A 55,481-nucleotide genomic window follows, 5' to 3' on the forward strand; every position below is an offset into this window, starting at 1 on the left:
CGACCCCGATCCCGACCCCGATCCCGGCCCCGGGGCCGGCACGGCGAGGCGTCCGGCGCCGGGGCGAGACGGGCGGCCCGGTCAGTTCTCGTGGGAGCGGGCCTTGAACAGGGCGCGTTTGGCGGCCTTGCCGACCTGGCGGTCGGGGTGGGCCTTGGCGATGGCCTCCAGAAGCTCCTCCAGGTGCGGGTGGCGGACCTTCCAGATCACGTCCAGCAGGGGGATCAGCGTCGAGGCCGGGCCGATGTCGTCGAGGCTGCCGACGAACTCCGGGCGGCCGAGGCCGGCGGAGATGGTCAGCATGTCGAGGATCAGCCAGTGGGTGTCGGCCTGGGTGGGCGCGGGCACGTCGTCGACGCCGAGCTGGGCCAGGTGGGTCGCCGCGTAGGGGCGCAGGGACGGCTCGTCGAGGGCCTCGCGCCAGGCGGGCACGGCCGCCTCGCCGAGCGAGCCGACCACGCTGGCGGCCTGCACCCTGACCAGGGCGTCGGCGTCGTCCTCCGCCGCGGCCCGCAGCAGCTCCCCGGCGGCCTGGCCGGGCTCGCGCAGCTCCATCCAGGCGTCGAACTCGGCGTCCGCCTCCTCCTCGGGCAGCTCGGCGCTGAAGGCGAGCAGGTCCAGCGCCGTCATCGCGTCGATGGCGGGCCGGGCGTCCAGCTCGATGTCCTCCTCGTCCACGAGGTGGACGAGGCCCTCGGTGCCCAGCGGCGTCAGCCGTACGTGCTCGTGCTCGACCTCGACCATGCCGTAGCCGCACAGCCAGTCGAGCACCGGGTTCAGCGGGTCGCCGTAGCGCTTGGTCGCGGCCGCCCACGCCTCGGCGCCCAGGTCGTCGTATTCGGCGGCGGCCTCGGCCAGTTCGGAGCGGAGGTCGGCCAGGGACTTGGAGCCGCCGGCCAGCAGCACCCGCAGCAGCAGCGCCCGGGTCAGCCCGGACAGGGCGATCGTGGCCTCTTCGTCGTCGAGCTCGGGGTCGCCGTAGTCGATCGAGTGCAGGCCGGTCAGCCAGGCGTCGAGGACGTCGTCGTCGTCGTCGAAGGGCCACTCGGCGGCGTCGGGGTCGGCGCTGACGGTGTCCTCTCCCTCCGGCTGGAGGAAGTCGAGGTCGATGGCGAGGTTCCAGACGTTCCAGAGCGCGGGGACGGAGTCGGCCAGCGGGCCGCCGTCCGCGGCGGGCGGGGGGAAGCCCAGGGCGGCCACGGCCTCGGCGATCTCGGCGTCGGTGAGCAGGTTCTCCTCGCCCACCCGGCGCGCGGTGCCGACCCAGACCGCGAGGTCGCGGGCCTTGCCGATCAGCACCGACGCGCGGGCCGCCGCGGCCAGCTCGGAGTCCGGGCGCAGCCGGATCGTCGGCAGCGCGGCGAGCTCGTCGGCGAACGGCTCGAAGTCGCCCAGCCCCTCGACCTGGTCGTCGTCCTCGTCGTCGTAGTCGTCGTCCGAGACGGCGTCCTCCATCGCGTCGACGACGTCGTCCTCGATGCGGTCGAGTTCGGTGAGCAGGTCGCGCAGCGGGGACGAGCCCTTGGCCAGCCGGTCCGTATCCGACAGGAAGGTCAGATAGGAGCGGACGGCGGGCACGATGCCCTCGGCCGCGGCCTCGGGGTCCTCCACCACCTGGGGCATCCGGTCGAGCAGGACCGCGCGCAGGTCGGCCGTCCTCCACCGGCCGGCGTCGTCGGAGGCGATGAGCCGGTGCCACAGGGCCACGGAGCCCACGAGGCCTGAGTCGCTGCCGGGCGCGTTCTCCCGCGCCCAGAGGATGAATTCTTGGAGCAGGGGACGCAGTTCAGCCGCGGCTGCCTCGATGCGATCTGTCACCCGCCCAGCCTAGGGGCCCGCAGGGGTCCTTGCCTCCCGATATCGAACGGCTCGCCCGGATGGGCTCAGCCGTTGCGGCGCATCGACTCGGTGATCCGCTCGGCGGCGGCGACCACGGGGGCGGCGTGCATGCGGCCGGGGGTCCGGGTGAGGCGCTCGATCGGCCCGGAGACCGAGATGGCGGCGACGACCTTGCCGCCGGTGCCCCGGATCGGCGCCGAGACGCTGGCCACCCCCTGCTCGCGCTCGCCGACGCTGTGGGCCCAGCCCCGGCGCCGGACGCTGGACAGCGTGGCCGCGGTGAACTTGGCGCCGCGCAGGCCGCGGTGCAGGCGGTCGGGCTCCTCCCAGGCCAGCAGGATCTGCGCGGCCGAGCCGGCGAACATCGGCAGCGCCGAACCGACCGGCACGGTGTCGCGCAGCCCGCTGGCGCGCTCGGCGGCGGCCACGCACACGCGCTCGTCGCCCTGGCGCCGGTAAAGTTGTGCACTTTCTCCGGTCATGTCCCTGAGCTGGGTCAAGATCGGCGCGGCGACGGCCAGCAGCCGGTCCTCGCCGGCCGCCGTGGACAGCTCCGACAGCCGCGGTCCCAGTACGAACCGGCCCTGCGTGTCGCGGGAGACGATGCGGTGATGCTCGAGCGCGACCGCCAGCCGGTGGGCCGTGGGACGCGCCAGACCGGTCGCCTGGACGAGTTGCGCCAGGGAAGCCGGGCCGGCCTCGAGTGCGTTGAGCACGAGAACGGCCTTGTCGAGTACGCCGACTCCGCTAGAGTTGTCCATACACCGATACTGCCGTCTCGACATATGAGAAAGCAAGTCGGAGCCGTGCCGATGCGACGAAGCGCCGCGCACGGATAAGGGATCGCGAGGAGGCGACATGGGCCGCACGCTGGCGGAGAAGGTCTGGGAGCAGCACGTCGTGCGACGTGCCGAGGGAGAACCCGACCTGCTCTACATCGACCTTCACCTCGTCCACGAGGTGACCAGCCCGCAGGCGTTCGACGGCCTGCGCATGGCGGGGCGCAAGGTGCGGCGGCCGGACCTCACCATCGCCACCGAGGACCACAACGTGCCGACCGTGCTCGGCCCGATCTCCGACCCGGTCTCCAAGACCCAGGTCGAGACGCTGCGCAAGAACTGCGCGGAGTTCGGCGTCCGGCTGCACCCCATGGGTGACGCGGGCCAGGGCGTCGTGCACATCATCGGGCCGCAGTTCGGCCTCACCCAGCCCGGCATGACCATCGTGTGTGGGGATTCTCACACCTCCACCCACGGGGCCTTCGGCGGCATCGCCTTCGGCATCGGCACCTCCGAGGTGGAGCACGTGCTGGCCACCCAGACGCTGCCCGCCTACCGGCCCAAGACGATGGCCATCGAGGTCTCCGGGGAGCTGCCGACCGGCGTCACCGCCAAGGACCTGATCCTGGCGATCATCGCCAAGATCGGCACCGGCGGCGGCCAGGGCTACATCGTCGAGTACCGCGGCGAGGCCGTCCGCAAGCTCTCCATGGAGGGCCGGATGACCGTCTGCAACATGTCCATCGAGGCCGGCGCCCGGGCGGGCATGATCGCTCCGGACGAGACCACCTTCGAGTACCTCAAGGGCCGCCCCCACGCGCCGACCGGCGCCGCCTGGGACGCCGCGGTCGAGTACTGGAAGTCGCTGACGACCGACGCCGACGCCGTCTTCGACACCGTCGTGGAGATCGACGCCTCGACGCTGACCCCGTTCGTCACCTGGGGGACCAACCCCGGCCAGGGTGCTCCGCTGGGGACGGCCGTGCCGGTCCCCGAGGAGACCGACGACCCGGCCGCCGCCCGCCGCGCGCTGGAGTACATGGGGCTGACCGCGGGCACCCCGCTGCGCGAGATCGCGGTGGACACGGTCTTCGTCGGCTCCTGCACCAACGGCCGCCTGGAGGACCTGCGGGCCGCCGCCGAGGTGCTGCGCGGGCGCAAGGTCGTCACCCGCACGCTGATCGTCCCCGGCTCGATGCTGGTCAAGCTCCAGGCCGAGCAGGAGGGTCTGCACGAGGTGTTCAAGGCCGCGGGCGCCGAGTGGCGCGAGGCGGGCTGCTCGATGTGCCTGGGGATGAACCCCGACACCCTCGCCCCCGGCGAGCGCAGCGCCTCGACCTCCAACCGCAACTTCGAGGGGCGCCAGGGCAAGGGCGGCCGCACCCACCTGGTGTCGCCCGCCGTCGCCGCCGCCACCGCCGTCACCGGCAAACTGACCGCCCCCGCCGACCTGGCCTAGGAGACCTGACGATGGAAGCCTTTACCACCCACACCGGCCGGGTCGTGCCGCTGCGCCGCAGCAACGTCGACACCGACCAGATCATCCCGGCCGTCTGGCTCAAGCAGGTCAGCCGTACCGGCTTCGAGAAGGGCCTGTTCTCCGCCTGGCGCGAGGACCCCGGCTTCGTGCTGAACCAGCCCGCCTACCAGGGCGCCTCGATCCTGGTCTCCGGCCCCGACTTCGGCACCGGCTCCTCGCGCGAGCACGCCGTGTGGGCCCTGCAGCAGTACGGCTTCCGCGTCGTGATCGCGGCGCGGTTCGGCGACATCTTCCGCAACAACTCCACCAAGATGGGGCTGCTCCCGGTCGTCCTGCCCGCCGAGACCGTCGAGGCCCTGCAGTCGGCCGCCGAGGCCGACCCCGCCCTGGAGGTCACCGTCGACCTGGGCGAGCGCCGGGTCGTCTGGGCGGGGGAGAGCGCCGGGTTCGAGATCGACGACTACACGCGCTGGCGGCTGATGGAGGGCCTGGACGACATCGGGCTGACCCTGCGCAACGCGGACGACATCGCGGCATACGAGAATGGTCGGCAGTCATGGCTGCCGACGACCGTCTGACACGTTCAGAAGAGGATCTGGCGCGGCGGTTGCGCGAGGCGCACCGCCGCGTCCGCGCGCTGTCCGTCGCCCCGGAGGTGAGGCAGCGCCTGCACCGGCGCCTGCTGGGCATCTGCGACCTGTCCAAGCGCGACCTCGAGCACGCCGCCACCCGCCTGGATTCGTTCCTTTTGGAGGTCGATGTCCTGGTTTCGGACACGCGGAGTGCTGGAAATATTGCGGAAGGTGATTGAGTCGCACGCTTCTGTCCCCTAATTTCAAGCGGGTAAGGGGTTTCTCGCTCCGCCAGAGACCCTGCCGCGACACATCGGGTGAGACGGGCTTTCTTTTCCCGGGCCCACTCCCGTACATCTGCAACAAGGGGAGCGCAACCTTCATGAACAAGAAAGAACTCGTCGACGCCATCGCGGGTCGGGTGGGCGACAGGAAGACGGCCACCGAGGCCGTGAACGCGGTGCTGGACGCCATCCAGAGCGCCGTCGCCGGTGGCGACAAGGTCTCCATCACGGGCTTCGGCGCCTTCGAGATGGTGCACAAGCCGGCCCGCACGGCCAGGAACCCTTCGACCGGCGCCGAGATCAAGGTGGCCGAGAGCTGGGCGCCGAAGTTCCGCCCGGGCTCCGACTTCAAGGACCTGGTCAACGAGGGCGGCAAGAAGGCCGCCAAGAAGTAGGCCTTTCGCGCAGGCGCCCGGATCCCCGCAGCGGGTCCGGGCGTCTCGCGTGTGCGGGGCCCGGCGGGCGGCGGGACGCGGCCGGAGGGCTCAGCCGGGCACGGGGAACGTCGAGAGCGTCACGTAGGTGACGCGGCCGCCGTCCATGACGATGTTGACCCGCTGCCCCGATCGCAGCAGCCGCAGCGGTCCGGCGTCGAAGGCCGCCGCGTCGAACGGGATCTCGGTCCCGTCGTCCAGGAACACCGAGCCCGCCCGGGTCTCCGGGTCAAAGATCCGCACCGTCGCCTGCACGCCACCACACTAACGCCCGCGCCGCCCGCATTCCCGCGGTGCGGCGCCCGCCGTACGGGAGACGACCCGCGCTCCCGCGGCGCGCCGTACGGGAAAAGGGTTTGACCGGCCGGGCGGGGGACGGGGACGATGCGTGATCGTGCGTGCCGGGACCAAGGGCGCCGGGATGTGGCGGGACAGGTCGTTCCGGTTGTTCCTCGGGGCCGACGCGATCAGTCAGTTCGGGACCCAGGTCACCATCGTCGCCCTGCCGCTGGTGGCGGTGCTCGCCCTCGGCGCGGGCCCGATGGAGATCGGCCTGCTCACCGCCGCCGAGACCGCGGCGTTCCTGCTCGTCGGGCTGCCCGCCGGGGTGTGGGTGGACCGGCTGCGCCGCCGCCCGATCCTGATCTGGAGCGACCTGCTGCGCGCCGCCGCGCTGCTGTCGGTCCCGCTGGCCGCCGCGCTCGACGCGCTCACCCTGCCCCAGCTCTATCTCGTCGCGCTGCTCATCGGCCTCGGCTCGGTCTTCTTCGACGTGGCGCACATGAGCTTTCTGCCCTCACTGGTCGGCAGGGACGACCTGCTGCGCGGGAACGGCGTCCTGGAGACGCTGCGCGGAACAGGCGTCCTGTCCGGTCCGGCGCTGGGCGGCTGGCTGGTGCACGTGCTCACCGCGCCGATCGCCCTCCTGGCCGACGCGGTCAGCTATCTGGTCTCGGCACTGCTGCTCGGCGGGGTCCGCGCGCAGGAGGCGCCCCCGCCCGCGGGGGAGCGCCGCAGGCTCGGGGAGGAGGTCGCCGAGGGGGTTCGCTACGTCGCCGGCCACCCGGTGCTCCGCCGGGTGGCCATGGTCGGCGGGCTGGTCATGCTGTCGAACGGCGTCTGGCTGGTCGCCCAGCCTCTCTTCCTGCTCAAGACCCTCGGCGTGAGCCCGGCGGTGTACGGCCTGCTGCTGAGCGGCGGCGCCGTCGGAGGGCTGGCCGGCGCGGTCCTCGCCCCCCGCGTGGCGGACCGCTTCGGGGTCGGGCGGGCGATGTACGGCGGGGCGGCCGCGGCGGCCGTGACCATCCTGCTCATCCCGCTGACCGGCCAGGGCTGGCGGCTGGCGCTGTACCCGCTGGGCTGCCTGCTCAACGGCGTGGCCGGTTCGGTGTTCAGCATCAACCAGCTCAGCTACCGTCAGCGGATCACCCCGGAGCGCATGCTCGGCCGGATGAACGCCAGCATGCGGTTCCTGATGTGGGGCGCGGCGCCGCTCGGCGGGCTGCTCGGCGGAGCGCTGGGGACGTGGTCCGGCCCGCACGAGCTCCTGTGGATCGCCGCGTGCGGCATCAGCGCGGCTCACCTGCCGGTGCTGACCTGTCGCCGGACTCTCCGGCTGTAGCGGCCTCCTCGACGAAGGAGGCCAGGCCGCGGATGACGATCTCCACGGCCAGGTCGAACCGGTCGTTCTGGGAACCGGAGACCATGTGGGGGGCCAGCGCGCTCAGGTTGGGGAACCGGTCGGGCGGCAGGTCCTCGAAATACTGCTGGAAGGTCTCGCTGACCTTCGTCCACGAGAAGTCGGAGGAGTCGCGGTAGCGGTCCTGCCAGATGCTCTCCTCGAAGGCGAACGCGTCGACGAGGGTGGACAGCAGGTCGCCCGCGCGCGCCGCCACCGGGTCGGGCAGGCCCGCCAGGCGGAAGATGGTGACGAGCTTCTCCATCTGCGGCAGCACCTCGGGGCTGAACGGCACCCCGACCATGGAGATCCTGGCCAGGTCGCGGTGCCGGCGCAGGCGGTCCAGGCCCTCGCGGGCGAACTCGGCCACCTGCTCCCGCCAGCGCGCGGGGTCGGGATCGGGCACCTCCCAGCCCCTGAAGAGCCGCAGGTACATCAGCTCCAGCAGCTCGTCCTTGCTGCTCACGTGGGTGTAGAGGGCCGAGACCGCGACGCCCAGCTCGGCGGCGACCTGGCGCATGCTCAGCTTGTCGTAGCCCTCGCGGTCGAGGACCACGTAGGCCGCGTCGACGATCCGCTCCGGAGTGAGCGGGACGCGGACGGGGGCGGCGCGGCGGCGTGACCGGTCCCAGGGCAGCGCGGGCAGCTCCTCACTCATGTCCGCAGTCTACCGGCATCAGAACATTGATCGGGTTTAGTGAACACTGATCAGTTTCAAGACATATCTTGTCCAGCCGATAGATGCGTCATATCTTGAGAACACCGCACAGTCTGCTGAACGGTGTTCACCAGAGGTGTTCCGATGGTGTACGGTGAACGCTGTTCAGATTTACTGATCACTGTTCAGTTCGAACCCCCGGACCCTGAGGAGTCCCCATGACCGCAGATGTGAAGACATCCGCCCCCTCGCCGCCGGTGCCGGCCGCCTACCGCTGGCGCTGGGCGGCCCTGTTCGTGATCCTGGCCGCCGAGGTGATGGACCTCATCGACGCGATGGTCACGAACATCGCCGCCCCCAGCATCCGCGAGGACCTGGGCGGCACCCCCGCCACCATCCAGTGGCTCGGCGCCGCCTACACGCTCTCGATGGCCGTCGGCCTGATCACCGGCGGGCGGCTCGGCGACATCTTCGGGCGCAAGCGCATGTTCCTGATCGGAGCCGTCGGCTTCACCGCCGGCTCCCTGCTGTGCGGGATCGCGCAGTCCCCCGAGCTGCTCGTCGGCGCGCGGGTCCTGCAGGGCCTGTTCGGCGCGGTGATGCTGCCCCAGGGGCTCGGCATGATCAAGGAGATGTTCCCGCCGGACGAGATGGGCAAGGCCTTCGGCCTGTTCGGCCCGGTCATGGGCCTGTCCTCGGTCGGCGGTCCCATCCTGGCGGGCTGGCTGGTCGACGCCGACTTCTTCGGCACCGGCTGGCGCATGATCTTCCTCATCAACCTGCCGCTCGGCCTGGCCGCCGTCGTCGCCGGGCTGCGCTTCCTGCCGGAGTCCCGCTCGCCGCACCCGCTCAAGCTGGACGTCCCGGGTGTGCTGCTGGCCACGCTGGGCGGGCTGCTGCTGGTCTACCCGCTGGTCCAGGGACGGGAGAGCGGCTGGCCGGTCTGGTCCTTCGTCATGATGGGCGCCTCCGTCGCGGTGTTCGGGATCTTCGGCTGGTTCGAGTCCCGCAAGAGCCGCACCGGCGGTGACCCGCTGGTCGTGCCCAGCCTGTTCCGCAAGCGGGCGTTCACCGGCGGCCTGGTGACCGGCCTGGTCTTCTTCTCCTCCATGGCGGGCTTCACCCTGGTCTTCAACCTCTACACCCAGATCGGCCTGGGCTACTCCACCCTGCAGGCGGGCCTCGTCATGATCCCCTGGTCGCTGGGCATGGTCGCCGGCTTCGGCGTCGCCCAGGCCGTCCAGCGCTTCGGCCGCAAGGTCCTGCAGGGCGGCGTGCTGGTCATGCTCGCCGGCACCCTCGGCCTGCTGTTCACCGTCTCCGTCGCGGGCGCGACGGTCACCCCCTGGCAGTTCGTCCCCGCCCTCGTGGTCACCGGCCTCGGCATGGGCATGCTGATGGCGCCCTTCTTCGACATCGTCCTGGCCGGTGTCGAGCAGCACGAGACCGGATCGGCCTCCGGCACGCTCACCGCCGTCCAGCAGCTCGGCGGCGCCTTCGGCGTGGCCCTGCTCGGCACGGTCTTCTTCGACATGCTGGCCGCGCAGGCGGTCCCCGACTTCGGCGGGGTGATGACCGCCATCCTGTGGGTGGTCGCCGGGATGCTCCTGCTGACCTTCCTGGTGGCCTTCCTGCTGCCCCGGCAGGCCCGGCAGGAGGAGCACGCCGGGCACTGAACCGGCAACCGGCGGGCGCCGGACCGGCCCGGGGCGCCCCGCAGCGCCCGGGATGTCGGAGCAGATCAGATCAGGGGGGTCTCCCGGCCGGGGGACCCCCCGATGCGTTCCGCCACGGCGAGGGTGCGGGAGCCCACGCCGAGGGTGAGGGCGGCCCGCAGGTCGTCGGGGGTGTCGACGTCGCGGCGGACGGAGTCGACCCCGTTCAGGCACAGCTCCTTGGCGCCGCGCCGCAGGTGGCGGTCACGCGACTCGCCGCCGAAGCCGGGGGCGAAGGCGGCGCCGGGCCGTGCCCCGTAGAAGGTCGTGCCGACCTCGGCGGCGTCGGGCAGGAAGGACTGCTCGAACTCCGCGGCGGCGGCGAGGACGACGGCCAGCTCCGCGGGGCGCAGCGCCGGCAGGTCGGCCTGGAGCGCCCCCACCGCGTCGCCGGGCGCCAGCCGTACCGCCTCGCCGGCGCCGTGGCGCAGCGCCGCGTTGAGCCCCGCCTCGGGGTCGGCCACCACGTGGGCCCCCACCCCGGACAGCGCGTCGGCCGCCACGGGATCACCCGTCACCACCACGACGCGGGCGACGGGCGGGCAGCGCAGCGCGGCCTCGACGGTGTCGCAGGCGATCGCCACGGCCAGCGCGGCCCGATGCGGGCCCGCCGCCTCGGACAGCCGGGTCTTGGCGGCGACCAGCGTCTTGACCGGGACGACGAGGGTCCACCCGAAGCTCTGGTGAGGAGGCATAACCTTAAGCATCCCGCCTCGACACAATCCGGAGCCAACCGGGAGACTTGAGGCGCACCCCGTGCAGATGGAGGAGCACATGAGACGTCCGGGCTGGCCGACCAGGTTCTGGGTCGCCCTGGCCGTGGTGATCGTCAAGCCGATCTCCTGGCTCCTGGTGAAGAAGGACTGGCGGCGGGCCGACCGGCTGCCCCGCGAGGGCGCCATGATCATGGCGACGAACCATCTGTCGTGGCTGGACCCGATCCTGATCGCCCACTTCCTCTACAACAACGGGCGCTGGCCGGTGATCCTGGCCAAGGCCGCGCTCTTCAAGGTGCCGGGACTGGGCCGCGCGGTGCGCTCGCTGCTGGCCATCCCGGTCTACCGGGGCAGCGCCGACGCCATCCGCTCGCTGAGGGCCGCCGAGGAGCGCATCGCCGAGGGATCGTGCGTGATGTTCTATCCCGAGGGCACCTGCACCCGCGACCCGAACTTCTGGCCGATGGAGGGCAAGACCGGGGCCGCCAGGATGGCCCTGGAGACCGGCGTGCCGGTGATCCCGGTGGCGCACTGGGGCGCCCAGGAGATCCTGCCCTACGGCAGCAGGCGGCCCCGGCTGCTGCCCCGCAAGACCTTCCGCGTGCTGGTCGGCCCGCCGGTGGACCTGTCGAAGTACCGGGACCGGCCGATCCAGGCCGACGTCCTGCGCGAGGCCACCGCCGACATCATGGCGGCGATCACGGCCCTCCTCGCCGAACTGCGCGGGGAGAAGGCGCCCGATGTGCCCTTCAAGAAGCCCTCTCACGGCTGAGTTCGGCGTACGGTGATGAAATGACCAAGGCGGCCGTATTCGGGACGGGCTCATGGGGCACCACCTTCGCGATGCTCCTCGCGGGGGCGGGCACGGAGACGATCCTGTGGGGCAGACGCGCGGAGGTCGTCGAGGCGATCGACCGGCGCCACGTCAACCCCGACTACCTGCCGGACACGGTGCTGCCCGACACGCTGCGCGCCACCACCGACCCGGCCGAGGCCCTCGACGGCGCCGACTTCGTGGTGCTGGCCGTGCCCTCGCAGACCCTGCGGGGCAACCTGACCGCCTGGAAGCCCCACCTGCCGCCGGAGGCGGTGCTGGTGAGCCTGATGAAGGGCATCGAGCTCGGCACCACCAAGCGGATGAGCGAGGTGATCTGCGAGGTGGCCGAGGTGCCGCAGGAGCGGGTCGCGGTGGTCTCCGGCCCCAACCTGGTCGGTGAGATCGTCCTCGGGCAGCCCGCGGCGACCGTGGTGGCCTGCCCCGACGAGCGGGTCGCCGAACGCCTGCAGGAGGCCTGCCACCTGCCCTGGTTCCGGGCCTACACCAACCCCGACGTGGTGGGCGTCGAGCTCGGCGGGGCGGTCAAGAACGTGATCGCCCTGGCGGTCGGGGTCGCCGCGGGCATGGGGCTGGGCGACAACGTCGGGGCGATGCTCATGACGCGCGGCCTGGCGGAGATCTCCCGGCTGGGCGCGGCCCTGGGCGCCGACCCGCACACCTTCGCCGGCCTGGCCGGGATGGGCGACCTGGTGGCGACCTGCACCTCGCCGCTGTCGCGCAACCGCACCTTCGGCGAGAACCTCGGCAAGGGCATGACCCTGGAGGAGGTGATCGCCGCGACCAAGCAGACCGCCGAGGGCGTCAAGTCCTGCGAGTCGGTCCTGGAGCTGGCCAGGAAGCACGACGTGGAGATGCCGATCACCGAGGTCGTGGTGGCCGTCGTCCACGACGGCATGCCTCCCGGCGAGGCCGGGATGCTGCTGATGTCCCGCAGTCCCAAACCCGAACGGTACGGCGTGTGAACCGACGCATGTCCCGGCTCCCGGGCGAGAACACCCGTTCGGCGCACCTGCCGGACCCGGTGACGCCCGGACCGGCCCCCCTCGGCCCGCCGGTCTGGCGCAGCTCCGCCTGGCGCTTCGACACCGCCGCCGACCACACCGAGGCCCCCGGCGGCAAGGCCCGTCGTCCGGTCGAGAACCCCACCGTCGCCGCGTTCGCCGCGGCCGTGGCCTCGCTGGAGGGCGCGGCGGCCCCCAAGGACGTCGCCGGTCAGGCCTTCTCCTCGGGGATGGCGGCGGTCAACGCGGTGCTGATGACCTTCCTGCGCGCGGGGACGCACGTCGTGGCCCCCGCCCCGGTGCACGGCGGCACCCACTCGCTGATCACCAACGTGCTGTCCAGGTTCGGGGTGAGCGCCGACTTCGTCGACTACGCCGACCTGAACCGGGTGCACGAGGCGGTCAGGTCCAGCACCAAGATCATATACGCGGAGACGCTGTCCGACCCGGCGACGGCCGTGGCCGACATCCGCGGCCTCTACCGGATCGCCCGCGCCGCCGGGGCGCTGCTGGTGGTCGACTCGACCCACGCCACCCCCGTCGTGTGCCGGCCCCTGGAGCACGGGGCCGACCTGGTGGTGCACTTCGCGGCCCCCTACCTCGGCGGGCACGACGACTGCGCCGGCGGGGTCGTCGTGGGCCGTCCCGACCTGGTGTCCCGGCTCCGTGAGGTCGTGGCCGACACCGGCGGCACGCTCTCGCCCGACGAGGCCTTCCTGCTGCGCCGCGGGGTGGAGACCCTCACGCTGCGGGTGCGCCGCATGTGCGCCACCGCGACGGTGTTCGCCGCCGCCGTGGCCAAGCACCCCGCCGTCCGCAAGGTCGGCTACCCCGGACTGCCGGGCCATCCGGGCCACCGGCTCGCCAGGCACCTGTTCGACTCCGGTCCCGAGGGCACCCGGTACGGCGCCTGCGTGACGGTCATCCCGCACGGCGGCCACGACGCCGGGGCGCGGCTCCTGGACGCCCTCCGCCTGGTCTCGATCTCCGGCTCGGCCGGCGGCACCCGCACCAAGGCCGTCCACGCGGCCTCCGCCGGTCGCCGCCAGCCCGGAGGGGGACCGGGGGCCGACGCGGCGGCCGTGCGCTTCTCCATCGGCCTGGAGGACGCCGAGGACCTCATCATGGACGTCACCGAGGCGCTCGACTCCCTGCGGACGTCACGGACATAGCGCATCGCGGATATGGCGCGTCCGGCAACCGGATCGACCTCCCAGAGGGGGTAGATTCGGTCATCATGAGCGAGCAGCACACGCCCCGGCCACGGGTCGCAGTCCTCTTCGGTGGCCGCAACTCCGAGCACGCCGTCTCCATCCTCGGAGCGGGAAGCGTGCTGGAGGTCATCGACCGGTCCAAGTACGAGGTGATCCCCGTGGGGATCGCCCGGGACGGGCGGTGGGTGCTCGCCTCCGGCGACCAGCGCTACGCGATCGAGGGTGGCGAGCTGCCGTCCATCGACGCCCGGGGGGCGGAGCTGGCGCTGCCGTCGGGCGGCGGCTCGCTGGTGGCCTACGACGCCGGTGAGATCCCCGTCGAGCTCGGCCGGGTCGACGTGGTCTTCCCGGTCATGCACGGCCCGTTCGCCGAGGACGGCACCATCCAGGGGCTGCTGGAGATGGCCGGGGTCCGCTACGTCGGCTCCGGGGTGCTCGCCAGCGCGGTCGGCATGGACAAGTCCTACATGAAGATGGTGCTGGCCGCCTCGGGCCTGCCCGTCGGCCCGTACGTCACGATCCGCGACCGCGACTGGCGCACCGACCGCGACCGGGTGCTGAAGGAGGTCCAGGAGCTCGGCTGGCCGGTCTTCGTCAAGCCCGCCAGGGCCGGGTCCAGCCAGGGCATCTCCAAGGCCAGCGACCTGGAGGAGCTGGAGCGGGCCGTCGAGTTCGCCCGCGAGCACGACCCCAAGGTGCTGGTCGAGGCGGCCGTCACCGGGCGGGAGATCGAGTGCGCGGTGCTGCAGTCGCCGGGCGACGCGCCCCCGCAGGCCAGCGTCCCCGGCGAGGTCCTGGTCCGCGGCGACCACGAGTTCTTCGACTTCGAGGCCAAGTACATCGGCGACGACATGTCCCTGTCGGTGCCCGCCGACATCCCCGGCGAGGTGGCCGAGGACCTGCGGGCGATGGCCGTGCGGGCCTTCGAGGCGCTGGGGTGCGAGGGACTGTCGCGGGTCGACTTCTTCTACACGTCCGACGGGCGGCTGATCCTCAACGAGATCAACACGATGCCGGGCTTCACCGCGATGTCGGTGGCGCCGCAGCTGTGGGCCGCCAGCGGCCTGCCGTACGGCGAGCTGGTCGACCGGCTGATCCGGCTCGCGCTGGAGCGCTCACCCGGTCTGCGCTAGCGCGGCCTTGACGGGATCCGCGAGGTCGACCAGGACGGCCTCCGGAACGTGCTTGCGGGAGATCGTCACCTCGACGTAGGCCGCCCTGCCGACGGAGGTGAACAACGTCGGCAGGGACGGGGAGCTGAACCACGCCACGTCGTTGATCACGGGCACCTCGTCCGTGGGTGCCATGTTCACCGGCCGGGGGACCCCGCAGCGCAGTGCGATCTCGCCCTCCCCCCACACGGCGACGTACGGCGAGGCGGGCACGGACTCCACCCGCTCCGCCCCCTTGAGCGTCTGCGGCAGCCGCTCGACGAGCGTCCTGCAGGCGGCCGCGGCCTCGCCCTCCGGGGTGGGAGGGTCCAGCCGGACCGCGCCCCCGCACCCCGCCAGGATCAGCAGGGCGCAGGCGCAGCCCGCCCAACGGGCGAACCGGAATGGCATGTGACTTTCCTGCGAATCGGATGGATCAGATATGGACGATGGGACACGTGAGCGTGCGCGTGATGCCGTCCACCGCCTGAATCTGGGCGACCACGAGTTTCCCCAGCTCGTCGACATTGCGGGCTTCGGCACGCACGATCACGTCGTAGGGACCGGTGACGTCCTCCGCCTGGGTGACGCCGGAGATCCCGGAGATCTCACTCGCCACGCGGGCGGCCTTGCCGACCTCGGTCTGGATAAGGATGTAGGCCTGCACCATAACGTCCTCCCGGGTGATGGGATCAGTGCCGGAGGGCCACCGTACCCTGTGATGAACGGGAGGTGCGTCATCACAGTCGGAGATCTCGGCGAATTCGGAATCGTTGCACGTATTGCCGGACGCCTGCCCCAGAGCGGGGCCGTACTGCTCGGCCCCGGGGACGACGCCGCCGTGGTGGGCGCGCCCGACGGGCGGGTCGTCGTGACAACAGACATGTTGCTCGAGGGTAGGCACTTCCGTCGTGACTGGTCTAGTCCATATGACATCGGTCGTAAAGCCGCAGCGCAGAACCTTTCCGACGTCATTGCGATGGGAGCCGATCCCACCGCGATCGTCGTGGGCCTCGGCCTGCCCTCCGACGTCGGCACCGGCTGGCTGGACGACCTGACCGACGGCTTCCGCGACGAGTGCGACCTGGTCGGAGCCGGGGTCGCGGGGGGCGACACCACCCGCTGCGATCTCGTGGTGATCTCCGTCACCGCCCTGGGGGACCTGGGCGGGCGCGCGCCGGTCACCCGCTCGGGGGCCCGGCCGGGCGACGTGGTCGCGGTGGCGGGACGGCTCGGCCACGCCGCGGCGGGCCTGGCGCTGCTGGAGTCCGGGCACGAGGGTCTGCCCGGCCCGGACGGTCGGCGAAGAGACGACCCGCGGAGAGACGACCCGCGGAGAGACGGACGCGCGGAGCCGTACGGGTCGGACGAGCGGCGGGAGGACGGCGTGGCGGGGCTGGTCGGAGCGCACCGCCGCCCCCGGCCGCCCTACCCGTGCGGGCCCCAGGCCGCCGCGCTGGGCGCGACCGCGATGCTGGACGTCAGCGACGGCCTGCTGCAGGACCTCGGGCATGTGGCCAGGGCCAGCGGGGTGGGCATCGCGCTCGATCCCGGGGCCTTCACCGTCACCCCGGAGATGGAGCGGGTCGCCCGCCTGCTCGCCGCCGACCCGCTGGACTGGGTGCTCACCGGGGGCGAGGACCACGCCCTGGCGGCGACCTTCCCTGCGGAGGTACGGCTGCCGCCCGCCTGGACCGTGGTGGGCCGGGTGACCGGCGGCGAGGGAGTGCAGGTCAGCGGCCGGACGGTGGGGCAGGGCGGCTGGGACCACTTCCGGATGTGACATTCCTCATTTCATGCGTCATCAGTGAAATTTGTGACAAACGCGTATTGAAGATGTTATGAAGATGGGCGGCCATCGTTCCCGGAGAAAGAGGTGACATGGGCCGCCACGGAGGACGTGGAGAGGGACCCTCCCACGACAGGGAGAAACCCGAGCCCGCTCAGGAGCCGGACCATCGCGACGAGCCGATCGGGCGCCGGCTCCGTCCCGAGGAGTCGGCCGGGACCCACCCCGGATGGCCGGCCGGTGCGGAGACCGTCACCGGCTTCCCCGCGTCAGGGGAACCGGGATGGTCGCACGAGCCGCCGGGACCGCATGGACCCGGATGGCCGCACGAGCCGCCTGGACCGCGGGAGCCGGGATGGCCGCACGAGGCGGAGACCGTCGCCGGGTGGCCGGACGAGCCCCTGACCTCGGGCGGGACCGGGTTCCTGGGATCTGGGTGGTCGTCCGAGCCGGAGCCGCGTGACGCGCGCTCCGGGAGGGCGGGCCGCTCGGAGGCGGACGAGCTCGACTGGCCCGACGAGGGACGGGGCGTGGGCGGGCGGATCAAGATGACGGTGCTGGCCGTGACCGCGGTGGCCGCGGTGATCGGCGGCACCGTGGCCGGTGTCCAGGCGTGGAAGAGCCCGGGCGCCGCCAGCGCCGACTGCTCCTCCGAGAACTGCTTCGCGGCCGCGCCGGGCGCCTCCCCGTCGGGGCCGGAGGCCACCGGTCCGGAGACGGACGACGCGCCGCCCTCCGAGGACGTCCCCGCGGTCGGGGACCCCGCGCAGGCCGGGGAGGAGACGACCGCCCCGCCCTCGCAGACCTCCGCCCCGCCCCGCGGCACGGGCCGTGACCGCCGTCCGGACCCCACCCCGACCTCCACCCGCGCGCCGCGCGAAGGCGACGTGACCGATGACGGGTCGTCCGCCGACGGGCCGCAGGACGACCAGCCCTCGGCGGCGGAGGAGACCGCCGAGCCGCTCGGCGTCGACCGGGACGACAGGAACGACGCCCCGGCGCCGAACCCCTCGTCCTCCCAGACCCCGACGGCGAGCCCCTCCTCGCTCTCCGACCCGCCCGGGCCCGCCGACCCCTCCGACCCGGAGGGTCCGCCGTCCGTGACCGGCGGTGCGGCGATCAGCGTCGGCTTCGGCGTCGTGCGGCAGCGCTCACGCGCCTACACCGCCGAAGTGGTGATCGCCGCCGACGAGAAGGTCGGCCCCCTGCGGCTGACCCTCCCGGTGAGCGGAGAGGTCTCCTCGGTCTCCGGGGCCGAGTGGAGCCAGGACGGCGACAGCCTGCTGCTGAAGTCCACCGAGGGCCTGACGGAGGGCGGCGAGCTGGTCGTCACCTTCACCGCCACCGGCCGCGCCCGGGCACCGCGGACCTGTGAGAGCGCCCAGGGGGAGTGCTCGGTCACCTGATCGCGCCGTCAGGGCGGTCTCAGGAGGACCGGTACGGCCGTCGCCCGGCCGGACGAACCCGGTCGGGCAGACCGGGGTGTGCGAGGTACGGCCTGGGCCCGGTCCGATGGAATCGGAGACCCGGGTACGGCCGCCGCCTGGTTGGATGAGAGGTATGACCGTTCCGTCCCCTCCCCGCGTCCTGACCGTCGCCGGCTCCGACTCCGGCGGCGGCGCGGGCATCCAGGCCGACCTGAAGACCATGCTGGCCCTCGGCGTGCACGGCATGAGCGTGATCGCCGCGGTGACCGCGCAGAACTCGCTCGGCGTCCAGGGCTACTGGGAGCTGCCGCCCGAGGCGGTGCGCGCCCAGCTCGGCTCCGTGCTCGGCGACATCGGCGCCCAGGCGATCAAGACCGGGATGCTGGCCTCGCCCGTGCTGGTGGAGACCGTGGCCGAGGTGCTGTCCGGGGTGGACGCGCCGGTCGTGGTCGACCCGGTGGGAGTCTCCAAGCACGGCGACGCGCTGCTCGCCCCCGAGGCCGTGGACACGGTGAAGTCGAAGCTGCTGCGCGTGGCCACCGTCGTCACCCCCAACCTGTGGGAGGTCGCCCAGCTCACCGGCGTCAAGGTCGAGGACGAGAAGGACCTGCCCCGGGCGGCCGAGGCCGTTCTGGAGCTGGGACCGGCCTGGGCGCTGATCAAGGGCGGCCACCTGCCCGGGGCCCCGGTGGACCTGCTGACGGACGGCACCCGGGAGTTCCGCCTCACCGCCGAGCGCCACGACAACCGCCACACCCACGGCACCGGCTGCACCCTGGCCTCGGCCATCGCCTCCCACCTGGCCCTGGGCGAGGACGTCCCGTCGGCGGTGGAGAAGGCCAAGGCGTACGTCACCGGCGCGATCGCCCGCGGCTTCCCCCTGGGCGCGGGCATCGGCCCGGTCGACCACGCCTGGCGCTGGCGCGGCGGCCAGGAGTAGGGACGCGCCGCCCGGGCCCCCGCCAGGAGCGGGGACGCGCCGCTCAGGTCTCCGCCACGACGGGGACCCCGGCGGCGCACCCCGGCCGCACATGCCGACAGCCCGCCGTCCCGGGTGGGGACGGCGGGCTGTCGGAAGTCTGGGACTAGCGGGTGACCTTGCCCGCCTTGATGCAGGAGGTGCACACGTTCAGCCGCTTCGGCGTGCCGTTCACGACCGCGCGCACGGGCTGGATGTTCGGCTTCCAGTTGCGGCGGGTGCGGCGGTGCGAGTGGGAGATGTTGTTGCCGAAGATCGGCTTCTTAGCGCAGACGTCGCAGACGGAAGCCACGGTTCGCTCCTTCAATCAGTCGAGAGACCCGATCCGCTTGGCGGTCATCGGGCATGCCGGGACAACCGGCTGGCCAAACGAGGATATCCGATGCCTGACCATGCATGCCAACGCGAGCTGCCACGACAGGCCCAACGGGGATAATCTCCGGAAGGCAACCGTAGCGCATCCGGCGGCGGGCGCATGTCGCGACGGCGGTTACGGTCGGCGGGGCCGGTGAAGGGTAGGGAACGGGCGCGACACAGGGCACGGAGGCAGGATGCTGCAGGTTCTCGACCCGCCGGCGGTCCGCCGGTGGTCCCGGCTGGCCGCGGAGACCCTCGGCAGGGCCCGCGAGGAGATCGACGCGCTCAACGTCTTCCCCGTGCCCGACGGCGACACCGGGACCAACCTGCACCTGACCATGCTCGCGGCCACCGAGGCGCTCGACGCGCTGCCCGGCGACGCGGACGCGGCGACCACGTGGCGGGAGCTCGCGCGGGGCGCGCTGCTCGGCGCGCGGGGCAACTCCGGGGTCATCGCCAGCCAGGCGCTGCGCGGTCTGGCCGAGGTGCTCGGGACGGGCGAGGGCCACGGCGCCGACCTGAGGCGCGGCCTGGTCAGGGCCGCCGAGCTGGCCCGCGGGGCGGTGGAGCGGCCGGTCGAGGGCACCCTGCTGAGCGTCCTGGCCGCGGTCGCCTCCGCCGTCGGCGACATGGCGGGGGACCTGGGCGAGGTGGTACGGCGGGCGGCGCGGGAGGCCAGGGACGCGTTGCTGCGCACCACCGCCCAGCTCGACGTGCTGGCCCGAAACGGCGTGGTGGACGCCGGGGCCGCGGGCCTGGTGATCATCCTGGAGAGCCTGGCCGCGGTGGTGACCGACTCCTACACCGGACGGCCGGACATCCCCGCCCCGGCGCGCAAGGTCGTCGCCCCGGAGCCGGAGCAGGGCCCCTCCTACGAGGTCATGTACCTGCTGGACTCCGACGCCGCGGCGGTGGAGACGCTGCGCGCGGAGCTCGACGCGCTCGGCGACTCGCTGGTGGTCGTGGGCGGCGAGGGCCTGTGGAACGTCCACGTCCACGTCGACGACGCGGGCGCCGCCATCGAGGCGGGCATGCGGTACGGCAGGCCGTACCGGATCAAGGTGACCTACCTGGTCGGCGCCGACCGGACCCACCGGGCCGCGGGCGGGCGGGGCGTGGTGGCCGTGGCCGCGGGCCCGGCCCTGGGCGCGCTGTTCGAGCGCTCCGGCGCCGTCGTGGTCCACCGCGACCCCGGCTCCAGCCCGCCGCTGGCCGCGGTGCTCGCCGCGGTCCGCGAGGCGGGCACCGAGGTGGTGGTCCTGCCCAACGACAGCGGGGCGCGCGAGGTCGCGGCGGCCGCCGCCGAGATCGCCCGCGAGGAGGGGATCGCGGTGAGCGTGCTGCCCACCCGGGCCTCGGTGCAGGGCCTGTCGGCCCTGGCGGTCCACGACCCGCTGCGGCGTTTCGACGACGACGTGGTCGCGATGACCGAGGCCGCGGCGCACACCCGGTACGGGCACGTCTGGGTGGCCGACCGCGAGGTCATGACGAGCGCCGGGCTGGTCGAGCCCGGCAAGGTGCTGGGCGTGATCGACGGGGACGCCGCGGTGGCCGGCACGGATCTGACGGACGTCGTCCTGCGGGTCGTCGACCGGATGATGTCCTCCAGCAGCGAGCTGGTCACGCTGCTGCAGGGCGAGCGGGCGCCCGGCGGGCTGGCGCAGGCCGTACAGGACCGTCTGGCCGAGGTGAGGCCCGACGTCGAGGTCGTCCGCTACGAGGGCGGGCAGGGCGGCTACCCCCTGCTCATCGGCGTCGAGTGACCGGCCGCATCCGGACGCCGGCCCCGCGTATCCGGCAGTCCGGTGATTTCTGTCGGCGGGAAGCGGTAGAAAGCTGCGGTGACGAGCTTCGACGAGCCGCTGACGAAGGCGCTTGATCCCAAGACGGCCAGGCTGCTGGAGAGCGTCCTCGGCCTGCGCACCGTCGGCGATCTGCTGCGGCACTATCCCCGGCGCTACGCCCAGCGCGGTGAGCTGACCGACCTCGACGACCTGAAGGTCGACGAGCACGTCACGGTGGTGGGCGAGGTCACCAGGCTCATGCGCAAACCGATGCGCAGCAAGGGCGGCACCTGGCTGGAGGTCGAGGTCGTCGACGGCCGCCGCAGCAAGATCTACCTGTCGTTCTTCGGCAAGGCGTCCCACATCGCCGAGACCCGGCTGCGCCCGGGGGCCCGGGGCATGTTCGCGGGCAAGGTCGGCGCGTTCGGCCAGGGCGAGCGCCGCAAGTGGCAGCTCTCCCACCCCGAGTTCGAGATGATCGACGAGTCTGAGACCGAGGCGGGCGAGTTCGCCGCCGCGCTGGTCCCGATCTATCCGGCGGGCAAGGACGTGACGCCCTGGGCGATCCGCCGCGCCCTGGGCGTGATCCTGGACACCCTGGGCCCCATCGACGACCCGCTCTCCGACGCCCTCAGGACCCGGCACGGGCTGCCCGGCCTGGCCGAGGCGCTGACGGCGATCCACCGCCCGCGCGATCACGGCGACGTGACGCGGGCCCGCAGGCGGCTCAAGTTCGACGAGGCGTTCCTGCTGCAGGCGGTGCTGATGCAGCGGCGGATGGCCGCCGAGGCCTGGCCCGCCACGCCCCGGCCCCGGCGCGGCGACGGGCTGCTGGCCGACTTCGACGGGCGGCTGCCGTTCACGCTCACCGAGGGCCAGCAGAGCGTGGGGGAGGAGATCGCGGCCGACCTGAGCAGGCCCCACCCCATGCACCGGCTGCTGCAGGGCGAGGTCGGCGCGGGCAAGACCGTGGTGGCGCTGCGGGCGATGCTCCAGGTGGTCGACGCGGGCGGCCAGGCCGTGCTGCTCGCGCCCACCGAGGTGCTCGCCCAGCAGCACCACCGCTCGATCTCCGCGATGCTCGGCGACCTGGCCACCGGCGGCATGTTCGGCGGCACCGCGGTCGCCCTGCTGACCGGCTCGCTCGGCGCCGCGGCCCGCCGTACGGCGATGCTCGACGCGGCCTCCGGCGCGGCCGGGATCGTGGTCGGCACCCACGCGGTCCTGCAGGAGAAGGTGCAGTTCGCCGACCTGGGGCTGGTCGTGGTCGACGAGCAGCACCGCTTCGGCGTCGAGCAGCGCGACGCGCTGCGCGAGAAGGCCGGGGGCGGGCGCCCGCACGTCCTGGTCATGACCGCCACCCCGATCCCGCGCACGGTGGCGATGACCGTCTTCGGCGACCTGACGGTCTCCACGCTCTCCCAGCTCCCCTCCGGGCGCGCCCCGATCACCACCCACGTGGTCCCCGCCGCGGAGAAGCCGCACTTCCTCGACCGCACCTGGACCCGGCTGCGCGAGGAGGTGGGGCTGGGCCGTCAGGCCTACGTCGTGTGCCCGCGCATCGGCGACCTGGAGGGCGACGAGGGCGACCTGGCCAAGACCGACGACGAGCGCAGGCCGCCGCTGGCGGTGCTGGACGTGGCGGAGATGCTGTCGCAGGGGCCGCTGCACGGGCTGCGCACGCAGGTGCTCCACGGCAAGCTGCCGCCCGAGGAGAAGGACGCCGTGATGCGGGCCTTCGCCCGGGGCGAGGTCGACGTCCTGGTGGCCACCACGGTCATCGAGGTCGGCGTGGACGTGCCCAACTCCTCGGTCATGGTCATCATGGACGCCGACCGGTTCGGCGTCTCCCAGCTCCACCAGCTCCGCGGCCGGGTCGGCCGGGGCGGACTGCCGGGCCTGTGCCTGCTGGTGAGCGAGTCCCCGGCCGGGACCCCGGCGCGCGAGCGGCTCGACGCGGTGGCGGCGACCCTGGACGGCTTCGAGCTGTCCCGGGTGGACCTGGAGCAGCGCCGCGAGGGTGACGTGCTGGGGGTGGCGCAGTCGGGCCGCAGATCGTCGCTGAAGATGCTCCGGCTGCTGCGCGACGAGGACATCATCGAGAGCGCCCGCCAGGAGGCCGAGACGATGCTGACGGCGGACCCCGACCTGGTCGCCCACCCGGTCCTGCGGACCGAGATCGAGCGGCTGCTCGCCGACGAGCGCGCGGAGTACCTCGAGAAGACCTGACGGGAGGGGACCCGAGGCTGGAAGGGGCCGGGGCGGGGGAGAGGGCGACTCGGGCAAGGGGCCGATGCGGGCCGGGGGCGGCGCAGGCGAGAGGCCGATGCGGGGGAGAGGGCGACTCGGACCGGGGGGCGGCGCAGGCGAGAGGGCGATGCGGAAAGGGTCCCGAACGCCCAGCGGCGGGGACGGCCTCCCCCCGAATGCCGTCCCCGCCTGGGCCCGCCCTCGGGTCAGGTGCCGAGAGCACCGACGTGCGGAAGGGCTCACGATCACGTCGGCCGGCCTTCCCCTGGGTCATCCGAAGGCCGCAGGACTCATCATGCAGGCTGCGGGCACCCGGGGGAACGACCCTTGCGCTTTCCTCGCCGCCCCTTGCCGACTCTTGACCTAGATCACCTCCCTCACCCCCTCTGAGCTGGGGTGATGTGTTTCCGCTGCGACACGGGAGAATGGTGGGGTGAGTCGAGTCATCGCGGGGATCGCAGGAGGAAGACGGCTGGCCGTGCCACCGGGGAACCGGACGCGGCCCACCAGCGACCGGGCCAGGGAGGGGATCTTCTCCACGGTGGGGTCGCTGCTCGGCTCGCTGGAGGGGGCGCGGGTGCTGGACCTGTACGCCGGGTCCGGCGCCGTCGGGCTGGAGGCGCTGTCCCGGGGGGCGTCCCACGCGCTGCTGGTGGAGTCCGACGCCAAGGCCGTCAGGACCATCAGGGCCAACATCTCCGCCCTGGGCCTGCCGGGGGCCGAGCTGGCCGCCGACAAGGTCGAACGGGTGCTCGCCAGGGGCGCCGCGGAGCCGTACGACCTGGTCTTCGCCGACCCGCCCTACGCGGTGACCGCCGAGGCGGTGGACGCGGTGCTGGGACAGCTGCGCGACCAGGGCTGGCTCGCCGTGCACGCCCTGGTCGCGGTGGAGCGGGAGAGCAGGGGGGAGGACCTCGTGTGGCCCGAGGGCTTCGAAGAGGAGAGGGTCCGTCGTTACGGCGAAGCGGCCGTTTGGTACGGTCGCGCCGCCGGGAATCCGTAAACCTGGGGGTTCGCCTTGCGTCGCGTCGTCTGTCCGGGGTCCTTCGACCCCGTCACCAACGGTCATCTCGACATCATCGGCCGGGCCTCCCGGCAGTATGACGAGGTCGTCGTCGCGGTCCTGATCAACATCGAGAAGAAGAGCCTGTTCACGGTCGAGGAGCGCATCGAGATGCTCCAGAGCGTGACCAAGGAGTACGGCAACGTGCGCGTGGACAAGTTCCACGGCCTGCTCGTGGACTACTGCAAGCAGCAGGAGATCCCTGCGATCGTCAAGGGCCTGCGCGCGATCAGCGACTTCGACTACGAGCTGCAGATGGCCCAGCTCAACTACCGGATGTCGGAGGTCGAGACGCTGTTCATGGCGACCGGGCCCGAGGTGTCGTTCCTGTCGTCCAGCCGGATCAAGGAGATCGTCCGGTACGGCGGGGACGTGGCCGGGCTCGTCCCCGACCTCGTCCACGACCTGCTGGTCGAGCGCCTGCGGGGCTGATCCCCCGGCCGCTCGGCCCGTGCTCCGCGCCCGGGCCGAGCGGCGTTCGCAGGACAGGCCCGCGGTCCTGGTATTCTCTTATTTCGGCCTTGCACGACGGCGACGATTCGCCATGCCTGATGAGAGCGTAATGACTCTGCACCTTGATCCCCGAGCCCCCTGGGTGATCTCCACCCATGATCTGGGCCGGCGACCGGGATCGATGCGCGAGATGCATCTCACTCTCCCGGCACCGGCGGACGTCGGCGTTGACATGATCGGCGTCCCCAAGGACGCCGACGTGAAGCTGGACATCCGGCTTGAGGCGGTCATGGAGGGTGTGCTCGTCACGGGCACGGCGCGTTCCCCGCTGCGGGGGGAGTGCGCACGGTGCCTGGAGCCGGTCACCTCGGAAACCGAGGTGTCGTTCCAGGAGCTGTTCTTCTACTCGGCTGAGGATGCAGCCGAGGACGACTCGCTTCTCGACGGTGAGCTGTTCGATCTCGAGTCCACCTTCCGCGACGCGGTGGTGCTCACGCTGCCGCTGAGTCCGCTCTGCAGTGAAGACTGCACCGGTCTCTGCTCGCAGTGCGGGGTCAGGCTGGCCGACGCCGAGCCCGACCACGGACACGAGGTCGTCGACGCCCGCTGGGCGAAGCTGCAGGGTCTGGTAACGGAACATAACAACGATCAGGAGAGCTGACGTGGCTGTCCCCAAGCGCAAGATGTCGCGGAGCAACACTCGCTCCCGCCGGTCGCAGTGGAAGGCCGCAGCGGTCTCGCTCGTGAGCTGCCCCCAGTGCCGCTCGCCGAAGCGTCCGCACATGGCGTGCCCGACCTGCGGCACCTACAACCGCCGTCAGGTGATCGAGCCCTCCGCCTGATCGCATTCTGACTGACGGATGCCGGCCGGGGGCTCATCGCCCTCGGCCGGCGTCACCGTCTCCACACCGATGCGATGGCGGTCCGCCCGCGGCTGTGGTGGACGCCGGGGTTCGCGGCGACGCGTGCCCTCCCGGCGCCCACCACGTCTTCGGGGTCATCAGGGTTTCCAGGCACTTCCGACTTCTTGCCTCGCCATCGCGACCTGCTGAACACTCGCGCGAGGAGAAGATGTGGCAACAAGTGTGAAGCCCGTGGCGGTCGAGGTCGCCAGGGACGAGCTGGAGCGGATCCTGTCCGTGCGGCTGGACGTCGCGATCCTGGAGCGTGCGCTGACCCACCGCTCGTACGCCTACGAGAACGGCGGCCTGCCGACCAACGAGCGCCTGGAGTTCCTGGGCGACTCGGTGCTGGGCCTGGTGGTCACCGACACCCTCTACCGCAACCACCCCGACCTGCCCGAGGGCCAGCTGGCCAAGCTCAGGGCCGCGGTGGTCAACATGCGCGCCCTCGCCGACGTGGCCCGCAACCTGGGCCTGGGCCGCTTCCTGCGGCTCGGCCGGGGCGAGGAGGGCACCGGGGGGCGCGACAAGTCCTCGATCCTGGCCGACACCCTCGAGGCCCTCATCGGCTCGGTCTACGTCAACAAGGGCCTGGACGAGTCGTTCCGCGTCGTCCACCTGCTCTTCGACGCCCTGATCACCCGCTCGGCCTCGCTGGGCGCCGGGCTCGACTGGAAGACCTCCCTGCAGGAGCTGACCGCCTCCGAGTCGCTCGGCGTGCCCGAGTATCACGTCGAGGAGAGCGGGCCCGACCACGCCAAGTCCTTCACCGCGGTGGTGCGCCTGGGAGGCGAGGAGTACGGCGCGGGCTCCGGCCGCTCGAAGAAGGAGGCCGAGCAGCAGGCCGCCGAGGCCGCCTGGAACCGCATCAGGGCCGCCCAGGAGAAGCAGGCGGCAGGCTGACGTCCCCGGGGGCCGTCCCCGGGATCCCGTTTCCCGAAGGAGGGGCGCATGCCCGAGCTGCCCGAGGTGGAGGTCGTACGGCGCGGCCTGGAACGCTGGGTGTCCGGGCGGACCGTGGCCGCCGCCGAGGTGTTCCACCCCCGGGCGGTCCGGCGGCACGTCCCCGGCGCCGAGGAGTTCGTCTCCCGGCTGCGGGGCCGTACGGTCGGAACCGCCCAGCGCCGCGGGAAGTACCTGTGGCTGCCGCTGGACGGCTCTGACGCCGTCCTGGCGCACCTGGGGATGAGCGGGCAGCTGCTGGTGACCGATCCGGGCTCGCCCCCGGAGAAGCACCTGAGGATCCGTCTGAGCTTCACCGACGGCGGTCCGGAGCTGCGCTTCGTCGACCAGCGGACCTTCGGCCACGTGCTGGTGACCGCGCTGGCCGACTCCGCCGGCCGGCCCGTCCCCGAGCCGATCACCCACATCGCGGCGGACCCGTTCGAGGAGCACTTCGACGCCGGCGTGTTCGCCCGGCGGCTGCGCGCCCGGCAGACCGAGATCAAGCGGGCGCTGCTGGACCAGTCGCTGGTCAGCGGGATCGGCAACATCTACGCCGACGAGGCCCTGTGGCGGGCCGGGCTGCACGGCGCGCGGCCCACGGAGAGACTGACCGGGCCGAAGATCGCCGAACTGCTGGACGCCGCCCGCGAGGTGATGTCCGAGGCCCTCGAGGAGGGCGGCACATCTTTCGATAGTTTGTATGTGAATGTCAATGGGGAGAGCGGCTACTTCGACCGCTCACTGGCCGTGTACGGCCGGCGTGACCTGCCCTGTCGCAGGTGCGGCACTCCGATCGTCCGCGAGTCGTTCATGAACCGCTCGTCCTACAGTTGCCCCCGCTGCCAGCCCCGGCCGCGAGGTCTCCGTACCCCCGGAAGGGCCGGGCCGTGACGGGCGTGCGGCTGACCGCCTGGGTCAGGGGGCGGGTGCAGGGCGTGGGTTTCCGCTGGTGGACACGGGCGCGGGCGCTGGAGCTCGGCCTGGTCGGCTGGGCGCGGAACACCGCCGACGGCCGGGTCGAGGTCGTGGCGGAGGGGCCGCAGGAGGCCGGGGAGAGGCTTCTGGAGCTCCTGCGGGGTTGCCATACGCCGGGGAAGGTGGATGGAGTTGTGGAACGCTGGAGCGAAGCCAAAGGTGATTTAGTGGGTTTTGTGGAGCGCTAGCCCTTCCCCTAAACCGATACATAAGGTATATTTAGCCGTCGAGAGTGCCCACAGGTGCATCCATGCGGAGTGTTCAACTTGACCGTCTCCCTCACCGGTGCGACTCTTGATAAGAACCACGCGCACCCCTCCCGCGGCAAGAAGTGCGCGAACCAGTCTGGTCACTCAGCGTGGAGGACCCTTTACCATGGCGAAGGCTCTACTCGGCCACGTCGGCGGTCCCGACCCTCGGATGGTCTCGGAAATGCGCCGTCTCCAGCAGCGCATCCGTGACCTGGAGGCAGAGCTCACCCGGCTCCAGGCCCAGAACGAGGAGCTCACGGCCAACAACCGTGATGAGACGTTCACCCGCCTGCAGGATCGCGAGCCGGCTCTCACCTAGAGCCTGTTCCCCCAGCCCCACGCCTGCTGCGCGGCGCGGGGAGTTGTGGAACGGGCCTCGAAAGCCGGGGCTGAAAAAACCGTCCAGGGACGCCTCCACAAGGGCGTCCCTTGTCATGTCATCCTTCAGATGTCACGTCATGTTGTGACTGTCGCGTCATGTTGTGACGTGGCGTGACAGGAAGGCCAGCTGGTCGGGCAGGATCCGCCGCCGGTAGGTCGTGTCGTCGCATCCGCGCGATATGCCGCCCTCGGCCGGTGCGCCCAGGGCCTGCAGACCCTTCAGCATCGTCACCGTCTGCTGCGCCCATCCGTCGGCGTCCCCGCATCCCAGCCATACGGGGATGTCCACCAGCTCCCGCAGCGGCGCCCGCGCCGCGGTGACGGCCGGAGAGGCCGCCGCCACGGCCGCGACCCGCTCCCCGCCCAGCTCGGCGGCCAGCCGCAGCGCTCCGGCGCCTCCGGCCGACCAGCCCAGCAGGCCTATGCGCCGGGTGTCGAGGCCGCAGCCGTACAGATAGGACAGGAGCGCGCCGGTCAGGTCGGCGGAGGGCCAGTCGTCGACGGCGGCCACCGCGAAGCGCTCGCCGCCCGCCGCGAGATAGCGGTCGACGGCGTATCGGTCGAACGGGGTCAGCGCGTCGCCCCCGGCCTCCTGCAGCATGATCACCACGGGGATCCGGCCCCGCGCGTTCGGCGGGAACCCGATCACCACCCGGCGGCCGTCCATGGTGGCCTGCTGGCGCGCCCCCGGGGCCGTGTCCGGAGGATCGGGCGCCCTGCCGCACCGGATCTGCCCGTAGGCGTCGCGGACGCCGTCCGGTCCGATGAGCGCCATGCCTCCCAGGCCCGCCAGCGCCAGCCCGCCGGTAAGGAGAAAGCCTCTGCGTTTGAGGGGCTTTTTCCCACTTCGAATGGGTTGTGGAGCTTCCCCCTCGCCGTGTTCCGCATCCATGCAGGGCACCATAGGCCGTGCACGGGCGGGCGCGGGCGAAGAACGGTAGTCTTCCCCTCGCACGACCACAGGGGATGAGGGGGTTTCCATGTATTTGAAGACCCTCACCCTGCGCGGCTTCAAATCTTTCGCCTCGGCCACCACCCTGCGCTTCGAGCCCGGCATCACCGCCGTCGTGGGCCCCAACGGTTCGGGCAAGTCCAACGTCGTCGACGCCCTGGCCTGGGTCATGGGCGAGCACAGCGCCAAGTCGCTGCGCGGCGGCAAGATGGAGGACGTCATCTTCGCCGGGACCTCCTCGCGGGCCCCGCTGGGGCGCGCCGAGGTCACGCTCACCATCGACAACTCCGACGGCGCCCTGCCGATCGACTACACCGAGGTGACGATCAGCCGCCTGATGTTCCGGGCCGGTCAGAGCGAGTACGCCATCAACGGCGACACCTGCCGCCTGCTGGACATCCAGGAGCTGCTGTCGGACTCCGGCATCGGCCGCGAGATGCACGTCATCGTGGGCCAGGGCCAGCTCGACCAGGTGCTGCACGCCGGCCCCGAGGACCGCAGGGCGTTCATCGAGGAGGCCGCCGGGGTCCTGAAGCACCGCAAGCGCAAGGAGAAGGCGCTGCGGAAGCTGGACGCGATGCAGGCCAACCTCAACCGCGTGCAGGACCTCACCGCCGAGCTGCGCCGCCAGCTCAAGCCGCTGGGCCGCCAGGCCGAGATCGCCCGCAAAGCCGCCGTCATCCAGGCCGACCTGCGCGACGCCCGGCTGCGCCTGCTGGCCGACGACGTGCTCACCTTGCGGACCACCCTGGAGCGCGAGGCCGCCGACGAGGCCGCGATCCTCGCCCGCCGCAGGGCCGTGGAGGAGGAGCTGGAGCAGGGCCAGCGGAGCGAGGCCGAGCTGGAGCAGGCCGAGGCCGAGGCCCAGCCCCGCCTGGCCGCCGCCCAGGAGGCCTACTTCCGGCTCTCCTCGATCCGTGAACGGCTGCGCGGACTGGCCGGGCTGGCCGCCGAACGGCACCGCCACGCCGCCGAGAGCGCGGTGGAGCGGCGCGGGCGCGACCCGGAGGACTACGAGCGCGAGGCCGAGGAGATCCGCGAGCAGGAGCGGGTGCTGGAGGAGCTGCTCGACCAGGAGCGCGAGGCCCTGGCCCGCGCCGTGGCCCGCAGGACCGAGGCCGAGGGGGCGCTGGCCGCCGAGGAGCGGCGGCTGACCGCCGAGGCCCGGGCCGCCGCCGACCGCCGCGAGGGGCTCGCCCGGCTCCGGGGCCAGGTCGGCGCGGTGCGCAGCCGCGCCGAGGCCGCCGAGGAGGAGATCGGCCGGCTGGCGCGTTCGCTGGCCGAGGCCGAGCGGCGGGCCGAGCTGGCCGAGACCGAGCACGCCGGTCAGGAGCAGGCCGATCCCGCCGCCGACCCGGCCCTCGCCGAGGAACTGGAGATGGCCCTGGAGGCCGTCGACGAGGCCAGGCACGCCGTCGAGGCGGCCAAGGCCGTGGTGGAGGAGGCCAAGGCGGCCGTCGCCGGCCCGAACGCGGCGCTGGGCTCCGCCAGGGCCGTCGCGACCGCCGCGCGCGCCGCCGACCAGGAGGCGCAGCGCCAGGCCGCCGCGCTGGAGGCCAGGGCCGAGGCGCTGGAGCTGGGCCTGTCCAGGGGGGCCGACGGCGGCGCCGCGCTGCTGGCCGCCGACCTGGCCGGGGTGCTGGGCCCGGTCGCGGCGATGATGACCGTACGGCCCGGCGCCGAGGTGGCCGTGGCCGCCGTGCTCGGCGCCACGGCCGAGGCGGTGGCGGTGGAGTCGCTGCAGAGCGCGGTGGACGCCCTGGAGTTCCTGCGGGCGGAGCAGGAGGGCCGGGCGGCCCTGGTCGTGGCCGCCGGCGGCCCGCCGCCCCCGGCCGGACCGGTCCCGGTGGCCGGGGCCGAGTGGGCGATCGACCTGGTGACCGTCCCCGCCGAGCTGCGGGCGGCCGTCTCCCACCTGCTGGCGGACGTGCTGGTCGTCGACGACCTGCAGGCGGCCGGCAAGACGGTCGAGCAGTGGCCGCACCTGCGGGCGGTGACCCGGTCCGGGGACCTGCTGGGCGCCCACGCCGTCACCGGCGGGGGAGCCGCGGGCTCCTCGGCCCTGCAGATGCGGGCCGCGCTCGACGAGGCCGCCGCCGACCTGGCGCAGGCCCGCCTCGCCGCCGAGCGGACGGCGACGGCCGTGGAGGAGACCGCCCAGGCCGAGGAGGAGGCCCGGCTCGCCGTGGAGGCCGCCCAGGCCGGGGTGGCCGAGGCCCAGACGGGCGTGCAGACCGCCCAGTCCAGGGTCAACGCGGCGCAGGCCGCGCTGGACGCCCTGCGGTCCAGGCAGCGCGACGCCGACCAGCAGGCCGCCGCCGCGGCCCGGCGGCTGGCCCAGCTCGGCGCGGCGGCCACGGCCGCCCGCGAGGAGTGCGCGCGCCTGGCCGCCGGCGTGCGGGCGGCCGAGGAGGCGCGCGGGCGGAGCGCGGCCGAGCTGACGGAGCTGGAGGAACGTCTCGCCGCCGCGGAGGGCGCCGCGGAGCCGGAGGCCGAGCCGGGCACCGAGATCCGCGACGAGCTCGCCGAGGTCTGCGAGACGGCCCGGCAGTCCGAGATGGAGGCCCGGCTGGCCGTGCGCACGGCCGAGGAACGCGTCAGGGGCCTGTCCGGCAGGGCCGACGGGCTGATGCGGGCGGCGGCGCGCGAGCGCGAGGAGCGGGCCAGAGCGGCCGAGCTGCGCGAGCGGCGCCGCCGGCAGGCCGGCCTCGCCCAGGCGGTCGTCCGGGGCGCCGAGCGCGCTCTCAGCGCGCTGGAGGCCTCGCTCACCGCGGCCGCCGCCGGACGCGACGAGGCCGAGCAGGCGCGCGGGCAGATCGACGCCGCGCTCAAGTCCGTCCGGGCCCGGGTCCGTGAGCTGTCCGGGGAGCTGGACAAGCTGGTGAACCGGGTGCACGGCAGCGAGATGGCCAGGACCGAGCAGCGGCTGCGCCTGGAGCAGCTGGAGACCCGCGCCGTCGAGGAGTACGGCGTCGAGCCCGAGACCCTCATCGCCGAGTACGGCCCCGACGAACCGGTGCCGTCGGCCGACGGTGAGCCGGTGCCGTACGTCCGCGAGGAGCAGGAGAAGCGCGCCAGGGCGGCCGACCGGCAGATGGCCCAGCTCGGCAAGGTCAACCCGCTCGCGCTGGAGGAGTTCGCGGCCCTGGAGGAGCGGCACGCCTTCCTCACCTCGCAGCTGGAGGACCTCAAGAAGACCCGCCGCGACCTGATGCTGGTCGTCAAGGAGGTCGACGAGCGGGTCGAGCAGGTGTTCGCCGCCGCCTACGAGGACGTGGCCCGCGAGTTCGAGACGATCTTCACGCGGGTGTTCCCGGGCGGCGAGGGCAGGCTGGTGCTCACCGATCCGGAGAACATGCTGACCACCGGCGTCGAGGTCGAGGCCCGGCCGCCGGGCAAGAAGGTCAAGCGGCTGTCGCTGCTGTCGGGCGGCGAGCGCTCGCTGACCGCGGTGGCGTTCCTGGTGGCCATCTTCAAGGCCCGGCCCTCGCCGTTCTACGTGATGGACGAGGTCGAGGCCGCCTTGGACGACACCAACACCCAGCGGCTGCTGACCCTCTTCGAGGAGCTGCGGCAGACGTCGCAGATCATCATCATCACCCATCAGAAGCGGACGATGGAGATCGCCGACGCGCTGTACGGCGTGTCGATGCGGGGGGACGGCGTCACCCAGGTCATCAGCCAGCGGCTGCGGGAGCAGGAAGCCGTCTGAACGAGGTGGATCTTCCGCGGGGAAAACGCCGTGCGGCGGGCCGGAGGTCGGACTAGGGGCCTCCGTCTGGGAAACTAGGCGGTTGTGGAGAGCTATCTCGGCCTGATCCTGATCATCGCCCTCGTCGTCGTGCTGACGGCGGGCGGCATGTTCCTGCTGTTCCGGCAGTCGCGCAAGGCGCCCCCGCCGGTCAAGCCGCCCGAGGCCCCGCCGCTGCCCCCCCGGGAGCAGGCGCCGCCGACGGGCGCCGTCAAGGAGGACGAGGCGGCGACGACCACCGTCCCGCCCCCGGCACGGACGATCGAGCCTCCGGTCGCGCCGGAGATCGAGGTCCCGCCGCCGTCGGCCGGCCGGATGGTACGGCTGCGCGCCCGCCTGGCCCGCTCGCAGACCACCCTCGGCAAGGGGCTGCTGGAGCTGCTCTCCCGTGACCGTCTCGACGACGACGTCTGGGACGAGATCGAGGAGACCCTGATCGGCGCCGACGTGGGCATCGCACCCACCCAGGCGATGGTCGAGGAGCTGCGCACGCGCGTGAAGGTGCTGGGCAGCCGGAGCCCCGAGGAGGTGCGCGGCCTGCTCAAGGAGCAGCTGCTCACCCAGATCGGCACCGACCTGGACCGCACGCTGCACGTCGTCAAGCACGGCGAGCGCCCGGCGGTGGTCCTCGTGGTCGGCGTCAACGGCACCGGCAAGACCACCACCACCGGCAAGCTGGCCCGCTCGCTGGTCGGCGACGGCAAGCACGTCGTGCTCGGCGCGGCCGACACCTTCCGCGCCGCGGCCGCCGACCAGCTCCAGACCTGGGGCGACCGGGTGGGCGCCGAGGTCGTGCGCGGCCCGGAGGGCGGCGACCCGGCCTCCGTCGCGTTCGACGCCGTGGCCAAGGGCATGGAGGTCAAGGCCGACGTGGTGATCGTGGACACCGCGGGCCGCCTGCACACCAAGACCGGCCTGATGGACGAGCTCGGCAAGGTCAAGCGCGTCATCGAGAAGAAGGCCACGGTCGACGAGGTGCTGCTCGTCCTCGACGCCACCACCGGCCAGAACGGCATGCGCCAGGCCCAGGTGTTCGCCGAGGTCGTCAACATCACCGGCATCGCCCTGACCAAGCTCGACGGCACCGCCAAGGGCGGCATCGTCATCTCCGTCCAGCGCGAGCTGGGCGTCCCCGTCAAGCTCGTCGGCCTCGGCGAGGGCCCCGACGACCTCGCCCCCTTCGACCCCGAGGTCTTCGTCGACGCCCTGCTCGGCGACTGACCCGCCGCCCACGGGCGCCGGTCCGCACCGCCCCCTTCCCCGCCGGTGAGGCGGGGCGGGGGGCGTCGTGCTTCTCACGCCCCCCGCTGGTATGGCGGTACGGCGGTCAGGGGTGGGGGCGGGTGCCGATGGGGACGACGAGGGGGGTGCCGGCCACGGGGTCTTCGATGACCTTGGCGTCGAGGTCGAAGACCTCCGCCAGCAGGGACTCGGTGAGGACCTCGGACGGGGTGCCGGCGGCGACGACCTTGCCGGCGCGCATGGCGACCAGGCGGTCGGCGTAGCGGGCGGCGAGGTTGAGGTCGTGCAGGACCATCACGACGGTGCGGCCGAGCTCGCCGTGGAGCCTGCGGACCAGCTCCAGCACCTCGATCTGGTGGGCCAGGTCGAGGAAGGTCGTCGGCTCGTCGAGCAGCAGCAGGTCGGTGCCCTGCGCCAGGGCCATGGAGATCCACGCGCGCTGGCGCTGGCCGCCCGACAGCTCGTCCAGGGGGCGCTCGCCCAGGTCGCCCAGGCCGGTCATGGACAGCGCCTCGCCCACCGCCGCCTCGTCGTCGGAGGACCACTGCCGGTACCAGGTCTGGTGCGGGTGCCGTCCCCTGGCCACCAGGTCGGCCACGGTCAGGCCCTCGGGGGCGGTCGGCGCCTGCGGGAGCACGCCCAGGATCCTGGCGACCTCCTTGGTGGGCATGCGGTCGATGCGCTTGCCGTCCAGCAGGACCTCTCCGCCGGAGGGCTTGAGGAGCCGGCCCAGCGCGCGCAGCAGGGTGGACTTGCCGCACCCGTTCGGCCCGATGATCGTGGTGACCGTCCCGGCCTCGATCCCGAGATCGAGACCGTCGACGACGACGCGATCGCCGTAGCCGAGCCTGACGTCGACGGCCTGCAGCCTCATGAACGGGCCTCCTTGCGTGCGCGGATGAGGAGATAGATCAGGTAGGGGGCGCCGAAGACCGCGGTGACCACTCCCACGGGCAGCTCGACGGGGCTGAAGACGGTGCGCGCGACCAGGTCGGCGGCGGTGGTCAGGACGGCGCCGGTCAGCGCGGAGACCACCAGCGGGGGCTGGGCCACCCCGGCCAGGCGCAGCGCGATCTGCGGGGAGGCCAGCGCGACGAAGGCGATGGGCCCGGCCGAGGCGGTGGCGACCGCGGCCAGCAGCACGGCGGAGAGGATCATCAGGCCGCGGGCGAGGTTCATCCGCACGCCCAGGCCGGTCACGGTGTCGTCGCCGAAGCGCAGCGCGCCGAGCGAGCGGGTGCCCAGCAGCGTCAGCGGGACCAGGACGACCAGGGCCAGCGCGGTCGGATGGACGTGCTCCCATCCCCGGCTGTTGAGCGAGCCGCTGATCCAGACCATGGCCCGGCTGCTGTCGTTCACGTCGCCGATGGTCAGCAGCCAGTACTTGACGTTGGTGAACACGGCCGTCACGCCGATCCCGACCAGCACCAGGCGATAGCCGTCCAGGCCCCTGCGCCAGGCCAGCAGATAGACGGTCAGCGCCCCGGCCAGACCCCCGGCCAGGGCCGTCAGCGGGATGCCGACCGCGGCCAGGTCGCCGCTGGGACCGCCCGCGGTGCTGCCCGCGGTGACGATGACCGCGACCACGGCCACGCCGGCCCCGGTGGTGACGCCCAGGATGTCGGGGCTGGCCAGCGGGTTGCGGGCGATGGCCTGGGTGATCGCCCCGGCCAGGGCGAGCGCCGCGCCGACCAGGGCGCCGGTCAGCGCGCGGGGCAGGCGCAGCTCCATCACCACGAAGTGGTTCGGGCCGTCGCCGGTGACGGCCTGGAAGACCTCGGCGACCGTCATCGGGATGTCCCCGATGCGGACGTTGAGGGCCATCGTCAGCGTCGCGGCCGCCAGCAGGATCACGGAGACGGTGACGGAGCGCAGGCGCAGCAGCCACGAGGCGGGCCCGACGCGCAGCGCGCGCTCGTGCGGGAGCCGTACCCGGGCGGGCCCGGGAGAGGTCTCGGGGGCGGCCGGACTCCGCGGCGCGGGAGCGGTCGCAGGAGAGGTCTCGGGGGCGGGGGGCGTCACAGGCGGACCGGCTTCCTACGGCGGACCAGGGCGATGAAGAAGGGCGCGCCGAGCAGCGCGAGCACGACGCCGACCTCCAGCTCACCCGGGCGGGCGACCACCCGGCCGACCACGTCGGCCAGCAGCAGGGCGCAGGCGCCCATCAGCCCGGAGTACGGCAGCAGCCAGCGATGGTCGGGCCCGGAGAACGGGCGGATCAGGTGGGGGACCATCAGGCCGATGAAGGAGAGCGCGCCGCAGGCCGCGACCGAGGCCCCGCTCAGCAACGTGACCGCGGCGACACCGACCGCGCGGGTCACGTTGACGTTCTGACCCAGGGCGCGGGCCACGTCCTCACCGAGGGAGAGCGTGTTCAGGCCGGGCGCGTTGATCAGCGCCAGCAGCAGGCCGGCGCCGATGAACGGGAGCACCTGCCACACGACGTCGCCGCCCCGGGCGGCGATCGAGCCGGCCTGCCAGAACCGGAAGACGTCCATGGCCTGCTCGTCCATGAGGACCATGGAGGAGGTCAGGGCGTAGAGGAAGGCGCTGACGGCGGTGCCCGCGAGGGCGAGGGTCACCGGGGTGGGGCCGCCTCCGCGGCCCCCGACCATGCCGAGCGCGAAGACGCCCACGCTGGCGATCAGCGCCCCGGCCAGGCCGAACCAGATGTAGCCGTAGAGGCTGGTGACGCCGATGACCATGATGCTCAGCACCATGGCGAAGGCGGCGCCCTGGGTGACGCCGAGCAGTCCGGGGTCGGCCAGCGGGTTGCGGGTGTGGCCCTGCATGAGGGCGCCGGCCACGCCGAGCGCGATCCCGGCCAGCACGCCGATCGCGGTCCTGGGGATGCGCAGCGAGCGGACGATGATGTCGTTCTCGGTGCCGGTCGGCGCGGTGATCGCCTGCCAGACCTCGGGCAGCGGGACGGGCTTGGCGCCGATCGAGACGCTCAGCATGACCGCGACCGCTAGCGCCGCGAACAGTCCGGCCAGGACGAGCAGGCGGCGCCGGTAGGTCGCCCGCGCACCGCCCGCGGGCGGCCGCGGCGGGGCCAGCGCTGTGCTCACGTCGTTCCTCTCGGTTGCCGGATCCCGTCCGAGTATGCCAGGTTAGGTATAGCTAAGCTAAATAAGGCTTACCTAACCTGGTTGAAAGGATCTCCTGATGAGAGCGTTGCGTGCCCTGTCCGTGGGTGTGGCGACAGCCGTACTCTCCCTCGGTCTGGCCGCGTGCGGGTCGGGTGACACCTCCGGCACCGCCGCCGGCAGCGCCTCTCCGGCCCCGGCGGGCAGCGCCGGCACGTCGTACCCGCGCACGGTGAAGCACGCCATGGGCGAGACGCGGATCCCGGCTCAGCCCAAGCGGGTCGTCGCCCTCGACCAGAGCTTCGTCGACGCGGTGCTGACGCTGGACACCGAGGTCGTCGGCTACACCGTCTACCGGGGGATCGACGAGAAGCTCCCCGACTATCTGGCCCCGGTCATGGACCAGGCGCAGAACATCAAGGTGGTCGGCACGCTGGAGGCGCCGAGCCTGGAGCAGATCATCGCGCTCAAGCCCGACCTGATCGTCTCGGCCAAGGTCCGCCACGAGGCGCTGTACGACAAGCTCGCCCAGATCGCGCCGACGGTGTTCAGCGAGACCACCGGCGCCATCTGGAAGGACAACCTCCGGCTGATGGGGCAGTCCCTGGGCAAGGAGGAGCTCGCCGAGGAGAGGATCAAGGCCTACGAGGAGCGCGCCGCCAAGATCGGCGAGTCCATCAAGGCCAAGCAGGGCGAGATGCCCACGGTCTCCGTCGCGCGCTTCACCAGCGAGCCGACCGTCCGCCTGTACGTGGAGAACTCCTACTCCGGCCTGGTGCTCAAGGACGTCGGCTTCCCGCGCCCCGAGGGACAGCCGAGCACCACTGAGACGATCATGGTGCCGATCAGCGAGGAGAACATCCCGCAGCTCGACGCCGACCACATCTTCGTCGTCTCCTATCCCGAGCCGGAGATCGAGGCCGTCCAGAAGCGGTTCCAGTCCAACCCGCTCTGGGGCAAGCTCAAGGGTGAGCAGCACGTGGTCGACGACGTCACCTGGATGAGCGCCGTCGGCATCCAGGGCGCCCACGTCATGCTCGACGACCTGGCGAAGATGTTCGAGGTGGACCCGGCCGAGGCCTCCTGACCTCAGGGTCCGGCCCGCCGGACGACTCCCCGCCGAGCCCGGCGTCCCGCGATGGGGCGCCGGGCTCGGCGGCGTCACGGCGGAGCGTCACGGGCCGGTGAGGAAGCTGCGGAACTCCTCCAGGTGGGGGCCGATGTCGAGGCCGCGCTCGGCCAGCCAGGCGTCGTCGTCGTAGGTGCAGCTGTAGCGCTCGCCGCCGTCGCAGATCAGCGTCACCACGCTGCCCTGCTCACCGGCCTCGCGCATCTCCCCGATGAGCTGTACGGCCGCCGCCACGTTGGTGCCGGTGGAGCCGCCGACGTGGCGCCCGGTGACCTCGCGGACCCAGCGCATCGCGGCGATGGATCGGGCGTCGGGCACTTGGATCATGCGGTCGATCACGCTCGGCAGGAAGGACGGCTCGACCCGGGGACGGCCGATGCCCTCGATCCTGGAGCCGGGGGCGGTGACGGCGTCGTCGCCGGAGGTCCACGACGGGTAGAAGGCCGAGCCCTCGGGGTCCACCACGGCCAGCCGGGTGGGGTGGCGGCGATAGCGGATGTAGCGCCCGATCGTGGACGAGGTGCCGCCGGTGCCCGCGCCGACCACGATCCAGGCGGGCTCGGGGTGGGGCTCCATCGCCATCTGGCTGAAGATGCTCTCGGCGATGTTGTTGTTGCCGCGCCAGTCGGTGGCCCGCTCCGCGTAGGTGAACTGGTCCATGAAGTGCCCGCCGGTCTCGGCGGCCAGCCGCCGGGACTCGGCGTAGATCGCCCCGGGGTCGTCCACCAGATGGCACTTGCCCCCGTAGAACTCGATCAGGGCGATCTTCTCGGGCGAGGTCGAGGCCGGCATCACCGCGATGAACGGCAGTCCGAGCAGGCGGGCGAAGTACGCCTCGCTCACCGCGGTCGACCCGCTGGAGGCCTCCACCACCGTGGTCGAGGGGCCGATCCACCCGTTCGCCAGGCCGTACAGAAAAAGCGAGCGTGCCAGACGGTGCTTGAGTGAACCGGTGGGATGGACGGACTCGTCTTTCAGATAGAGGTTTACTCCCCAGTGCCCGGGAAGCGGAAAGACGTGGAGATGGGTGTCACAGCTACGGTTGGCGTCGGCCTCGACCCGGCGGATGGCCTCGGCCGTCCAGTCCCGGGTCGCGAAGTCGTATCTATCCAGGTGGCGCATGTCGTCAAAAGTAGCCCTAGCTGGGGCTATGTGAGGATAGACACAATCTCTAGGAAATCGAGCGAAGGATGTTACCCTATTGAGATTCGACCGCCTGTAGAGCGTGCCGCATCCGCTCACGGAACGGTCACAGATGGACCTCTTGTCCGGACGGAACTCTTAACGACTCCCTTACGGAGCCGATGGGAGCATCGGCAAGGCTGCCGGGAAGGGTGCATCGCACCCGAGCCGTGCGGCATCGGGGGAAAGGTACCTAGGGGGATGAGATGATCTCGATGAGCGAGGAGCAGCGGCAGGACTGGTTCGAGCGCGACGTCGTGCCCGTGACCGGTCAGCTCTACGCGTCCGCGATGCGTCTGACCCGCAACTCCGCCGATGCCGAGGATCTCGTGCAGGAGACGGTCACCAAGGCGTTCACCTCGTATCACCAGTTCCGTGAGGGCACGAACCTCAAGGCGTGGCTGCACCGGATCCTGACCAACAACTTCATCAACGAGTACCGCAAGAAGCAGCGCTCGCCCAAGCTCTCGGCCGCCGAGGACATCGAGGACTGGCAGCTCGCCGCGGCCGAGTCCCACACCTCCACCGGGCTCAAGTCCGCCGAGACCGAGGCGCTGGAGCAGCTGCCCGACACCGTCGTGATGAACGCGCTGCGCTCGCTGCCCCAGGAGTTCCGGGTGGCGGTCTACCTCGCCGACGTCGAGGGGTTCGCCTACAAGGAGATCGCCGAGCGGATGGGCACCCCCATCGGCACGGTCATGTCCCGCCTGCACCGCGGCCGCCGCCAGCTGCGGATCATGCTGGAGGACTACGCCCGCGAGGAGGGCGCCCTCCGGCTGCCCGAGCAGCGCCAGGCCGCCTAGCGGAGGCCGGGCGGCGCCGGGCGGGGGACGGGTCAGCGCAGGGACATGCGCAGGCGGATCCGTACCAGCCCGGGCGAGCTGCGTATCTCCACCCGGTCGCAGAGCTGCCGGCTGATCCACAGCCCGTAGCCGCTCTGGGACTCCGGCTCCGGCGGGCCGTACCCCGCCAGAGGGTCGTCCAGGCCCCCGCCGGGGTCGGCGATCTCGCACACGAGCTCGTCCCCCTCCACCCACAGGGCGGCTCGCCCGTGCCCGGCGCCGTGCTCCACGCTGTTGGCCGCGATCTCCGAGACGCTCAGCACCAGCGAGGCGGCCGGCTCGTGGTCCAGCCCGGCCCGCCGCGCCTGGGCCGCCACGACCGCGCGCAGGTGCGCCAGGTTCTCCGGGACGAAGGAGACGGCGGTCGCGGATCCGGGCGGGTCGTCGAAGGGCAGCTCGTCGTCCGGGAGCCTGAACCGCTCGGGCGGCACGTACAGGCCGCTGGGCTCGACTCCGCCGGCGTCCAGATAGCGGGGATGCACGCGCAGGAGGTCGCCGGGCGCCGCCTCCCTCTCGTAGAGGCACCAGAGGGCCACCGGCAGCCGGGCGAGCACGGCGTTGATCGCCGACTCGTAGCGGATCCACTCGCGCGCCTCGGCGTCGGTCCTGCCCGCCCAGTACACCTCGCCGACGATCAGGGACGGCCTCCGCTCGCTCACGTAGTCGTGGTAGGCGGAGAGCGTGCGCATGGGGTGGCCGTACCACCGGTGGGACGGCCGGCGGTCCACCCGCCGCGCGTCCTCGCCCAGGGTGTCGGTCAGCAGGTCGAGTTTGCGCTCGCACGTGACGACCAGGACCCGCTGCCCGTCACGCAGCCCCCCCACGACGAGATCCGGGATCCGGTGGAGGAACTCCTCATCGGAGCCGTACGCGACAGCGGTGTGCGCGAACGGCCCGGAGTCGAGAGGGGCCCGCTCGGGCTGCACGGGCATGACCGTAGCAAGCGCTTGGCCCCAACACAACAAGGTCAGATGCGCAATGAGGCCGGCGGCACGGTGAGATCGGCGATCGGCGGCACGGCGGGATCAGCTCGCGGCGATCAGCGCGACCGCGGCGAGGGTGACCCCGATCCCGGTCGCCTGGACGGCGTTCAGCCGCTCCTTCAGCACATACCGGGCCAGCAGCAGGGTGCTCGCCGGGTAGAGCGAGACCAGGACGCCGACCAGCGTGAGCATGCCGCGCTCCTGGGCCAGGACGAACAGGACGTTGGCCACCATGTCCAGCACCCCGGCCACGACGATGACCCCCAGCGCCCCGGCGCCGGGCCGCAGCGAGCGCCCGGTGGCCACGGCCAGGGCGGCGATGAGCAGGACCGAGGCGAGCCGCGCGCCGAACAGCGGCCACATGCCGCCGCCCTCCGGGGCCTGGGAGAGCAGGATGAAGAACCCGCCGAAGCCGGCCCCCGCGGCGAGCGCGCTCAGTGTCGCGGCGCGGTCCCGGACGGCCGCGGCCGGGGAGGAGTCCCGGCTGACCAGCACCACCGCCAGCAGCGCCAGCACGACGCCGCCCAGCGCCATCGGCTCCGGGCGCTCACCGGTGGCCAGCCCGAACAGCACCGGCAGCGCCGCGGAGGTGGTGGCGGTGACCGGCGCCACCACCGACATCACCCCCGTGGCCAGGGCCCGGTAGAACAGCACCAGGGCCACGCCCCCGGAGACGCCGGCGGCCATGCCCCAGGCCAGCCCCTCGGCGGTGGGCGCCCCGGGCAGGAACGGCAGCAACCCTGCGACCAGCGCGAGACCGGCCAGCTGGGAGAGCACCACCACGGCCATCACCTGCGACCGCCGGGTGGCCAGCCCGCCGAAGAAGTCCGCCGTGCCGTACACCAGTGCACAGGCCGTCGCCAGCACCACCGCAGTCATCATCCACCTCAGTTCATCAGAGTGAACTATTAGTACAACACATGGAGTGCACTACAGTGCAAATCGAGTTCACTAGACTGCACTCATGGACCCCGAGACGATCACCGCCGCGATCGCCAACAACGTCCGGGCGCAGCGCGCCCACCGGCAGATGACGCTCGACGAGCTCGCCGCGCGGTCGGGGGTGAGCCGGGGCATGCTGGTCCAGGTCGAGCAGGGCAGGACCAACCCCAGCATCAACACGCTCACCCGCATCGCCGACGCCCTCGGCGTGACGGTCGCGCGGATGGTCGAGGTCTCCGACACGCCCGTGGTGCGGGTGGTGAACGCCGCCGACGTGGTCACCTTCCCGCACGGGGAGGCGAGTACGGCGCGCCTGCTGGTCGGCACCGACGCCCCCGCCATCCTGGAGCTGTGGGACTGGTGCCTGGCCCCCGGCGAGCACCACGACGGCGACGCCCATCCGCCGGGCACCCGCGAGATGCTGACCGTCCTCGCGGGGGAGCTGACCCTCACGGTGTACGGCAGGAGCCACGTGATCGGGACCGACGGGGCCGTCCTGTTCAGCGCCGACCGCCCGCACCGGTACGCCAACGAGGGGGAGACCCCTCTCAGGTTCGTGATGGTCGTCACCGAGCCGAGGGAGACGCCCGATCACTGATCCCGTCCGGCGATCTACGAAACGGGTGCTACAAAAACGACATTTGGGTATATAACCCGAGGTTATGTGGTCCGGCTGGCGCGTTGATACGCCGGATCGCACTCTGACATCTCCACCATGGTGGGAGGATCCGGTCCCGGTTCTGCGGGGGGACGTGGCCGGAAAGTCATCCATGCGTGCCCCCCGCTCTGCTTTCGGGGGGAAGTGTGCGGGTGTGGGTCATGCCGATGGCGTTCCTCATCGGGTTCACGGGCCTTGCCGGTCCTCCGGCCGACCCTCCCGGCGGCCCCGGCGCGCCGGCGGGGGAGGCCGCGTCGGCCGGCGAGTTCGTCGCCGTCCTGCCGCAGCGGCCGGAGCCGCCCGAGCTGCCCACCCCGCCCCCGGAGCGCGCGACGGACTGCGGGAAGACCAGGTGCGTGGCGCTGACCTTCGACGACGGCCCGGGCGAGCACACCGGCGCCCTGCTCGACACGCTCGCCGCGCACCGGGCCAGGGCGACCTTCTTCGTGCTCGGCGGGATGGTCGAGCAGAACGGCGGTGAGGACCTGCGCAGGATGGTGGCCGAGGGGCACGAGCTGGGCAACCACGGCTGGAGCCACGCCGCGCTCACCGGCCTGTCGAGGGCCGGCATCCGATCCGAGCTGCGCCGTACCCAGGAGATCGTGGAGCGGGAGACCGGGGTGAGGATGGCCCTCATGCGCCCGCCGTACGGGGCCACCGACGGGCGCGTGGCCGCGGAGAGCCGCAGTCAGGAGCTCGCCCAGATCCTGTGGAGCCTGGACACCATGGACTGGCGCGACCGTGACGCCGCGGTCGTGAGCCGCCGTGCCGCCAGGGCCACGCCCGGATCCATCGTGCTCATGCACGACATCCACCCCACGACGGTCAAGGCGGTCCCGAAGCTGCTGGAGAACCTCGCGGGCAAGGACTTCACGTTCGTGACGCTGTCGGAGCTGTACGGCGGGGCGCCGTCGCCGGGCAGGCGTTACAGCCGGCGCTGATCCCGCCGGGCAGGCGTTACGGCCGGTGCCGATCCCGCGGGGCCGTACCGCCCGGCGGGCGCCGCGGACCGGCGGTTCCGGAAACTGTCGGTGGCCGGTGGCACGATGAGCCGCATGAGCTTCAGCGGTTTCCCCGACGACGCCTTCGTCTTCTACGAGGGTCTGGAGGCGGACAACTCCAAGACCTACTGGACCCGCCACAAGCGGGTCTACGAGGAGGCGGTGAAGACGCCGATGATCGCGCTGGGGGAGGAGCTGGAGGCCGAGTTCGGCCGCGCGCACCTGTTCCGGCCCAACCGCGACGTGCGCTTCGCCAAGGACAAGTCGCCCTACAAGACCCACCAGGGGGCCTATGTCCCGACCGCCGAGGCCGTCGGTTACTACGTCCAGCTCGACGCCGAGGGTCTCTATGTCGGGGCGGGCCTCTACGCGGCCGACGGCGAGCGGCTCGCCCGCTTCCGTGAGGCGGTCGACGAGGAGATCAGCGGCGTCCCGCTGGAGAAGATCGTGACCGAGGTCCGGATCGCGGGCTACGAGATCGGAGGCGACCGCCTCAAGACCCGCCCGCGCGGCGTCCCCGAGGACCACCCCCGTCTAGACCTGCTCCGCCACCGGTCGCTGCACGCGAGCCGCCGCTTCGAGCCCGGAGCCTGGATCCACACCCCCGAGGTCGTCGCCCGCGTCCGGACGATCTGGCGCGACCTGGTCCCGCTCGTGGAGTGGCTCACCACCCACCTGCCGGCCGACTGACCCGGCGCTCCCACCCACGGCGGACCCTTCCCCGGCCCGCCGCGGGGCGGAGTCCTCCGGCGCGGGAGGCCGCGCCGGGGGTCTCCAGGTGCGGGCCGCGCCGGTGGCGGAGCGATCGGCGGGCGAGACCGCGTCGTCGGGTGGAGCGATCGGCGGCCGGAATGATCGGCCGACAGGGCGCCGGGGCTCCTCATCGGCGCCCGCGGGGCGCATCATGGTGGGGTGACGCTACAGCCCTCCGACGGTGACGAGATCCTGCGTGACAACTTCGCCCCCTGGGTGCAGGACCTCGGCCTGCTGGTCGAGGAACTGGGCGAGCGCCATGCCGTCCTGCGTCTTCCCTGGTCCGACCGGCTGGCCAGAGAGGGCGGCGGAATGTCCGGTCAGGCGATGATGGCCGCCGCCGACACCGCCACGGTGATCGCGATCTCCGCGGCCCGGGGCGGCTTCGTCCCGATGACCACCGTCCAGCAGTCCACGACGTTCCAGCGCCCGATCGTCGGCAAGGACGTCCTCGTCGAGGCGCACGTGACCAAGCTCGGCCGCAGCCTCGCCTTCGCCTCGATCACCCTCACCGCCGACGGCGACCCCTCGCCCGCCGCCCAGGCGGCCACGGTCTACGCGATCCTCGGCTGAACCCGCCCGCACCGAGGCGGCCGCCGTCCGCCCAGGCCGGCGTCCGCCCAAGCTGCTGTCCGCCCAGGGCCGATGCCGGGCCGGGCGTCGCCGTCCGCGCCGAGACCGCCGGCGTCCGCCCAGGCCGGTATCCGGCCGGGGTCGGCGCCCGGCTGGGCGTCGCTGTCCGGTGGCGGGGTCGGCGCCCGGCGGCGGGGATCAGCGCACGGTGATCACGCCGCAGGCGATCCGGCCTCCGGAGTCGCCGCTCTTGAGGGTCTCCGCGTCGGGGCCGACGGTCATCGTCGTCTCGGCCTCGGGGTCGGAGGTGTCGGCCGCGTGGCCGTACCGGTCGGGGATGTTGGCGCGGTTGTCCGGCATGGCGTGGATGACGACCGCGCTGCCGTCGGCGTCGGTGAGCTGCCCGGTCGTCAGCCGGTCGGTGACGGAGGAGGCGCTGCCGGTGCCGTTCGCGCCGATCAGCAGATCGGGCAGGTCGCCGGCGTGGTCCGGGTGGGACTTCGCGCCGAAGTCGACGTGCCCGCCCGCGCTGAAGAAGGGGCTGCCGGTGGCGGGGTCGGTCGAACCCGGGTCGCAGACGCCCTTGGCGTGGAGGTGGAAGCCGTGGAAGCCGGCGGGCAGCCCGCCGGTGACGGTGACCGTGATGGAGGGCTTGCCGTCCTGGTCGCTCTTGATGTCGAGCGAGCCCACGGTCCGGCCGTCCACGTCCTTGATGTCGGCGTGCAACGGCCTGTCGCCCACCGGCAGCGTCCGTGTGGGTGTGGCGGCGGGCGTGGGCGTGCCGGTCGGTTCAGGCGCTCCCGTGGGCGTGCCGGCGGGCCCCGGCGTCGCCTCTCCCGTGCCGCCGGTCGGATCCGGCGCGGTGGATGATCGCGGCGACGTCCGGGCCGGCAGGGCGGCCCCGGTGGCGATCATTCCGGCTCCCAGCGCGGCGGCCAGAGCCAGGTGGGTTCTGTGAGCCATGGAAGATTCCCCCGTATGTCCTGACGGTGCCCCTCCGCCGACGGAGGAGCCCGAACAGGGTCTGTACCGCACAGCGGACGGAAGAATCCTCTTTTTTGGCCATATATGAGACAAAACGGTCAGCTGCGCCCCGGCGAGGCCGGGGCGCAGCGGGCGCGTCAGTTGCCGCGCTTGGCGCGGGCGGCGGTCCGGCCGCGGGTGGAGGCGTCGAGGACGACCTTGCGGATGCGCACGGCCTCGGGGGTGATCTCCACGCACTCGTCCTCGCGGATGAACTCCAGCGCCTGCTCCAGGGAGAGCATGCGCGGCGGGATGACCTTCTCGGTCTCGTCCGCGGTGGAGGAGCGCATGTTGGTGAGCTTCTTCTCCTTGGTGATGTTCACGTCCATGTCGTCGGAGCGCGAGTTCTCGCCGATGATCATGCCCTCGTAGACCTCGGTGGTCGGCGAGACGAACAGCACGCCGCGCTCCTGGAGGTTCAGCATGGCGAAGGCCGTCACCGGGCCGGAGCGGTCGGCGACCAGGGAGCCGTTGTTGCGGGTGCGCAGCTCGCCGAACCACGGCTCGTAGGAGTCGAAGACGTGGTGGACCAGGCCGGTGCCGCGGGTCTCGGTCAGGAACTCGGTGCGGAAGCCGATCAGGCCGCGGGCCGGGACCACGAACTCCATCCGGATCCAGCCGGTGCCGTGGTTGGTCATGTGCTCCATGCGGCCCTTGCGGACGGCCAGCAGCTGGGTGACGGCCCCGAGGTACTCCTCCGGGCAGTCGACGGTCAGCCGCTCGACCGGCTCGTGCAGCTTGCCGTCGATCGTCTTGGTGACGACCTGCGGCTTGCCGACGGTCAGCTCGTAGCCCTCGCGGCGCATCTGCTCGACCAGGATGGCCAGCGCCAGCTCGCCGCGGCCCTGGACCTCCCAGGCGTCCGGACGCTCGGTCGGCAGCACGCGCAGCGACACGTTGCCGACGAGCTCCTTGTCCAGGCGGTCCTTGACCATGCGGGCGGTGACCTTGGAGCCCTTGACCCTGCCGACCAGCGGGGAGGTGTTGGTGCCGATGACCATCGAGATGGCGGGCTCGTCGACGGTGATCAGCGGGAGCGGGCGCGGGTCCTCGGGGTCGGCCAGCGTCTCACCGATCATGATCTCCGGGATGCCGGCGATCGCGATGATGTCGCCGGGGCCGGCCTGCTCGGCGGGCTTGCGCTCCAGCGCCTCGGTCATCAGCAGCTCGCTGATCTTGACCCGCTCGATGGTGCCGTCGGTCTTGCACCAGGCGACCTGCTGGCCCTTCTTGATGCTGCCCTGGTGCACGCGCAGCAGCGCGATGCGGCCCAGGTAGGACGAGGAGTCCAGGTTGGTGACGTGGGCCTGCAGCGGGGCGGACGGGTCGTAGGTCGGCGCCGGGATCGTCTCCTTGATGACCTGGAAGAGCGGCTCCAGGTCCTCGGAGTCGGGCAGGCCGCCGTCCTCGGGACGGTTCAGCGAGGCGCGCCCGGCCTTGGCCGAGGCGTAGACGATCGGGAAGTCGATCTGGTCCTCGGTGGCGTCCAGGTCCATGAAGAGCTCGTAGACCTCGTCCACGACCTCCTTGATCCGCGCGTCGGGGCGGTCCACCTTGTTGATGCACAGGATGACCGGCATCTTGGCGGCGAACGCCTTGCGCAGCACGAAGCGGGTCTGCGGCAGCGGGCCCTCGGAGGCGTCCACCAGCAGCACCACGCCGTCGACCATCGACAGGCCGCGCTCGACCTCGCCGCCGAAGTCGGCGTGGCCGGGGGTGTCGATGATGTTGAGGGTCATGTCGCCGTGCTTGACGGCGGTGTTCTTCGCGAGAATGGTGATGCCCTTCTCGCGCTCCAGGTCGTTGGAGTCCATGACGCGGTCGTCGACGTCCTGGTTGGCCCGGAAGGCGCCGGACTGCCAGAGCATGGCATCCACCAGAGTGGTCTTGCCGTGGTCGACGTGCGCGATGATCGCGATGTTCCGCAGGTCGTCGCGGCTGTTCAAAGGCATGATTGAGTCTCACTCTGTGTTCGTGGAGGCTGGCCGCGGACCGTGCGGCCCTACCATTTTAGTTGATCCGCGCAATCGCTCATGCGCCTCCCAGGGGAAATGCCCTAATTCACAGTCTGTCTACCTTTTTGTCAGCATGATGTGCGTCTTCCCTCTTGGGCCGGATCCGGGTGTGCCGCGGAGTCGATCACTCTCTAAGCTCGGCGCATGTCTTTCGCCCCGTCCTTCCCCGTGATGCTCGTGACCAAGGACAACGTGCGGATCGACGCGGCGCACACCCCGTCGCGCGGGGCCCCGGATCTGGGCATCGTACTGGCGCACGGGTTCACCGGATCGCTCAGGGAGCGTCCGACCCGGCGGATCGCCCACGTGCTGAGCGGGTTCGGCGGGGTGATCTCGATCGACTTCCGCGGGCACGGCCGGTCGGGCGGGGAGACGACCGTGGGCGACCAGGAGATCCTCGACGTGGACGCGGCGGTACGGCACGCCCGGACGATCGGCTACGCCAGGGTCGTGACCGTCGGCTTCTCGATGGGCGGGGCGGTGGTCCTGCGCCACGCGGGCGACCGCGGCCACGGGCTCGCGCCGGTCGACGCCGTGGTCTCGGTGAGCGCGCCCGCCCGCTGGTACTACCGGGGGACCCGGCCGATGCGCCAGGTGCACTGGGCGATCGAGCGCCCGGCCGGGCGGCTGGCGGCGAGGCTGGGCAAGCGGACGCGGATCAGGAGCGGGGTGTGGGACCCGGTGCCGCCGGCGCCGCACGAGGCCGCCGCGCTGATCGCGCCGACGCCCCTGCTGGTCGTGCACGGCGACGCCGACGCCTTCTTCCCGCTCGACCACGCGCACCAGATCCACGACGCGGCCCGCGAGCCGAAGGAGCTGTGGATCGAGCCGGGGTACGGCCACGCGGAGTCGGCCGCCACGCCCGAGCTGATCCGCCGCATCGGGCGATGGGTGAGCATGGTTTAGTCCTGACATGCACGGCAAATGGTCCGATCGGGGGTAATGCGCATGCGGAGCATCTACGTGGCCGGTCTCGGGCGCGGGGACGGCAGACAGATCGTCGAACTGGGTCTGATGGAACTGCTGACCCGCCGGGTGGACCGGATCGGGGTGTTCCGCCCGATCGCCAGGGGCGAGCGCGCCTCCGAGCTGATCGAGGACGGCTACCGCCCGGCCGCCTCGGCGATCGGGATGAAGGCGGAGGACGCCGCCGAGGTCTACACCCAGCGGGGAGCCGAGGAGCTCATCTCGCGCCTGGTCACCGGCTTCCACGCCTTCGAGAGCGAGTGCGACGCCCTGCTCGTGCTGGGCAGCTCGTTCGCCACCGACGACCTCCCCCGCGAGCTGGCCTTCAACGCCCGCCTGGCCGCCGAGTTCGGCGCCCCGGTCATCGTGGTGGTGGGCGCGCACGCCGACGCGGCCGACGAGATCGCCCGGGAGATGCGCACCGGTTACCAGGTCTTCTCCGACCTGGGCTGCACGGTCCTGGCGGTGATCGCCAACCGGGTGCCGCCCGAGATGGTCGTCGAGCCCGGCCTGCCGGTGCCCTGCTACGTCATCCCCGAGCATCCGTCGCTGTCGGCGCCGACCGTCGGGCAGGTGGCGGAGGCCGTACAGGCCAAGCAGATCCTGGGCGACGAGGACGGGCTGCTCCGGGACGTCAACGGGTTCGTGTTCGGCGGCGCCACGATGCCGGTGCTGCTGGAGCACCTGGTGGACGGGGCGCTGCTGCTCACGCCGGGGGACCGGGCCGACCTGCTGCTGGCCGCGGCGGCCGCGGAGGCGGCGGGCACGGTGCGCCCCTCGGGGGTGGTGCTCAGCCTGGGGGAGGAGCCCACCGAGACCGTGCGGGCCCTCACCACCCGGCTGGCGCCCGGCCTGCCGGTGCTGTCGGCCGGGGAGGGCAGCTTCGCCGTCGCGACCACCCTGGGCGGCCTGGAGGGGCGGCTCACCGCGGGCAACCCGCGCAAGATCGAGACGGCGCTCGGCCACTTCGAGGCGCACGTCGACACCGCCGACCTCGCCGACCGCATCGAGCTGGCCCGCTCCGAGCGGGTCACCCCGATGATGTTCGAGCACACGCTGCTGGAGCGGGCGCGCGCCGACCGCAGGCACATCGTGCTGCCCGAGGGCGAGGAGGAGCGCATCCTGCGCGCCGCCGACGTCCTCCTCCGGCGCGGCATCGTGGACCTCACCCTGCTGGGCCGCGAGGAGGTCGTCCGGCGGCGGATCGCCGAGCTGGGCCTCGACCTGACCGGGGTGACCGTGGTCGACCCGCTGACCTCTCCGCTGCGCGACTCCTTCGCCGAGGAGTACGCCGCGCTGCGCGCGCACAAGGGCATCACCCTGGAGCGGGCCGGGGACGTCGTCACCGACGTCAACTTCTTCGGCACGATGATGCTGCAGCGGGGCGAGGTGGACGGCATGGTCTCCGGCGCCGCGCACACCACGGCCGCCACGATCCTGCCCGCGTTCCAGATCATCAAGACCGTCCCGGACACCTCGATCGTCTCCTCGGTCTTCTTCATGTGCCTGGCCGACCGGGTGCTCGTCTACGGCGACTGCGCGATCAACCCCGACCCCGACGCCGGTCAGCTCGCCGACATCGCGATCTCCTCGGCGCACACGGCGGAGCGCTTCGGCGTCGAGCCGAGGGTCGCGATGCTGTCCTACTCGACCGGGCAGTCGGGCCACGGCGCCGACGTGGACAAGGTGCGCGAGGCCACCGCGATGGTCGCCGAGCGGGCGCCGGGCCTGCTGGTGGAGGGGCCGATCCAGTACGACGCGGCGGTGGACCCGAGGGTCGCGGCGGCCAAGCTGCCCGGCTCGCAGGTCGCGGGCCGGGCGACCGTGCTGATCTTCCCGGACCTCAACACCGGCAACAACACCTACAAGGCCGTGCAGCGCTCCGCCGGGGCGGTGGCGATCGGTCCCGTCCTGCAGGGGCTGCGCAAGCCGGTCAACGACCTGTCGCGGGGCGCGCTGGTCACCGACATCGTCAGCACCGTCGCCATCACCGCCGTCCAGGCCCAGGAGGTCGCCCGATGACGCAGGTCCTCGTCCTCAACTCCGGGTCGTCCTCGGTGAAGTACCGGCTGCTGTCCATCGGCTCCGGCGACCCCGGGGACGGTGCGGATCCCGGACGTGGCGGCGGGCGGGCGGGGGCGGGGCGGGCCGAGCGGCTGGCCTCGGGGACGGTCGAGCGGATCGGCGAGGAGGGCTCGCCGGTGGCCGACCACGCCGCGGCGCTGGAGTCCGTCGCGGACGAGCTGGCCGCGGCGGGCTTCGGGATCGACTCCCCGGAGCTGACCGCGATCGGGCACCGGGTGGTGCACGGGGGCACGGACTTCACCAGGCCCACGCTGATCACCGACGAGGTGGTCGCGGGGATCAGGAACCTCATCCCGCTCGCGCCCCTGCACAATCCGGCGAACCTGGCCGGCATCGAGGTGGCCCGGCGGCTCCGCCCCGACCTGCCGCAGGTCGCGGTCTTCGACACCGCCTTCCACGCCACGATGCCCGAGGCGGCCTCGACCTACGCGATCGACCGGGAGACCGCCCGCAGGTTCGGCGTGCGCCGCTACGGCTTCCACGGCACCTCCCACGCCTACGTCTCGCGGGAGGCGGCCGCGCTGACGGGCCGGCCGGAGGGCAACGTGATCGTGCTGCACCTGGGCAACGGCGCCAGCGCCTCGGCGGTGTCGGCCGGCCGGTGCGTGGACACCTCGATGGGGATGACCCCGCTGGAGGGCCTGGTCATGGGCACCCGGAGCGGCGACATCGACCCGGGCGCGATCCTGCACCTGCGGCGGGCGGCGGGCATGTCCCTGGCCGAGGTCGACGGGCTGCTCAACCGGCGCAGCGGGATGTTCGGCCTCTGCGGCGACAACGACATGCGCGAGGTGGGCAGGCGCGTGTCGGAGGGCGACCCGGACGCCGAACTGGCCCTGGCGGTCTACTGCCACCGGCTGCGCAAGTACGTCGGCGCCTACTGCGCGGTGCTCGGAACGGTGGACGTGATCGCGTTCACCGGCGGGGTGGGGGAGAACTCCGCCCTGGTCAGGGAGCGGGCGCTGGGCGGCCTGGAGGCGTTCGGGATCGTGCTCGACCCCGCGCGCAACGCGGACGGCAAGGGCGTGATCTCCGCCGACGGGTCGCGGGTGACGGTCGCCGTGGTGCCCACGGACGAGGAGCTGGAGATCGCCCGCCAAACTCTCGACATCATTTCGCGAACCAATCGCGGATGAATGTCGTCTACCTACAGCGGATGGATGAAATCCGCCGGGAGAAGTCCTCGGGAGACGAACCACCAGTAGCTGGTGATCGTGGGACATACTTCATGTAGTCAGGCGGTTGCCCAGCGTCGCGGGGGCGTGCTGGGCCGTCCGTCCGCGAAAGAAGTGCCGGTACGGCTCGCGCGAGCCGTACCGGCACTTTCCTTTCCGCTTGCGGGGCCCGGGGCTCCGGGGTCGGGGCTCAGCCCAGGCGGGCGATGGACTTGTACTCCAGGTAGGCGGCCAGGCCCTCGGGCCCGAGCTCGCGGCCGAGGCCGCTGCTCTTGAAGCCGCCGAACGGGGAGCTGTTCTCGATCATGAAGAGGTTGACGCCGTAGGTCCCGGTGCGGACCTGGCGGGCCACGTCCATGCCGTGCTCGACGTCGGCCGTCCACACCGTGCCGGCCAGGCCGTAGTCGCTGTCGTTGGCGATGCGGATGGCGTCGGCCTCGTCCTCGTAGGGGATGACGGCCAGGACCGGGCCGAAGATCTCCTCGCGGGCGATGCGCATCTCGTTGGTCGCGCCGGCGAAGACGGTGGGGGCGACGTACCAGCCGCGGTCGTAGGGGCGCTCCAGGCCGCCGACCACGGGCTTGGCGCCCTCCTCGATGCCGAGCTTGATGTAGCCCTCGACCCGCTCCTGCTGGCGCTTGGCCACCAGGGGCCCGATGCCGGTGGCGGGGTCCGCGGGGTCGCCGACGGGCATGTTGCGCACCATCGAGGCGACGGCGTCCACGACCTCGTCGTAGCGGTTGCGCGAGGCCAGGATCCGGGTCTGGGCGACACAGGCCTGGCCGTTGTTCATCAGCGAGGCGATGGACAGGAAGCCCATCGCGGACGACAGGTCGCAGTCGTCCAGGATGATCGCGGCGGACTTGCCGCCGAGCTCCAGGGTGTAGCGCTTGAGCTGCTCGCCGCAGATGCTCGCGATGCGGCGGCCTGCCGCGGTGGAGCCGGTGAAGGCGACCTTGTCCACGCCCGGGTGGGAGACGAGGTGCTCGCCGGCCTCGCGCCCGGCGGCGACGATGTTGACGACGCCGTCGGGGATGCCGGCCTCCTTGACCATCTCGGCCAGCAGGTAGGCGTCCAGCGGCGTTTCCGGCGCGGGCTTGATCACTACCGTGCAGCCCGCGACGAGGGCGGGGGCCAGCTTGATCATGATGACGAACTGCGGGACGTTCCACGGGACGACGGCGGCGACCACGCCGACCGGCTCACGCCGTACGATCACCGGGCCGAACGTGCCGGCACGCTCCTCCTCCACGGGGAAGGTCTTCCCGAGTTCGGCGTAGTACTGCAGCATGCCCAGCGGCTGGGGGGCCTGGGCCATCTGGGAGAAGGTGATGGGCGAGCCCATCTCCTCGGTGATGATCTCGGCCATCTCGCCCTGGCGGGCGGCGTAGAGCTCGGCCAGCCTGGCGACGACGGCGGAGCGCTCGGCCATCGTCATCCGGGGCCAGGGGCCGTGGTCGAACGCCTGGCGCGCGGCGGCCACCGCGCGGTCCATGTCGGCGGGCGTACCGTCGGGGACGCGGCCGACGACCTCCTCGGTGTGCGGGGAGATGACCTCGATGGTCCCGGTGCCCGCGGGGGCCACCCAGTCGCCCCCGATGAACAGCGTGTCGTGCTGACGCATGATGTTGCCTCCTGGTGGGCGGGCCGGAGTCGTTATTTGAACGAGTGCTTGCTTGGATAGTTTCACCGCTGGAGGGGGGCTCCACAAGACCCGCCGCTGGTGAGACCGAATCATGTTCTATCTGGGATGACAAGAGGGATCGGGGCCGGTGGCGTTTGTTTAAATCGCGACAAACTGGTAGATAGTTCGTCAACGGTGCACGGGTTCCGCGGTTCCGGTGGCGAACACCAAGATCGTCTTCTATAGTTTCGCTCCGTCCATGAGGGGGGCTCTGGAGGTGAGCGAGGCGTGAGATCAAGCCGCCTGGCGATGCTGGGCGCCCTGCTCACCGCGCTGCTTTTGACCCCGGCCATGGCGGGAGCGAGCGCGGGACGAGTCGTCAAATCCGACCCCGAGGCCGAGCTGCGCAGGCTGACCCAGGAGGCCGGCAAGCTCAACAAGGAGTACCGCGGCCAGGTCCAGAGCCTGGAGGACGCCAGGGTCAAGGCCAGGAAGGCCACCGACACGGCCAAACGGCTGAAGACCGCGCTGGCCACCGCGGAGACCGACGTCGTGCGCTTCGCGCAGACCACCTACATGGGCGGCGAGCTGGACAGCGGCAGCCTGCTCAGCTTCCAGGGCGACGCCTCCCTCGCCCTCAGCCAGGCCGCCACGATGTCCCACCTGGCCAGCGAGCGGGCCACCCAGCTCACCCGGGTGAAAGAGCTGATCAAGAACGCCGACAAGGCCGAGAAGGCGGCCGAGGCCGAGATCAACGAGCTCAAGAAGGACATCGAGAAGCTCAAGAAGAACCGCGTCAAGATCGAGACGCTCCTGGCCAAGTACGGCTTCCAGACCCCCTCGGGTAGCGGCGGCCTGACCGCCCGCACGGTCATGATGCGCAACCTGGTGCTGCAGAACTTCCCCATGCCCTACGGCTACGGCTGCCTGCGCCCCGGCGACCCCGGCGACCACGGCAGCGGCCGGGCCTGCGACTTCATGATGAGCAGCGGCGGCCGCGTCCCCACCGCCGACGCCAAGGCCCGCGGCGACCGCCTGGCCCAGTGGGCCATCGACAACGGCCAGCGCCTCGGGGTGATGTACATCATCTGGCAACAGCGCTACTACGACGTCCGCACCGGCGCCGGCTGGCGCCTGATGTCCAACCGCGGCGGCAACACGGCCAACCACATCGACCACGTGCACATCTCGATGTTCTGACCGGCCGGAGGGACGCCGATCGATGCGGTGGTGCCGAGGACGTCGCCGATCGAGGGCCGATGCGTCGGGTGGCTGCTGCCGGGGGTCGAGCCGGAGGACTCGTCACCCGGAATGGAAGGCTCAGCTCGCGCGCGTTATGGAGTCGAGCGGGCTCACAACGAACACCTCTGTCTCTTCGCCCTTCCTGACGCAGTTGTTTTCCAGGTCCGGGCTGTGCAGTTTTGGTGACCTTCGATCGACGAATCCACCGGTGACCTTTATGCGCTCTCCCGCAATGAATTCCCCGTCATCGCCATACTGAACTCCGTGCTTGCCGTCCCGGACGACCGGACGCGTGTCTTCCGGCCAAATCGGGAGGATCGCGGGCGGGGAGCCCCTGTC

54 protein-coding genes (1 of these 54 running past the window's edge) are annotated in these 55,481 nt (G+C 72.1%); 35 read left to right on the top strand and 19 right to left on the bottom strand.

Annotated features, from left to right (window positions below; all coding sequences use genetic code 11):
• Positions 1-81 precede the first annotated feature (81 nt).
• Positions 82-1,818, bottom strand: coding sequence for a hypothetical protein (locus Pta02_RS13220; protein ID WP_203875081.1), 1,737 nt, complete (start codon positions 1,816-1,818; stop codon positions 82-84).
• A 65-nt stretch (positions 1,819-1,883) separates the two neighbouring features.
• Positions 1,884-2,600 carry an IclR family transcriptional regulator gene (locus Pta02_RS13225; protein WP_203875082.1) on the bottom strand — a complete coding sequence of 239 codons (717 nt, stop codon included), beginning with the start codon at positions 2,598-2,600 and terminating at the stop codon, positions 1,884-1,886.
• Between the two features lie 97 nt (positions 2,601-2,697).
• Here Pta02_RS13225 and leuC point away from each other — a divergent pair, with 97 nt between their 5' ends.
• From leuC to Pta02_RS13245, 4 genes are all read left to right on the top strand, one after another.
• Complete coding sequence (leuC, locus tag Pta02_RS13230; RefSeq protein ID WP_203875083.1) at positions 2,698-4,077, top strand: 3-isopropylmalate dehydratase large subunit; 1,380 nt, start codon at positions 2,698-2,700, stop codon at positions 4,075-4,077.
• An 11-nt stretch (positions 4,078-4,088) separates the two neighbouring features.
• Positions 4,089-4,676: a 3-isopropylmalate dehydratase small subunit gene (gene leuD, locus Pta02_RS13235; protein ID WP_203875084.1), complete on the top strand. Its 588-nt coding sequence runs from the start codon at positions 4,089-4,091 to the stop codon at positions 4,674-4,676.
• Positions 4,655-4,909: an SCO5555 family protein gene (locus tag Pta02_RS13240; protein WP_203875085.1), complete on the top strand. Its 255-nt coding sequence runs from the start codon at positions 4,655-4,657 to the stop codon at positions 4,907-4,909. The genes leuD and Pta02_RS13240 overlap by 22 nt, the downstream gene beginning before the upstream one ends.
• A gap of 143 nt (positions 4,910-5,052) precedes the next feature.
• Positions 5,053-5,349, top strand: a complete 297-nt coding sequence (locus Pta02_RS13245; RefSeq protein ID WP_203875086.1) for an HU family DNA-binding protein — start codon at positions 5,053-5,055, stop codon at positions 5,347-5,349.
• Between the two features lie 90 nt (positions 5,350-5,439).
• Here Pta02_RS13245 and Pta02_RS13250 read toward each other — a convergent pair whose 3' ends face one another.
• Positions 5,440-5,643, bottom strand: coding sequence for a hypothetical protein (locus Pta02_RS13250; RefSeq protein ID WP_203875087.1), 204 nt, complete (start codon positions 5,641-5,643; stop codon positions 5,440-5,442).
• A gap of 133 nt (positions 5,644-5,776) precedes the next feature.
• Between Pta02_RS13250 and Pta02_RS13255 the strand changes: the two genes are divergently transcribed.
• Complete coding sequence (locus Pta02_RS13255) at positions 5,777-7,009, top strand: MFS transporter (RefSeq protein ID WP_239130433.1); 1,233 nt, start codon at positions 5,777-5,779, stop codon at positions 7,007-7,009.
• Here the strand turns inward: Pta02_RS13255 and Pta02_RS13260 are convergent.
• A complete protein-coding gene (locus Pta02_RS13260) occupies positions 6,957-7,724 on the bottom strand; it encodes a TetR/AcrR family transcriptional regulator (protein WP_203875088.1) in 768 nt (255 codons plus the stop codon). The two genes, Pta02_RS13255 and Pta02_RS13260, sit on opposite strands and share 53 nt — an antisense overlap.
• Positions 7,725-7,942: 218 nt before the next feature.
• Between Pta02_RS13260 and Pta02_RS13265 the strand changes: the two genes are divergently transcribed.
• On the top strand, positions 7,943-9,400 hold the full coding sequence (locus Pta02_RS13265) for an MFS transporter (protein ID WP_203875089.1): 1,458 nt from the start codon (positions 7,943-7,945) through the stop codon (positions 9,398-9,400).
• A gap of 65 nt (positions 9,401-9,465) precedes the next feature.
• Here Pta02_RS13265 and cofC read toward each other — a convergent pair whose 3' ends face one another.
• Positions 9,466-10,146 (bottom strand): 2-phospho-L-lactate guanylyltransferase, encoded by a 681-nt coding sequence (cofC, locus tag Pta02_RS13270; RefSeq protein ID WP_203875090.1) that lies wholly within the window; start codon positions 10,144-10,146, stop codon positions 9,466-9,468.
• A gap of 67 nt (positions 10,147-10,213) precedes the next feature.
• On the opposite strand from cofC, the gene Pta02_RS13275 reads away from it, so the two are divergent.
• From Pta02_RS13275 to Pta02_RS13290, 4 genes are all read left to right on the top strand, one after another.
• Complete coding sequence (locus tag Pta02_RS13275; protein WP_203875091.1) at positions 10,214-10,927, top strand: lysophospholipid acyltransferase family protein; 714 nt, start codon at positions 10,214-10,216, stop codon at positions 10,925-10,927.
• Between the two features lie 20 nt (positions 10,928-10,947).
• Positions 10,948-11,955, top strand: a complete 1,008-nt coding sequence (locus Pta02_RS13280; RefSeq protein WP_203875092.1) for an NAD(P)H-dependent glycerol-3-phosphate dehydrogenase — start codon at positions 10,948-10,950, stop codon at positions 11,953-11,955.
• A gap of 8 nt (positions 11,956-11,963) precedes the next feature.
• Positions 11,964-13,166 (top strand): trans-sulfuration enzyme family protein, encoded by a 1,203-nt coding sequence (locus tag Pta02_RS13285; protein WP_203875140.1) that lies wholly within the window; start codon positions 11,964-11,966, stop codon positions 13,164-13,166.
• A 65-nt stretch (positions 13,167-13,231) separates the two neighbouring features.
• On the top strand, positions 13,232-14,341 hold the full coding sequence (locus tag Pta02_RS13290) for a D-alanine--D-alanine ligase family protein (protein WP_203875093.1): 1,110 nt from the start codon (positions 13,232-13,234) through the stop codon (positions 14,339-14,341).
• Here the strand turns inward: Pta02_RS13290 and Pta02_RS13295 are convergent.
• Both Pta02_RS13295 and Pta02_RS13300 read right to left on the bottom strand, forming a co-directional pair.
• The gene (locus tag Pta02_RS13295; RefSeq protein ID WP_203875094.1) at positions 14,324-14,770 is read right to left on the bottom strand and encodes a DUF3515 domain-containing protein; all 447 of its coding nucleotides are present in this window, start codon (positions 14,768-14,770) and stop codon (positions 14,324-14,326) included. The genes Pta02_RS13290 and Pta02_RS13295 overlap by 18 nt on opposite strands.
• Before the next feature lie 25 nt (positions 14,771-14,795).
• A complete protein-coding gene (locus Pta02_RS13300) occupies positions 14,796-15,029 on the bottom strand; it encodes an Lrp/AsnC family transcriptional regulator (protein WP_203875095.1) in 234 nt (77 codons plus the stop codon).
• 51 nt (positions 15,030-15,080) lie between these two features.
• Between Pta02_RS13300 and Pta02_RS13305 the strand changes: the two genes are divergently transcribed.
• From Pta02_RS13305 to thiD, 3 genes are all read left to right on the top strand, one after another.
• On the top strand, positions 15,081-16,142 hold the full coding sequence (locus tag Pta02_RS13305; protein ID WP_203875096.1) for a thiamine-phosphate kinase: 1,062 nt from the start codon (positions 15,081-15,083) through the stop codon (positions 16,140-16,142).
• Positions 16,143-16,240: 98 nt separating this feature from the next.
• Positions 16,241-17,554: a hypothetical protein gene (locus tag Pta02_RS13310; protein ID WP_203875097.1), complete on the top strand. Its 1,314-nt coding sequence runs from the start codon at positions 16,241-16,243 to the stop codon at positions 17,552-17,554.
• A 154-nt stretch (positions 17,555-17,708) separates the two neighbouring features.
• Entirely contained in the window at positions 17,709-18,515 is an 807-nt protein-coding gene (thiD, locus tag Pta02_RS13315) for a bifunctional hydroxymethylpyrimidine kinase/phosphomethylpyrimidine kinase (protein ID WP_203875098.1), read from the top strand.
• A gap of 145 nt (positions 18,516-18,660) precedes the next feature.
• On the opposite strand, the gene rpmB is transcribed toward thiD, so the two are convergent.
• On the bottom strand, positions 18,661-18,846 hold the full coding sequence (rpmB, locus tag Pta02_RS13320) for a 50S ribosomal protein L28 (RefSeq protein ID WP_068926498.1): 186 nt from the start codon (positions 18,844-18,846) through the stop codon (positions 18,661-18,663).
• A gap of 259 nt (positions 18,847-19,105) precedes the next feature.
• On the opposite strand from rpmB, the gene fakA reads away from it, so the two are divergent.
• From fakA to Pta02_RS13370, 10 genes are all read left to right on the top strand, one after another.
• Positions 19,106-20,674, top strand: a complete 1,569-nt coding sequence (fakA, locus tag Pta02_RS13325; protein WP_203875099.1) for a DAK2 domain-containing protein — start codon at positions 19,106-19,108, stop codon at positions 20,672-20,674.
• Between the two features lie 78 nt (positions 20,675-20,752).
• Positions 20,753-22,924: an ATP-dependent DNA helicase RecG gene (gene recG / locus Pta02_RS13330; RefSeq protein ID WP_203875100.1), complete on the top strand. Its 2,172-nt coding sequence runs from the start codon at positions 20,753-20,755 to the stop codon at positions 22,922-22,924.
• A gap of 454 nt (positions 22,925-23,378) precedes the next feature.
• Entirely contained in the window at positions 23,379-23,948 is a 570-nt protein-coding gene (rsmD, locus tag Pta02_RS13335) for a 16S rRNA (guanine(966)-N(2))-methyltransferase RsmD (protein ID WP_203875101.1), read from the top strand.
• Positions 23,949-23,963: 15 nt separating this feature from the next.
• Positions 23,964-24,440 (top strand): pantetheine-phosphate adenylyltransferase, encoded by a 477-nt coding sequence (gene coaD / locus Pta02_RS13340; RefSeq protein WP_203875102.1) that lies wholly within the window; start codon positions 23,964-23,966, stop codon positions 24,438-24,440.
• A 130-nt stretch (positions 24,441-24,570) separates the two neighbouring features.
• Positions 24,571-25,122, top strand: coding sequence for a YceD family protein (locus Pta02_RS13345; protein ID WP_203875103.1), 552 nt, complete (start codon positions 24,571-24,573; stop codon positions 25,120-25,122).
• 1 nt (position 25,123) lies between these two features.
• Complete coding sequence (gene rpmF, locus Pta02_RS13350; RefSeq protein WP_068926486.1) at positions 25,124-25,303, top strand: 50S ribosomal protein L32; 180 nt, start codon at positions 25,124-25,126, stop codon at positions 25,301-25,303.
• A gap of 279 nt (positions 25,304-25,582) precedes the next feature.
• Positions 25,583-26,266: a ribonuclease III gene (gene rnc / locus Pta02_RS13355; RefSeq protein WP_239127742.1), complete on the top strand. Its 684-nt coding sequence runs from the start codon at positions 25,583-25,585 to the stop codon at positions 26,264-26,266.
• A 48-nt stretch (positions 26,267-26,314) separates the two neighbouring features.
• On the top strand, positions 26,315-27,199 hold the full coding sequence (gene mutM / locus Pta02_RS13360; protein ID WP_203875105.1) for a bifunctional DNA-formamidopyrimidine glycosylase/DNA-(apurinic or apyrimidinic site) lyase: 885 nt from the start codon (positions 26,315-26,317) through the stop codon (positions 27,197-27,199).
• Positions 27,196-27,471, top strand: a complete 276-nt coding sequence (locus Pta02_RS13365) for an acylphosphatase (protein WP_203875106.1) — start codon at positions 27,196-27,198, stop codon at positions 27,469-27,471. The genes mutM and Pta02_RS13365 overlap by 4 nt, the downstream gene beginning before the upstream one ends.
• Positions 27,472-27,658: 187 nt before the next feature.
• Positions 27,659-27,853 carry a hypothetical protein gene (locus Pta02_RS13370; RefSeq protein ID WP_203875107.1) on the top strand — a complete coding sequence of 65 codons (195 nt, stop codon included), beginning with the start codon at positions 27,659-27,661 and terminating at the stop codon, positions 27,851-27,853.
• Between the two features lie 156 nt (positions 27,854-28,009).
• On the opposite strand, the gene Pta02_RS13375 is transcribed toward Pta02_RS13370, so the two are convergent.
• Entirely contained in the window at positions 28,010-28,690 is a 681-nt protein-coding gene (locus Pta02_RS13375; RefSeq protein ID WP_203875108.1) for an alpha/beta hydrolase, read from the bottom strand.
• Positions 28,691-28,895: 205 nt separating this feature from the next.
• On the opposite strand from Pta02_RS13375, the gene smc reads away from it, so the two are divergent.
• The gene (smc, locus tag Pta02_RS13380) at positions 28,896-32,579 is read left to right on the top strand and encodes a chromosome segregation protein SMC (RefSeq protein WP_203875109.1); all 3,684 of its coding nucleotides are present in this window, start codon (positions 28,896-28,898) and stop codon (positions 32,577-32,579) included.
• Positions 32,580-32,663: 84 nt separating this feature from the next.
• Positions 32,664-33,839, top strand: coding sequence for a signal recognition particle-docking protein FtsY (gene ftsY / locus Pta02_RS13385; RefSeq protein ID WP_239130439.1), 1,176 nt, complete (start codon positions 32,664-32,666; stop codon positions 33,837-33,839).
• Between the two features lie 106 nt (positions 33,840-33,945).
• Here the strand turns inward: ftsY and Pta02_RS13390 are convergent, their stop codons facing one another.
• The 3 genes from Pta02_RS13390 to Pta02_RS13400 are packed head-to-tail and all read right to left on the bottom strand — an operon-like array spanning position 33,946 to position 36,931.
• Complete coding sequence (locus Pta02_RS13390; protein ID WP_203875110.1) at positions 33,946-34,734, bottom strand: ABC transporter ATP-binding protein; 789 nt, start codon at positions 34,732-34,734, stop codon at positions 33,946-33,948.
• A complete protein-coding gene (locus Pta02_RS13395) occupies positions 34,731-35,882 on the bottom strand; it encodes a FecCD family ABC transporter permease (RefSeq protein ID WP_203875111.1) in 1,152 nt (383 codons plus the stop codon). Before Pta02_RS13395 ends, Pta02_RS13390 begins: the two co-directional genes overlap by 4 nt.
• Positions 35,879-36,931: a FecCD family ABC transporter permease gene (locus Pta02_RS13400; RefSeq protein WP_203875112.1), complete on the bottom strand. Its 1,053-nt coding sequence runs from the start codon at positions 36,929-36,931 to the stop codon at positions 35,879-35,881. The genes Pta02_RS13395 and Pta02_RS13400 overlap by 4 nt, the downstream gene beginning before the upstream one ends.
• 97 nt (positions 36,932-37,028) lie before the next feature.
• Between Pta02_RS13400 and Pta02_RS13405 the strand changes: the two genes are divergently transcribed.
• Positions 37,029-38,036 (top strand): ABC transporter substrate-binding protein, encoded by a 1,008-nt coding sequence (locus Pta02_RS13405; RefSeq protein WP_203875113.1) that lies wholly within the window; start codon positions 37,029-37,031, stop codon positions 38,034-38,036.
• Between the two features lie 87 nt (positions 38,037-38,123).
• Here Pta02_RS13405 and cds1 read toward each other — a convergent pair whose 3' ends face one another.
• The gene (cds1, locus tag Pta02_RS13410) at positions 38,124-39,200 is read right to left on the bottom strand and encodes an L-cysteine desulfhydrase Cds1 (RefSeq protein WP_203875114.1); all 1,077 of its coding nucleotides are present in this window, start codon (positions 39,198-39,200) and stop codon (positions 38,124-38,126) included.
• Between the two features lie 266 nt (positions 39,201-39,466).
• Here cds1 and Pta02_RS13415 point away from each other — a divergent pair, with 266 nt between their 5' ends.
• Entirely contained in the window at positions 39,467-40,063 is a 597-nt protein-coding gene (locus Pta02_RS13415) for a sigma-70 family RNA polymerase sigma factor (protein WP_203875115.1), read from the top strand.
• A 32-nt stretch (positions 40,064-40,095) separates the two neighbouring features.
• Here Pta02_RS13415 and Pta02_RS13420 read toward each other — a convergent pair whose 3' ends face one another.
• Together Pta02_RS13420 and Pta02_RS13425 are read right to left on the bottom strand one after the other, a co-directional pair.
• Entirely contained in the window at positions 40,096-41,034 is a 939-nt protein-coding gene (locus Pta02_RS13420; protein WP_203875116.1) for an anti-sigma factor RsbA family regulatory protein, read from the bottom strand.
• Positions 41,035-41,127: 93 nt separating this feature from the next.
• A complete protein-coding gene (locus Pta02_RS13425) occupies positions 41,128-41,967 on the bottom strand; it encodes a DMT family transporter (protein WP_239130440.1) in 840 nt (279 codons plus the stop codon).
• Positions 41,968-42,049: 82 nt separating this feature from the next.
• On the opposite strand from Pta02_RS13425, the gene Pta02_RS13430 reads away from it, so the two are divergent.
• The 4 genes from Pta02_RS13430 to Pta02_RS13445 all read left to right on the top strand — a co-directional run bounded on the left by Pta02_RS13430 (position 42,050) and on the right by Pta02_RS13445 (position 45,012).
• Entirely contained in the window at positions 42,050-42,625 is a 576-nt protein-coding gene (locus tag Pta02_RS13430; protein ID WP_203875117.1) for a helix-turn-helix domain-containing protein, read from the top strand.
• Positions 42,626-42,846: 221 nt separating this feature from the next.
• Positions 42,847-43,626, top strand: coding sequence for a polysaccharide deacetylase family protein (locus Pta02_RS13435; RefSeq protein WP_203875118.1), 780 nt, complete (start codon positions 42,847-42,849; stop codon positions 43,624-43,626).
• A 114-nt stretch (positions 43,627-43,740) separates the two neighbouring features.
• Positions 43,741-44,376, top strand: coding sequence for a DUF2461 domain-containing protein (locus Pta02_RS13440; protein WP_203875119.1), 636 nt, complete (start codon positions 43,741-43,743; stop codon positions 44,374-44,376).
• Positions 44,377-44,598: 222 nt separating this feature from the next.
• On the top strand, positions 44,599-45,012 hold the full coding sequence (locus tag Pta02_RS13445) for a PaaI family thioesterase (RefSeq protein ID WP_203875120.1): 414 nt from the start codon (positions 44,599-44,601) through the stop codon (positions 45,010-45,012).
• A gap of 198 nt (positions 45,013-45,210) precedes the next feature.
• Here the strand turns inward: Pta02_RS13445 and Pta02_RS13450 are convergent, their stop codons facing one another.
• Both Pta02_RS13450 and typA read right to left on the bottom strand, forming a co-directional pair.
• The gene (locus Pta02_RS13450; RefSeq protein ID WP_203875121.1) at positions 45,211-45,975 is read right to left on the bottom strand and encodes a superoxide dismutase family protein; all 765 of its coding nucleotides are present in this window, start codon (positions 45,973-45,975) and stop codon (positions 45,211-45,213) included.
• A gap of 158 nt (positions 45,976-46,133) precedes the next feature.
• Complete coding sequence (gene typA, locus Pta02_RS13455) at positions 46,134-47,987, bottom strand: translational GTPase TypA (protein WP_203875122.1); 1,854 nt, start codon at positions 47,985-47,987, stop codon at positions 46,134-46,136.
• A 207-nt stretch (positions 47,988-48,194) separates the two neighbouring features.
• Here typA and Pta02_RS13460 point away from each other — a divergent pair, with 207 nt between their 5' ends.
• The 3 genes from Pta02_RS13460 to Pta02_RS13470 are packed head-to-tail and all read left to right on the top strand — an operon-like array spanning position 48,195 to position 52,237.
• Positions 48,195-48,956, top strand: coding sequence for an alpha/beta hydrolase (locus Pta02_RS13460; protein ID WP_203875123.1), 762 nt, complete (start codon positions 48,195-48,197; stop codon positions 48,954-48,956).
• Between the two features lie 42 nt (positions 48,957-48,998).
• Positions 48,999-51,038: a phosphate acetyltransferase gene (gene pta / locus Pta02_RS13465; protein WP_203875124.1), complete on the top strand. Its 2,040-nt coding sequence runs from the start codon at positions 48,999-49,001 to the stop codon at positions 51,036-51,038.
• Positions 51,035-52,237, top strand: a complete 1,203-nt coding sequence (locus Pta02_RS13470; RefSeq protein WP_203875125.1) for an acetate kinase — start codon at positions 51,035-51,037, stop codon at positions 52,235-52,237. The genes pta and Pta02_RS13470 overlap by 4 nt, the downstream gene beginning before the upstream one ends.
• Before the next feature lie 229 nt (positions 52,238-52,466).
• On the opposite strand, the gene Pta02_RS13475 is transcribed toward Pta02_RS13470, so the two are convergent.
• Positions 52,467-53,900: an aldehyde dehydrogenase gene (locus Pta02_RS13475; RefSeq protein ID WP_203875126.1), complete on the bottom strand. Its 1,434-nt coding sequence runs from the start codon at positions 53,898-53,900 to the stop codon at positions 52,467-52,469.
• A 288-nt stretch (positions 53,901-54,188) separates the two neighbouring features.
• Between Pta02_RS13475 and Pta02_RS13480 the strand changes: the two genes are divergently transcribed.
• Positions 54,189-55,100: a coiled-coil domain-containing protein gene (locus Pta02_RS13480; RefSeq protein ID WP_203875127.1), complete on the top strand. Its 912-nt coding sequence runs from the start codon at positions 54,189-54,191 to the stop codon at positions 55,098-55,100.
• Positions 55,101-55,220: 120 nt separating this feature from the next.
• On the opposite strand, the gene Pta02_RS13485 is transcribed toward Pta02_RS13480, so the two are convergent.
• On the bottom strand, positions 55,221-55,481 hold the 3' portion of the coding sequence (locus Pta02_RS13485; RefSeq protein WP_203875128.1) for a hypothetical protein. It continues 174 nt past the right edge of the window; only the last 261 of its 435 coding nucleotides appear in the window; its start codon lies beyond the right edge, outside the window — the gene reads right to left on this strand; it ends in the stop codon at positions 55,221-55,223.

The organism is Paraplanobispora takensis, from assembly GCF_016863195.1.
Taxonomy (GTDB): Bacteria; Actinomycetota; Actinomycetes; order Streptosporangiales; family Streptosporangiaceae; genus Planobispora; species Planobispora takensis.

What these genes read in the sequence shown, in the direction of transcription:
- Pta02_RS13225 (WP_203875082.1), bottom strand. Translation starts at nt 2,600, where the DNA reads ATGGACAACTCTAGCGGAGTCGGCGTACTCGACAAGGCCGTTCTCGTG.
- leuC (WP_203875083.1), top strand. Translation starts at nt 2,698, where the DNA reads ATGGGCCGCACGCTGGCGGAGAAGGTCTGGGAGCAGCACGTCGTGCGA.
- leuD (WP_203875084.1), top strand. Translation starts at nt 4,089, where the DNA reads ATGGAAGCCTTTACCACCCACACCGGCCGGGTCGTGCCGCTGCGCCGC.
- Pta02_RS13240 (WP_203875085.1), top strand. Translation starts at nt 4,655, where the DNA reads ATGGCTGCCGACGACCGTCTGACACGTTCAGAAGAGGATCTGGCGCGG.
- Pta02_RS13245 (WP_203875086.1), top strand. Translation starts at nt 5,053, where the DNA reads ATGAACAAGAAAGAACTCGTCGACGCCATCGCGGGTCGGGTGGGCGAC.
- Pta02_RS13260 (WP_203875088.1), bottom strand. Translation starts at nt 7,724, where the DNA reads ATGAGTGAGGAGCTGCCCGCGCTGCCCTGGGACCGGTCACGCCGCCGC.
- Pta02_RS13265 (WP_203875089.1), top strand. Translation starts at nt 7,943, where the DNA reads ATGACCGCAGATGTGAAGACATCCGCCCCCTCGCCGCCGGTGCCGGCC.
- cofC (WP_203875090.1), bottom strand. Translation starts at nt 10,146, where the DNA reads ATGCTTAAGGTTATGCCTCCTCACCAGAGCTTCGGGTGGACCCTCGTC.
- Pta02_RS13275 (WP_203875091.1), top strand. Translation starts at nt 10,214, where the DNA reads ATGAGACGTCCGGGCTGGCCGACCAGGTTCTGGGTCGCCCTGGCCGTG.
- Pta02_RS13280 (WP_203875092.1), top strand. Translation starts at nt 10,948, where the DNA reads ATGACCAAGGCGGCCGTATTCGGGACGGGCTCATGGGGCACCACCTTC.
- Pta02_RS13285 (WP_203875140.1), top strand. Translation starts at nt 11,964, where the DNA reads ATGTCCCGGCTCCCGGGCGAGAACACCCGTTCGGCGCACCTGCCGGAC.
- Pta02_RS13290 (WP_203875093.1), top strand. Translation starts at nt 13,232, where the DNA reads ATGAGCGAGCAGCACACGCCCCGGCCACGGGTCGCAGTCCTCTTCGGT.
- Pta02_RS13295 (WP_203875094.1), bottom strand. Translation starts at nt 14,770, where the DNA reads ATGCCATTCCGGTTCGCCCGTTGGGCGGGCTGCGCCTGCGCCCTGCTG.
- Pta02_RS13300 (WP_203875095.1), bottom strand. Translation starts at nt 15,029, where the DNA reads ATGGTGCAGGCCTACATCCTTATCCAGACCGAGGTCGGCAAGGCCGCC.
- Pta02_RS13305 (WP_203875096.1), top strand. Translation starts at nt 15,081, where the DNA reads ATGAACGGGAGGTGCGTCATCACAGTCGGAGATCTCGGCGAATTCGGA.
- Pta02_RS13310 (WP_203875097.1), top strand. Translation starts at nt 16,241, where the DNA reads ATGGGCCGCCACGGAGGACGTGGAGAGGGACCCTCCCACGACAGGGAG.
- thiD (WP_203875098.1), top strand. Translation starts at nt 17,709, where the DNA reads ATGACCGTTCCGTCCCCTCCCCGCGTCCTGACCGTCGCCGGCTCCGAC.
- fakA (WP_203875099.1), top strand. Translation starts at nt 19,106, where the DNA reads ATGCTGCAGGTTCTCGACCCGCCGGCGGTCCGCCGGTGGTCCCGGCTG.
- Pta02_RS13345 (WP_203875103.1), top strand. Translation starts at nt 24,571, where the DNA reads ATGACTCTGCACCTTGATCCCCGAGCCCCCTGGGTGATCTCCACCCAT.
- mutM (WP_203875105.1), top strand. Translation starts at nt 26,315, where the DNA reads ATGCCCGAGCTGCCCGAGGTGGAGGTCGTACGGCGCGGCCTGGAACGC.
- Pta02_RS13370 (WP_203875107.1), top strand. Translation starts at nt 27,659, where the DNA reads ATGGCGAAGGCTCTACTCGGCCACGTCGGCGGTCCCGACCCTCGGATG.
- Pta02_RS13375 (WP_203875108.1), bottom strand. Translation starts at nt 28,690, where the DNA reads ATGGCGCTCATCGGACCGGACGGCGTCCGCGACGCCTACGGGCAGATC.
- smc (WP_203875109.1), top strand. Translation starts at nt 28,896, where the DNA reads ATGTATTTGAAGACCCTCACCCTGCGCGGCTTCAAATCTTTCGCCTCG.
- Pta02_RS13390 (WP_203875110.1), bottom strand. Translation starts at nt 34,734, where the DNA reads ATGAGGCTGCAGGCCGTCGACGTCAGGCTCGGCTACGGCGATCGCGTC.
- Pta02_RS13405 (WP_203875113.1), top strand. Translation starts at nt 37,029, where the DNA reads ATGAGAGCGTTGCGTGCCCTGTCCGTGGGTGTGGCGACAGCCGTACTC.
- cds1 (WP_203875114.1), bottom strand. Translation starts at nt 39,200, where the DNA reads ATGCGCCACCTGGATAGATACGACTTCGCGACCCGGGACTGGACGGCC.
- Pta02_RS13415 (WP_203875115.1), top strand. Translation starts at nt 39,467, where the DNA reads ATGATCTCGATGAGCGAGGAGCAGCGGCAGGACTGGTTCGAGCGCGAC.
- Pta02_RS13420 (WP_203875116.1), bottom strand. Translation starts at nt 41,034, where the DNA reads ATGCCCGTGCAGCCCGAGCGGGCCCCTCTCGACTCCGGGCCGTTCGCG.
- Pta02_RS13425 (WP_239130440.1), bottom strand. Translation starts at nt 41,967, where the DNA reads ATGATGACTGCGGTGGTGCTGGCGACGGCCTGTGCACTGGTGTACGGC.
- Pta02_RS13430 (WP_203875117.1), top strand. Translation starts at nt 42,050, where the DNA reads ATGGACCCCGAGACGATCACCGCCGCGATCGCCAACAACGTCCGGGCG.
- Pta02_RS13435 (WP_203875118.1), top strand. Translation starts at nt 42,847, where the DNA reads ATGCCGATGGCGTTCCTCATCGGGTTCACGGGCCTTGCCGGTCCTCCG.
- Pta02_RS13440 (WP_203875119.1), top strand. Translation starts at nt 43,741, where the DNA reads ATGAGCTTCAGCGGTTTCCCCGACGACGCCTTCGTCTTCTACGAGGGT.
- Pta02_RS13450 (WP_203875121.1), bottom strand. Translation starts at nt 45,975, where the DNA reads ATGGCTCACAGAACCCACCTGGCTCTGGCCGCCGCGCTGGGAGCCGGA.
- typA (WP_203875122.1), bottom strand. Translation starts at nt 47,987, where the DNA reads ATGCCTTTGAACAGCCGCGACGACCTGCGGAACATCGCGATCATCGCG.
- Pta02_RS13460 (WP_203875123.1), top strand. Translation starts at nt 48,195, where the DNA reads ATGTCTTTCGCCCCGTCCTTCCCCGTGATGCTCGTGACCAAGGACAAC.
- pta (WP_203875124.1), top strand. Translation starts at nt 48,999, where the DNA reads ATGCGGAGCATCTACGTGGCCGGTCTCGGGCGCGGGGACGGCAGACAG.
- Pta02_RS13470 (WP_203875125.1), top strand. Translation starts at nt 51,035, where the DNA reads ATGACGCAGGTCCTCGTCCTCAACTCCGGGTCGTCCTCGGTGAAGTAC.
- Pta02_RS13475 (WP_203875126.1), bottom strand. Translation starts at nt 53,900, where the DNA reads ATGCGTCAGCACGACACGCTGTTCATCGGGGGCGACTGGGTGGCCCCC.